Raw genomic sequence first — 55,801 nt, forward strand, 5'->3', positions numbered from 1 at the left:
CGCGAGCCAACTGGCTCAAGTCCAGCAACTGGGCCCCGCCTTCGGCAATCGCCCGGGCACCGTTTTCGATGCGAGCCAGCGACAGTAATTGATTGGCCAGGTGAGTCAGGCGATCAGTACCCTGGGCGGCGGTTTCCAGGGTGGTGCGCCAGGTGGCCGGGTCTTCGGCCCGCAGGCCGAGCTCCAGGCGCGCCTTGAGCGCCGCCAGGGGTGTGCGCAGCTCATGGGCGGCATCGGCAATAAACTGTGCCTGGCGCTCGAACTGCCCGCGCAGGCGTTCAGTAAAATGGTTGAGCGCCCGCACCAGCGGGCCCAGCTCATGCTGCACTTCCACCAGCGGCAATGGCCGAAGGTCATCGGGCTGGCGCTCTTCCACGGCCGTGCGCAAACGTTCCAATGGCCGCAGTGCTGCACTCACGGCAAACCACACCAACAGCAACGCGCCGACGGCCAACATCCCCAGGCGCAGCAAGGTATCGGCCATCAGGCTGCGAGCCATGGCAACACGCGCCTCATCGGTTTCGGCCACGCGGATCTCTGCCATGCCGTTCATGTTCGGCTCGGAGACGGCCTTGAGCAGGCTGACCACTCGCACGTTCTGGCCCTGATACTTGGCGTTATAAAAGCGCGCCAGCGCCGGATAGTCATCGGTGCGCGGCGTGCCCGGCGGTGGGCCCGGCAGGTTCTCGTAGCCGGAAATCAACTTCTGGTGAATATCATTGACCTGGTAGTAAATCCGCCCGGCGCTGTCGTAGGCGAACGTATCCAGGGCCACGTACGGCACGTCGGCGCTCAAGGTCCCGTCGCGATGGGACAGGCCGGCCGCAATGGTCCGCGCCGAGGCCAACAGCGTGCGGTCGTAAGCCGTGTCCGCCGCCTCGCGCCCATTCCAGTAGGCACTCAAGCCGCTGGCAATCATCAACACCACCAGCAACAGCGCCAGGTTCCACAGCAGGCGCCAGCGCAGGCTGCTGGGCTTATGCATCGCGGGCTTCCAGCAGGTACCCCAGGCCACGGAAGGTGACGATTGCCACCGGCTGGCCATCGAGTTTCTTGCGCAGGCGGTGCACGTAGATTTCGATGGCGTCGGGGCTGGCCTCTTCATCCAGGCCGAACACCTGGGAGGCCAGTTGCTCCTTGCTCATCACCCGGCCAGGACGCGCGATGAGCGCCTCAAGCACCGCCTGCTCGCGGGAGGTCAGGGTCAGCAGTTCGCCACCCAGGGTGAAGCGCCGCGTATCCAGGTCATAAATCAGCACGCCACACGCCTGCTGCCGCTCACCACCCAGCACGCTACGGCGCAGCAGGGCTTTGACTCGGGCTTCCAGCTCCGTCAGTTCGAACGGCTTGGCCAGGTAGTCATCCGCACCCAGGTTAAGGCCGTGCACCCGGTCTTTCACATCACTGCGTGCAGTCAACATCAGCACCGGCAGATTTTTCCCGCGGGCCCGCAACCGCGCCAAAACCTCGAAACCGTCCATGCGCGGCAGGCCCACATCAAGGATCGCCACCGCGTATTCCTCGCTGCTCAAGGCCAGGTCCGCCGCCACCCCATCGTGCAACACATCGACGGTCAAACCCGTGCTCTTGAGCGCCTGGGCGACACTTTCGGCTAGCTGCAAATGGTCTTCGACCAGAAGGACACGCATGGGTTTTTACCTCGTTCGGGGGTGGTCGGCGCCACGCTTTGCCGGGGAGTTTACAGGCGCCACCTGTGCTGTGAAGCCCGAAAACATTGAAAGGCGGCTGAAAGGTTAGTGAAAGCTTCGCCCTTTAGCATCCAACCACGGTGGGTTTCGCCTGCCGAGCTATTTCACCCATAGCGCCCGAAAAACGCCTCGAAGCGTTTTCGCCAAAATAAGAACAATAAACGGAGTACACCCACGATGCTGCGCACACAGCCGCCTGCTCGTTCTTCTCGTTTCACCCAAACCGCCCTTGCCAGTGCTGCCGCCTTTGCCGGCTTTTCGCCCGTAGGCCAAGCCGCCTTTTTCGAGGACAGCACCGCCACCCTCGAAACCCGCAACATGTACTTCAATCGCGACTTCCGCGATGGCACCAGCGCACAACAATCCAAACGCGACGAGTGGGCGCAGGGCTTCATGCTCAACCTGCAGTCGGGCTACACCGACGGCACCGTCGGCTTTGGCGTGGATGCCCTGGGCATGCTCGGGGTCAAGCTCGACTCCAGCCCCGACCGCACCGGCACCGGCCTGCTGCCCACCCACGATGACGGTCGCGCCGCCAACGAATATTCCAAACTCGGCCTGACCGGCAAAGTGAAGATCTCCGCCACCGAGCTGAAGATCGGCGCGCTAATCCCCGAGTTGCCGATCCTCAAGCCCAACGACGGGCGCATCCTGCCGCAGACGTTTGAAGGCGGCCTGTTGAGTTCCAAGGAGTTCAAGAACCTGGTGTTTACCGGCGGCCGCCTGAACAAGGCCAAAGACCGCGACGACACTAACTACGAAGACATCGGCCTCAATAACAAGAACAGCCGCTTCCTCAGCGGCGCCACCGGCAAGCATTTCGATTTCGGCGGCGTGGACTACAAGTTCGCCGACAAGATCACCGGCAGCTACCACTTTGCCCAACTCGACGACGTGTACCGCCAGCATTTCCTCGGCCTGGTCGCCTCACGTCCGATGGGCCCCGGCACCTTCGGCGCCGACCTGCGCCTGGCCGTCAGTGATGACACCGGGGCCGCCCACGGCGGCAAGATCGACAACACCTCCCTCAACGGCCTCTTCAGCTATGCCCTCAATGGCCATAAGCTCAGCGCCGGCTATCAGCACATGTCTGGCGACAGCGCCTTTCCCTACGTGGACGGTAGCGATCCTTACCTTGTCAACTTCGTGCAGATCAACGACTTTGCCGGCGCCGAAGAACGCTCCTGGCAGGCACGCTACGACTACGACTTCGCCAAGCTGGGGATTCCCGGCCTGAGTTTCATGAGCCGTTACCTGTCGGGTGACAACATCAAGCTCAAGAACGGCGAGACCGGCAAGGAGTGGGAACGCAACAGCGAAATCAAGTACGTGGTGCAAATCGGCACCTTCAAGGACGTGGCCGTGCGCCTGCGTAATGCCACTTACCGTTCCAACTATTCGGCCCGTGATGCGGATGAAGTGCGCCTGCTGGTGAGCTACAGCGTCGCACTCTGGTAACAGCCACCTCATAACAACAATGATGGAGATGAACATGAACCTTTCACTGCGTAAATTTGCCCTGACGGCCAGCTGCATGCTGTTCGCCAGCCAATTGCTGGCCGCCGAGCCCAAGCGCCCGGAATGCATCGCCCCGGCCTCCCCGGGCGGTGGTTTTGACCTGACCTGCAAACTGGCGCAGAGCGCGCTGGTCAACGAGAAGCTGCTGAGCAAGCCGATGCGCGTGACCTACATGCCCGGCGGCGTGGGTGCGGTGGCCTACAACGCCGTCGTGGCGCAGCGTCCGGCAGACGCTGGCACGCTGGTGGCGTGGTCCAGCGGCTCGCTGCTGAACCTGGCCCAGGGCAAGTTTGGCCGCTTCGATGAAAGCGCCGTGCGCTGGCTCGCGGCCGTTGGCACCAGCTACGGTGCTATCGCGGTGAAAAGCGATTCGCCCTATAAAAACCTCGACGACCTTGTTCAAGCGCTGAAGAAAGACCCGAGCAAAGTGGTGATCGGTTCCGGCGGCACTGTCGGCAGCCAGGACTGGATGCAAACCGCACTGATCGCCAAGGCCGCCGGGATCAACCCACGCGACCTGCGTTACGTGGCACTGGAAGGCGGCGGTGAAATCGTCACAGCGTTGATGGGCGGCCACATTCAGGTGGGCAGTACCGACATCTCCGACTCCATGCCGCACATCCAGAGCGGTGACATGCGCCTGCTGGCCGTGTTCTCCGAAGAGCGCCTGGACGAGCCGGAAATGAAGAATATCCCGACCGCCAAGGAGCAGGGCTACAACATCGTCTGGCCAGTCGTACGCGGCTTCTACCTTGGGCCAAAAGTCAGCGACGAAGACTACGCCTGGTGGAAAGCCGCCTTTGACAAACTGCTGGCTTCCGACGAATTCGCCAAGCTGCGCAACCAGCGTGAGCTGTTCCCGTTCGCCATGACCGGCCCGGAACTGGACACCTACGTGAAGAAGCAGGTGGCTGACTACAAAATACTCGCCAAAGAATTCGGCCTGATCCAGTAATCGCCCCCTGTTCGTGCGGCCACGTCCCTGCACATCAGGGCCGTGGCCCAGGAGTTTTTCATGCTCTTACAACGCATTTTCGCTGCCGCGCTGCTGCTGGCCTGTGCTGGCCTGGCGCTGATGGCCTGGCCGTATCAGGCATCGTTTTCCTACGAGCCTGTCGGACCACGCGCCTACCCATTGCTGATGCTCGGGCTGATGAGCCTGGCGCTGATCTACATGCTGTTTCGTCCACAACCCACCAAGCACACCGAAGACGAACCTGCACTGGACCGTCCGACGCTGATCAAGATCGGGATTTGCGTGGTGCTGCTGCTGATATTCGCCGGCACCTTCGAATCCCTGGGTTTCATTCTCAGCAGCATGCTGATCGGTATTCCGATGGCCCGGCTGTATGGCGGCCGCTGGTTGCCTGGTGCGGTGATCATCACCTTGATGAGCGTCGGCCTTTATCTGTTGTTCGATAAAGCCATGGACGTACCGCTCCCCCTCGGCCTGCTCGACGTTCTGGAGAACTGATATGGATACGCTTGGCTATTTGGGCCAGGGCTTCGGCGTTGCGCTGACCCCTTACAACCTGGTGACCGCGCTGTGCGGGACCCTGATCGGCACCGTGGTCGGCCTGTTGCCGGGCTTGGGCCCGATCAACGGCGTCGCGTTGTTGATCCCGATTGCGTTCGCCTTGGGCCTGCCGCCCGAGTCGGCGCTGATCTTGTTGGCAGCCGTGTACCTGGGCTGCGAATACGGCGGCCGGATCAGTTCGATCCTGCTGAACATTCCGGGTGAAGCCTCCACCGTGATGACCACCCTGGACGGCTACCCGATGGCCCGCAAAGGACTGGCTGGCGTGGCATTGTCGCTGTCGGCATGGAGCTCGTTCATTGGCGCGTTTATCGCCACCTGCGGCATGGTGATGTTCGCCCCGCTGCTGGCCAAATGGGCGATTGCTTTCGGGCCGGCGGAATACTTCGTACTGATGGTGTTTGCGATTGTCTGCCTGGGCGGCATGGCCGGTGACAAGCCGCTGAAGACCTTTGTCGCCGCCTTGATCGGCCTGTTCCTGTCAGCCGTCGGCATCGATGCCAACAGCGGTGTGTACCGTTTCACCGGCGACAACATTCACCTGACCGACGGCATCCAGTTCGTGGTGCTGGTACTGGGCCTGTTCTCCATCAGCGAGATTCTGTTGTTGCTGGAAAAAACCCACCACGGCCAGGAAGCCGTCAAGGCCACCGGCCGCATGATGTTCAACTTCAAGGAAGCCTCCTCGGTGTTCGTGGTGAACATTCGCTGCGGCGTGCTGGGGTTCATCATGGGCGTGTTGCCGGGTGCCGGTGCAACGCTGGCAAGCGCCGTGGCCTACATGACCGAGAAACGTATCGCCGGCGCCAGCGGCGAATTCGGCAAGGGTGACAAGCGCGGCCTGGCCGCCCCGGAAACGGCCATCGGCGCGGCCGCTTGCGGCGCACTGGTGCCAATGCTGACCCTGGGCGTCCCGGGTTCCGGCACCACCGCCGTGATGATCGGCGCCCTGTCGCTGTACAACATCACACCGGGCCCGCTGCTGTTCCAACAGCAACCGGACATTGTCTGGGGCCTGATCGCGTCGCTGTTTATCGCCAACATCATGCTGGTGATCCTCAACATCCCGATGATCCGTATCTTCACGCGCATCCTCGCCGTGCCGAACTGGGCGCTGGTGCCGGTAATTGCCATCATCACCGCGATTGGTGTGTATGCGGTTCACGCCACTACCTTTGACCTGTTCCTGATGATCGGCATCGGTATCTTCGGTTATATCCTGCGCAAGCTGGACTTCCCGCTGTCGCCGGTTCTGCTGGGCTTTATCCTCGGCGGCTTGATGGAGCAGAACCTGCGCCGGGCCCTGTCGATTTCCAACGGTGCAGTAGAGATCCTGTGGTCGAGCCCGATCACCTTTGGTGTCTGGGTACTGACTGCCATTATGTTGCTGATGCCGATCCTGCGTATCTGGCGCAAGCGTTCCCTGCAGCGTCGCGCCCTGGCCGATGTCTGAGGTCAGCTTTAAACAGTGGTGGGCAACACCGCTGGTCGGCCTGCTGGGCGGGTACCTCGCCAGCCAGGTCGGCTGGCCTCTGCCGTATATGGTCGGCTCGTTGCTGGCGATCATCCTCGTGCGCTGCCTCACACCCTGGCAGTTGGCAGAAATCCCCGGCGGCCGCAAATGCGGCCAATGGGTGGTGGGCATCGGCATTGGCCTGCACTTCACCCCGGTGGTGATGGAACAGGTGATGAGCCACTTCGGCCTGATCTTCTTTGGCGCGCTGGTCACCAGCCTCTCCAGCATTGTGGGCGTGTGGTTGATGCGCCGTAGCGGTGAAGACCGTGCCACGGCGTTTTTCTCGAGCATGCCGGGCGGATCGGGGGAGATGGTCAACCTTGGTGCCCGCAATGGCGCGGTGCTCAGCCGCGTCGCGGCGGGCCAGAGTTTGCGGGTATTGGTGGTGGTGCTCTGTGTGCCGGCGGCGTTCAAGTATTTGCTGGGGGAAGGTGCTCCGCAGTTGCATCCGGCGACGGTCGATTGGGCCTGGCTGGCGGTGCTGTTCCCTATCGGCGCGTTAGTAGCCTGGGGTTGGCAGCGCTTGCGTCAGCCAAACCCCTGGCTGTTCGGGCCGTTGCTGGTCAGCGCCATCGTCAGTATTACCTGGGACTTGCACATCGGCCTGCCCGACGGTGGCAGCCAGATCGGCCAGTGGCTGATCGGCAGCGGCCTGGGTTGCCACTTCAACCGGCAGTTTTTCCGGCGTGCGCCATTGTTCATGGGGCGTACCTTGATCGGTACAGTGTTGACCATGTTGATCGCGACGCTGGCGGCGGTAGGTTTGAGCGCGCTGACGCAACTGGATTTGCGCTCGCTGACATTGGGCATGATGCCCGGGGGGATTGCCGAGATGAGCCTGACGGCAGAAACCCTGCAACTGTCGGTGCCGTTGGTAACGGCGATGCAGGTGATGCGCTTGTTGTTTGTGTTGTTTCTGGCGGAGCCGTTGTTTCGGCACTGGAACCGACAGCCCGACAACATCTGACGCCTTGGCGACGTTCAATTGTGGGAGCTGTCGAGCTCCTGCATTGGATCTATGTCAAACCGGCGGCAATCGCCACTCGATCGGCGTCTCGCCATTCTGCTCAAGAAACTTGTTGGCGCGGCTGAAGTGCCCGCAGCCGATAAACCCTCGGTAAGCCGACAGCGGCGACGGATGCACCGACGTCAGCACCAGGTGCTTGGTGGCGTCGATCAACTTCTGCTTGCCCTGCGCATGGGCGCCCCACAGCAAGAACACCAGGTGCGGCTGGTGCTCGCTCACCACTTCAATAATCCGATCGGTAAAGAACTGCCAGCCCTTGCCCGCATGGGCGTTGGCATTCGCACGCTCCACGGTCATGGTGGTGTTGATCATCAACACGCCCTGGTCAGCCCAGCTTTGCAGGTAGCCGTGGTTGGGGATGTCGATGTTCAGGTCGCGCTTGAGTTCTTTATAGATATTGACCAACGACGGCGGTGCCGGCACGCCCGGCTGCACCGAGAAGCACAGACCGTGGGCCTGGCCCGGGCCGTGATACGGGTCCTGGCCGAGGATTACTACCTTGACCTTGTCCAGCGGCGTTGAGTTGAGCGCGTTGAAGATCATCGGGCCCGGCGGGTAGATTTCCTTGCCGGCCGCGTGCTCCTGGCGCAGGAATTCCCGCAGCTGGGCCATGTACGGCTGGTCGAACTCGTCACGCAGGGCGTGTTTCCAGCTGGGTTCGAGTTTGATACGGTCGTCGGAGGTCATGGTTGCATCCAGAAAAAACAATGGTGCGAACCCTAGGAAAGCCCACCCTGCTTGTCAATTGATCTGACGCAGAACCGGCACTTTCCCGTGAAGGGATCATACTGAACCTTCACTTTCTCGATTGAGGTCATGATGAACCTGCACTTCGAAGAACTGATTGGCACCGGCGGCGCCCGTATTGGCATCGCCAGCCTGGACGCGGAAAAATCCCTCAACGCCCTGTCCTTGCCGATGATCCTGGCCCTGAGCGAACGCCTGGACGCCTGGGCCAAAGACCCGCAAATCGTTTGCGTGCTGCTGCGTGGCAAAGGCCCTAAGGCCTTTTGCGCCGGCGGCGAAGTGCGCAGCCTGGCCCAGGCCTGCCGTGAGCATCCCGGCGAAGTCCCGGCGCTGGCCGCGCAATTTTTCGCCGCTGAATACCGTCTCGACTACCGCCTGCACACTTACCCCAAACCGTTGATCTGCTGGGGCCACGGCTATGTGCTGGGCGGCGGCATGGGTTTGCTGCAAAGCGCCGCTGTGCGCATCGTCACCCCGAGCAGCCGCCTGGCCATGCCGGAAATCAGCATCGGCTTGTACCCGGACGTCGGCGCCAGTTGGTTCCTGTCACGCCTGCCCGGCAAGTTGGGGTTGTTCCTGGGCCTGACCGGCGCCCACATGAATGGCCGCGACGCCCTGGACCTGGGCCTGGCCGACCGCTTCCTGCTGGATGAACAACAAGACGAGCTGCTCGAAGGCCTGCTGCAACTGAATTGGCAGGAACAGACCGACATGCAACTCAACAGCCTGCTCAAGGCCCTGGCCCAGGAAGCCACCGGTCAGTTGCCCGAAGCCCAATGGCTGCCGCGCCGTTCGCAGATCGACGAGTGGTTGGATGTAGGCGATGTGCGCTGCGCGTGGCGCGCCTTGAGCCAGTTGCGCGACCACACCGACCCGCTGTTCAGCCGCGCCGGCAAGACCCTGAGCGAAGGCTGCCCGCTGACCGCGCACCTGGTATGGGAGCAGATCCAGAGGGCGCGACACCTGTCCCTGGCCCAAGTGTTCCAGATGGAATACACCTTGAGCCTGAACTGCTGCCGTCACCCGGAATTCAGCGAAGGGGTGCGGGCGCGGTTGATCGACAAGGACCAACGGCCCCACTGGCATTGGCCGGATATCAATTTGATCCCCGAGGCCGTGGTGCAGGCGCACTTCCACAAGGTGTGGGAAGGGCGGCATCCGCTGGCGGACTTGTCGGACTATTGAGCGCCCGTCAGCGCTTTGCCGCCTCGAACGTGAAGGCACAATTATCAGGTTGATGGTCTTCGCACTGGAATGTGGGTTGCCCGAAAACATCGGTACCCGGTTGCCAGTGGGTGGTCTCAGCCAGCGACATCGTGCCCCCGCCGCGGGCCGGGCCGAACCTCAAGGCAACCGTATTACCGCGGACGGTTTTATAGATGCACTTTTCCAGGTAGCCAAGCTTGCGCTCACCCGACTCCCGCGGGATAAAAATCGCCCCCACAAAGGTTTCCACGAGGTCCGGGCCGCTCATTGCCTGGCTTATCCAGGGGGACTCTTTATCAGCTCCCTGAAAGTGGCCATCAACGTAGCGCACGGTACTCGGGTAAGGACAGCCTTGCGCCGCCGCCAATGTGCTGAAGCCTGAAAGAACAAAAAACAACAAGTAAACTGGGCTGACTCGCATGGTATGGGCTCCGTCAGTCGATGCAGGAAACGACACGCCAAATAGCGTCCGCTCCCAATTAACTACAGTCGTAGCCCATAGAATAGCTGTCAAATATGACAGTACCGACCAGCGGTCAGCAAAAACGGCGCCTAAGCGCCGTTTTTCCAATTAGTACGATCAGCGATGCCCGCCACGGCCTCCCCCGTGGCCGCCTTGGCCGCCCTGACCACGCCCGCCGCCATTGCCCCAATGACCGTTGCCCCAACCCTGGTTGGGGTAAGGCCGGTAACCGGCTCGCGGCCCTGTAGGGTAATAGCGAGGCGCCGGCTGGTAATAACGCGGCGACGGGTAGTAACGCTGCGGTGGTGGGTAGTAACCCTGGCGGTAATGATAATAAGGACCGCCGCCGTAGTAGTACGCCGGCGCGGGCGCCGTGTAGACCTCGGAACCGTAATAGGCCCCGCCACCTCCGTAATAGGGCGCACACGCAGACAGGGTCAAACCGAGCAAAGCGATGAGAAGCAGTCGACGATACATGGCGGCCTCCTGGACCGCGGAAGAGCACACCCAGCGACGCTGGGGGGCGGCAAACAGCTTTCACTGCCTGACGAAATATCTGACATCAAAAAGCGAATCTGGTGCGATTTGGTAACAGCTTGATACATGTCAACACCCCCTTACTTCGCCTCAATGACAGCCCTGCCATGAAAACCAGCTCCCAGGATGGATTTTTAATCGGCATTGAAACTTCAACAATTCGAATGATGTCATTATGATGCCACGCAACAGCACGGACGCTCTAGTGCGGTCATCCTATCGTCATCAATCCGGATCTCAGCCATGAAACTCTCAACCAAACTGCTGCTTTCGTTCGTACTGTGCGCCGTCATCACGCTGGCAGTCGGGACATTGGGTATCAACGGTGTCAGCCGGCTGGCAACCGCCCTTGATTCAGCTTTCTCTAACAACCTGGTATCCGTCAGTAATACCAACGCTACCCTCAACGGCCTTGTTGCCCACAACCGGGGACTGTATCGATTGCTGGATGCCAGCCGTGGTGATATTTCCTCACAAGACCGTGATCGTGTTCGCCAAGACATCGCCAATGAGTTGAAACGCAGCCAAACGGCCTACGCGACTTACCGCGCAACGCCCCTGGAGGATGATGAGCGCGCGGCGGGAGATACCCTGGACCAGGTTTGGGCCAAGTACGTCACCAGCTCCGAACAAATTATTTCACTGATTGACGCCGGCCACGCCGATCAAGCGCGCACGCTGCTCAACAGCAGCAACAACGAACTCTTCAGACAATCCCGCGAGCTGCTCAAAATCATCGTCGATTCCAACAATCGCCAAATCAAGGAAGGTTCGGCAGAGGCCGACGCTTTACGTAGCAGTGCCTTGCAATGGATGATCGGCGGTATCGTCCTGGCATTTATTGTCGCGATCACCATTGGTCTATTGATTACCCGCCTCATCACCCAACCCCTCGCACAGGCGGTGCAAAGCGCACAACGTGTAGCACAAGGCAACCTGACGCAGGCCATCATCACTGATCGCAAGGATGAAGCCGGGCAGTTGCTGATGGCGTTATCCGACATGCAGGGGGGCTTGAAAAGTACCTTGCTGGAAATTTCCAACGCCTCTGACCAACTGGCCTCCGCAGCGGAAGAACTGAGCGCGGTGACCGACGAAAGTACTCGCGGCCTGACCCGCCAGAATGACGAAATCCAGCAAGCCGCCACCGCCGTAAACCAGATGACCGCAGCGGTGGACGAGGTAGCGCGTAATGCGGTGTCGACGTCCGAGGCCTCTCGCCAGGCGAATGCTGAAGCGGATGATGGCCGCCTGCAAGTGGACCAGGCCGTGTCCGGGATGAGTTCGATGGTCAGTGAGATCAATGATTCCACCCAGGCCGTGGTTGATCTGGCCGTGCAGGTTCGGGAAATTGCCAAGGTGGTGGATGTGATTCGTGGCATTGCCGATCAAACCAATCTGCTGGCCCTCAATGCGGCTATTGAAGCGGCGCGTGCCGGCGAGCAAGGCCGAGGCTTTGCCGTCGTGGCGGATGAAGTCCGGGCGTTGGCCCATCGCACGCAATCTTCCACCGTCGACATCGAAAACATGATCGGTACCGTGCAGCTAGGGGCCGATGGCGCCGTTGCGGCCATGAACAAGAGCCTTACCTTGGCCAACAACACCCAGACGATGGCGCAGAATGCGGGCGAAGCCTTGCAGCGCATCACCCACAGCGTGGCGAAGATTAACGAACGCAACCTGGTGATTGCCTCGGCGTCCGAAGAGCAAGCCCAGGTTGCGCGGGAAGTGGATCGCAACCTGCTCAATATCCAGGACCTGTCGACGCAGACCGCTGCCGGCGCCCACCAGACCAACGCCTCGAGTCAGGAGCTGTCGCGATTGGCCACATCGTTCAATACCCTGGTGGCCAAGTTCCAGCTGTAGAAAAACCGCATTATCCATCGGGCCCGGGGGTTCGCTTCATTGCAGTGCAACCACGCACCAGCGCAATGCATGAACCCCCGGCGCCACGCCTCCATGCCAGTCGGCAGGCCTGTAAATCCGCGCCATCCTTCACTTGGCACGACTCTCGCTTTACCTCTCCCGTGCAAGAGTCATCACAGGTTCGCGGCACCACAATTTGCAATGGCTGACTAGGGTTCCGGCTCGCTAAGGCGAGTGGCTGGTCCGAGAGTTGGCGACCTCCAGTTGAGGTTACACGGCGGGATAAAAGCCCGGGAGACAAGCCACCGTTTACGGTGCCGCGTTGCTCCTGCTCGCCCTTGATCAACTGGAGAAGCATCCATGCCCTCGATACGTTTACCCGCCCTGCTCGCCGCCGCCTTTGCCGCCGTCGTGAGCTTTTCCGCCCAGGCCGCCCCCAAAGACCACTTCAGCGTGTGCTGGACGATTTATGCCGGCTGGATGCCGTGGGAGTACGCCGGCAGCCAAGGCATCCTGGACAAATGGGCCAAGAAGTACGGCATCAAGATCGACATGGTGCAGCTCAACGACTACGTCGAATCCATCAACCAGTACACCGCCGGCCAGTTCGACGGCTGCACCATGACCAACATGGACGCCCTGACCATCCCCGCCGCCGGTGGCGTGGACAGCACCGCGCTGGTGGTCAGCGACTTCTCCAACGGCAACGATGGCGTGGTCATCAAGGGCATCGGTAAGACCGTCGCCGACCTCAAGGGCATGAACGTCAACCTGGTGGAACTCTCGGTGTCCCACTACCTGCTGGCCCGCGCCCTGGAGTCAGCCGGCCTCAGCGAAAAAGACCTGAAAGTGGTCAACACCTCCGACGCCGACATCGCCGCCGCCTTCAACACCGACCAGGTCAAGGCCGTCACCACCTGGAACCCGATGCTCTCGGAGATCAAGGCCAAGCCCGGCGTCACCGAAGTGTTCGACTCCAGCAAAGTGCCCGGCGAAATCATGGACATGATGGTGGTCAACACCCAGACCCTCAAAGATAACCCCAAGCTGGGCAAGGCACTGACCGGTGCCTGGTTTGAAGTGGTCGCCTTGATGAACGCGAAAAACGCCGCCAGCACCGATGCCCTGGAACACATGGCCAAGGCTTCCGGCACCGACCTCAAGGGCTTCCAGTCGCAACTGGACACCACCAAGCTGTTCGCCACGCCCAAGGAAGCCCTGGCCTTCGCCACCAGCGCGCAGTTGCCCGCCACCATGGGCAAGGTCGCCGAGTTCTCGTTTAAACACGGCCTGCTCGGTGAAGGTGCCAAAGACACCAACGCCGTGGGCATGAGCTTCGCCAACGGCGTGACCCGCGGCGACACCGCCAACCTCAAGCTGCATTTCGACCCCAGCTACGTACAGATGGCCGCCGACGGCACGCTGTAAGAGGACCCGGCCATGCGCCTGATCAACCGTCACCCGGAACGCTCCAGTCGCCTGCTGTTGGTGCTGCTGCCCTTCGCCCTGCTGCTGTTCGCCTACTTCGTGGGCTCGGCCGAGCGCCTGGCAGACAACCCCAACGACAAGCTGCTGCCCAGCGCCGCACAAATGGGCGACGCGGTGAAACGCCTGGCCTTCAGTGCCGACGCTCGCACAGGTGAATACGTGCTGTGGCAAGACAGCGCCTCAAGCCTGCGCCGCCTGGCGATCGGCCTCGGCATCAGCGCCCTCGCCGGCCTGTGCCTGGGCATCGCTGCCGGGACCTTGCCGCTGTTTGGCGCACCGTTGTCGCCGTTACTGACGGTGCTGTCGATGGTGCCGCCGCTGGCGATCCTGCCGATCCTGTTCATCGTGTTCGGGCTGGGAGAATTGTCGAAAGTGATGCTGATCGTGATCGGCATCACCCCGGCCCTGGCGCGGGACCTGGAACAGCGGGCGCGGGAAATTCCCGTCGAGTTGCTGGTGAAGGCGCAGACCCTCGGCGCCTCCACATGGACCCTGATGCTGCGGGTGGTGCTGCCGCAATTGCTGCCACGCTTGCTGATCTCCCTGCGCTTGATGCTGGGCTCGGCGTGGCTGTTCCTGATTGCGGCCGAAGCCATCGCCTCCACCGACGGGTTGGGCTACCGGATCTTCCTGGTACGCCGCTACCTGGCGATGGACGTGATCCTGCCCTACGTGGTCTGGATCACCCTGCTCGCCTGGCTGATGGACTGGGGCCTCAAGGCCCTGACCCGGCGCGCGTTCCCCTGGTACGAAGGAGCGCGGGCATGAGCTTTATCAGCGTCAACAATGTGTGGCAGCGCTATGGCGACCAGGTGGTGTTGGAGCGCCTGAACCTGCAGGTGGCCGAAGGCGAGTTCTGCACCTTGGTCGGGACTTCCGGCTGCGGCAAATCGACCTTTCTGCGCCTGTTGCTGGGACAGGAAATTGCCAGCCATGGCGAGATCCTGCTGGACGGTAAACCCCTGGCCGCCGAACCCGATGCCAGCCGTGGCGTGGTGTTCCAGCGCTACTCGGTATTCCCGCACCTGACGGTGCTGAACAACGTTGCACTCGGTCTCGAATTGCCGCGCTCAACATTGCTCGGGCGCCTGTTCGGCAGCGCGAAAAAACAGGCACGGGAACAAGCGGCCGCTCTGCTGCATAAAGTCGGTTTGGGCCATGCCCTGGACAAGTACCCGGCACAGCTTTCCGGCGGCATGCAACAGCGGCTGGCCATCGCCCAGGCGCTGATCATGAAGCCCCGCGTGTTGCTGCTGGACGAACCCTTCGGCGCCCTCGACCCGGGCATTCGCAAAGACATGCACCTGCTGTTGCTGGAGCTGTGGCGCGAAACCAGGCTGACGGTGTTCATGGTCACCCACGACCTGAGCGAAGGCTTCAGCCTCGGCACCCGCTTGGTGGTGTTCGACAAGGTGCGCCTCGACCCGCACGCCCCCGGCGCTTACGGCGCCCGCATCACCTACGACATCCCTTTGAACAGCGAGCGCCGCAAGGCGATCGCCGCCGAACTTGGAGCCACTTCCAAATGACCGACTCAACCCAATTGTTCCCACCCTTCGCCGAGGAAATGCTCCCCGGCGGCGGCCACCGTTCCTTCGTGCTCAAGCGCGGCCAACTGCTGCGCCTCACCGACATTCGCGGCGGCGCCAACGTCAGCCTGACCCTGCTCAATGCCAACGAAAAAACCGAGCGCCTGAACCTGCCCGACAGCCTCAAATGCCAACACACCGCCAAGCTCACCCGCGGCCACTGCCTGTACTCGGACATGGGCCGCGTGCTGGCCGCCATCACCGCCGACACCTGCGGCTGGAGCGACAGCATCGGCGGCGTGTTATGCGCCGCCGAAGTCGCGGAAAAATACGGCAAGGGCCGCTATCAAGAGCTGCGCAACGGCTTCTACCGCAACGGCACCGACAACCTGCTGGTGGAATTGGGCAAGTGGGGCCTGGGGCTGTCTGACCTGCTGATGACCCTCAACCTGTTCAGCAAAATCACCGTGGATGACACCGGCACGCTGCACTTTGCCGAAGGTAATTCCAAAGCCGGCGACTACATCGAACTCTACGCACCGATGGACACGCTGGTGGTGCTCACCGCCCTGCAACACCCCATGGACCCGAATCCCGAATACGCGCCGCAGCCGCTGAAACTCAGCTGGATGAACGCCGCCCCAAGCGTCGCCGAACACTGCCGCACCTCGCGCCCGGAAAACGAGCGCGGCTTTATCAACACTGACCGTCTGTTCGCCTGAGGACCTGCCATGTCTATCGCACTCGCCAACCAACCGGACGCGGCCGTGTACCGCGCGACCATCCCCGCCGGCGAACCCTGGCTGATGGAAGTCAAGGCCGGCCAGACCCTGCGCATCCTCGACCTTGAGGGCAACCAGGCCGTCGACACGCTGTTCTACAGCCTGAAAAACCCCAAGGAACGCTACGACGTGCAGCGCACCTTGCGCCGGCAAAACAGGGTGTACCTGAGCACCGGCAGCGTGCTGTATTCCAACCTCGGCCAGCCGATGCTGACCATCGTCGACGACACCTGCGGGCGCCACGACACCCTCGGCGGCGCCTGCGCCCAAGAGAGCAACACCGTGCGCTACGCCCTGGAAAAACGCTACATGCACAGCTGCCGCGACAACTACCTGCGGGCCTGCGCCCACGATGGCCGGCTGGGCAAAAGCGACATCGGGCCGAACATCAATTTCTTCATGAATGTGCCGGTCACGGCTGATGGCGGGCTGACGTTCGAGGACGGTATTTCCGCCCCCGGCAAATACGTCGACCTGCGGGCCGAGATGGACGTGATCGTGCTGATCTCCAACTGCCCGCAACTGAACAACCCGTGCAACGGCTACAACCCTACCCCTGCGGAGTTACTGGTATGGAACTGAAAATCAAGCGGTTGCGTCAGTGGTTGTTCGCCCTGTGCCAGGCCCGCGCCGGGCAGTGCCTCCGAAAACGCTGAAGATCAACTGTGGGAGCGTGATTGTGTGGGAGCGGGCTTGCTCGCGAAAGCGGCGTATCACGCGACTGATGTATTGACTGAACCACCGCATTCGCGAGCAAGCCCGCTCCCACACTCCACCTCCCACACTGACTGCATGCGCTCCGGACGACCGCAGCGCTACCCACATTTGCGGGACGGCCCGCATCCCAGGACAAGGCCGGACATGCATCGGCCTGCGGGGTTTTACCATGTTCGAAAAACTGTTGATCGCCAACCGTGGCGCCATCGCCTGCCGCATCCTGCGCACCTTGCGCGAGCTTTCGGTCAAGGGCGTGGCGGTGTATTCCGAAGCCGATGTCGCCAGCCTGCATATCCAGCAAGCCGACGAAGCCTACAGCCTGGGCGAAGGCGCGGCGGCCGGCACCTATTTGTCGGTGGAGAAAATCCTCGCCACGGCCAAGGCCTGTGGCGCCACCGCGATTCATCCCGGCTATGGCTTTCTCTCGGAAAACGCCGCGTTCGCCGAAGCCTGCGAAGCAGCCAGTATCGCCTTCGTCGGCCCGACGCCGGAGCAACTGCGGGTGTTCGGCCTCAAGCACACCGCGCGCGCGTTGGCCAAGCAGCACAACATCCCGCTGCTGGAAGGCACCGAACTGCTCAACAGCCTTGACGCCGCGCTTCTGGCCGGCGAAAGCGTGGGGTATCCGATCATGCTCAAGAGCACGGCGGGCGGCGGCGGTATCGGCATGCGCGTGTGCAACAGCGCCGATGAATTACGCGACTGTTTCGAGGCAGTCAAACGCCTCGGCCAGAACAACTTCAGCGACGCCGGCGTGTTTATCGAGAAGTACATCCAGCACGCTCGACATCTGGAAGTGCAGGTGTTTGGTGACGGGTGTGGCGAGGTGATCGCCCTCGGTGTACGCGACTGTTCAGTGCAGCGGCGCAACCAGAAAGTGCTCGAGGAGACCCCGGCACCGAACCTGCCCGATGGGATGGCGGATGAGCTGTGCCACGCCGCAATCACCCTGGCCAAGGCCGTGAATTACCGCAGCGCCGGCACCGTGGAATTTATCTTTGATAGCGCCGATGGCCGCTTCTATTTTCTGGAAGTGAACACCCGGTTGCAGGTGGAACACGGCGTCACCGAGCAAGTGTGGGGCGTGGACCTGGTGCGCTGGATGGTGCAACTGGCCGCCGGAGAAATGCCGCCGCTGCGGGAACTGGACCTGAAGCCTAACGGCCACGCAATTCAGGCGCGCCTGTACGCCGAAGACCCGGGCCGGGATTTTCAGCCGAGCCCGGGGCTTCTGACCTGTGTGGATTTCCCGATTGCTGAAGGCCTGCGCGTCGACACCTGGGTGGAGGCCGGTTGCGAGATCCCGCCCTACTTCGACCCGATGATCGCCAAGCTCATCACCTGGGCGCCGACTCGCGAACAGGCGCGTCTCGATCTGCATCAAGCCCTGACCAACAGCCAGCTGTACGGCGTGGAAACCAACCGTGATTACCTGCGGCAAATTCTGCTGGCTGCCCCGTTCGCCAGCGGCCAGCCGTGGACGCGCTGCCTTGAAGACTTGGTTTACCACGCCGACACGTTCGAGGTGCTGAGCGCCGGGACCCAAACCAGTGTTCAGGATTATCCCGGACGCCTCGGTTACTGGGCCGTGGGCGTGCCGCCGTCGGGGCCGATGGACAGCCGCGCATTGCGCCTGGGTAACCGCCTGCTGGGCAATGCCGAGGGTACTGCCGCACTGGAAATCACCATGAGCGGGCCAATGCTGCGCTTCAATTGCGCGGCAGTGGTGGCGGTGACCGGGGCGGACATTGCACTACGGTTGAATGATGAAACGGTACCGATGAACACCGCGCTGCGGGTGCCGGCGGGCGCGACCTTGAGCCTGGGCACCATCGCCGGGGCCGGTGCGCGAAGCTACCTTTGCCTGCGCGGCGGGCTGCAGGTTCCGGATTATCTGGGCAGCAAAAGTACCTTCACCCTTGGCCAGTTTGGCGGGCATGGCGGACGGGCTTTACGGGCGGGCGACGTGTTGCACGTGCTGCCGTTGGAGGATGTGCGTTGCGGCAACATGTTAGTGCCTGAACCGCTTGCCGAGGTGCGAACACTGCGGGTGATCTACGGCCCTCACGGCGCGCCGGAATACTTCAAGCCTGAGTACATCGAGACGTTCTTCGCCACTCAGTGGGAAGTGCATTTCAACTCCAGCCGCACCGGTGTGAGGTTGATCGGGCCGAAGCCATTGTGGGCGCGTACCGATGGGGGTGAGGCGGGACTGCATCCGTCCAACATTCACGACAATCCCTATGCGATCGGAGCGGTGGATTTTACCGGGGACATGCCGGTGATCCTCGGCCCCGACGGCCCGAGCCTGGGTGGGTTTGTGTGCCCGGTGACGGTGATCGAGGCGGACTTGTGGCAGTTGGGCCAGCTCAAGGCTGGCGACAAGATTCAGTTCACTCCAGTCGACCTAAAGACCGCCCGCACACTCGCCTTGGAATGGGATCAGGTGTGGGAGCCGGGCTTGCCCGCGATGCAGGCAACTCGGTCCGACAGGCAAACCGAGGCGATGCTTTCGCGAGCAAGCCCGCTCCCACATTCGATTGAGTCGCCTGTGGTGTGTGATCGTTCCCACGCTCTGCGTGGGAATGCCGCTTGGGACGCTCCGCGTCCCGCTGTCGACGCAATGACGCAAAGCGTCACAGGATGCATTCCCACGCAGAGCGTGGGAACGATCATGTCGCCTGTTGTTCTGGACATCGGCCAAGCCGGCACCCGCCTGGTCGCCCGCCTCGCCGGTGACACCCACCTGCTCCTGGAAATCGGCGCCCCGGAACTCGACCTGGTGCTGCGCTTTCGCGCCCACGCCCTGATGCAAGCGCTGGAAGCCCGCGCCCTGCACGGCGTCATCGACCTGACACCCGGCATCCGTTCCCTGCAAATCCACTACCAGCCCGAACAACTGCCCCTCGCCGACCTCCTGGCCTTGATCACCCGTGAATGGCACGCCGTCTGCGCCAGCCAAAACCTGCAAGTGCCGTCGCGCATCGTCCACCTGCCACTCTCCTGGGACGATCCTGCCTGCCAACTGGCCATCGAAAAATACATGACCACCGTGCGCAAGGATGCCCCGTGGTGCCCGAGCAATCTGGAGTTCATCCGCCGCATCAACGACCTGGCCAACCTCGACGAAGTGCGCCACACCGTATTCGACGCGAGCTACCTGGTGATGGGCCTGGGCGACGTCTACCTCGGCGCGCCCGTGGCCACGCCGCTGGACCCGCGCCACCGCCTGGTCACCACCAAGTACAACCCGGCACGCACCTGGACCGCCGAAAACTCCGTGGGCATCGGTGGCGCCTACCTGTGCGTGTACGGCATGGAAGGCCCCGGCGGCTATCAGTTCGTCGGGCGTACCTTGCAGATGTGGAACCGCTACCGGGAAGTCGCGGCGTTCGATGGCAAACCGTGGTTGCTGCGCTTCTTCGACCAGATCCGCTTTTACCCGGTGAGTGCGGATGAACTGGTGCAGATTCGCCGGGATTTCCCCCTTGGGCGGTTTGAACTGAACATCGAACACAGCCAGTTGAACCTGACGGATTACCAGGCCTTTCTCGCGCAGCAAGCCGAAAGCATTGGCGCGTTTCGCGGGCAACAACAGCGTGCGTTCAACGCCGAACGCGAACGCTGGATCGCCAGCGGCCAGGCGCATTTCGACAGTGAGGAACTCGCGGCGCCATTGGGCGACGACACGCCGTTGCAGGCCAACGAATACAGCATCGACAGCCACATCGCGGGCAATCTCTGGCAAGTGCAGGTGAGCGCGGGTGAACGCGTGGCGGCGGGTGATGTGCTGGTGATCCTGGAGTCGATGAAAATGGAAATCCCGGTACTCGCGCCGTTCGCCGGCACCGTGCGGGAAATTCCCGTGCAACCAGGCAGCGGCATTGGCGCCGGGCAACGGGTGGTGGTGCTGGAGCGTGATTTGCAATAACGCCTCGGGGCTGTATCGTGCAAGGCACACCGGGTTTCACCGGGACCTTGTCCGATACAGCCTGAACCGACCGATGACCACGCCAACCCTCTGCCCCGCCTGCGGCGCCCGCAACGATTGCGCCCTGGCCGACCCGCGCACTGCCGACCAGGCCTGCTGGTGCTACAGCGTCAGCATCGACCCTGCGGTGCTTGAAGCCTTGCCGCCGGAACTGCGCAACAAAGCCTGCCTGTGCCCGCGCTGCGCCCAGGTGGACGAGCAACTGCGCGAGAGCGAGCGGTCGTAATGCGCGTAGACCGTTTCCTCAGCAACCTGCCCCGTTTCAACCGCAAACAGGTTCGCCTGTTGCTGGTGGAACGCCGGATTACCGTCGATGGCCAATTCGCCAGCGATCCGCATCACCCGGTGAGCGAGTTCAGCCGTGTGCTGCTGGATGACGAAGTGCTGCAAGCCGGCAAACCCGCGCGCTACTTCATGCTGCACAAACCCCAGGGCTGCGTGAGCGCCACCGCCGATCCGCAACACCCCACTGTGCTTGACCTGCTGGACGAACCGGACAAGCACGAGCTGCACATCGCCGGCCGCCTGGACTTCAACACCACCGGCCTGCTGCTGATCACCAACGACGGCCAATGGTCGCGCCGCCTGACCCAGCCGCAAACCAAACTGCCCAAGGTGTACTACGTCGAGACCGAGCAGGACATTGGCCCGGAATACGCCGCCACCTTCGCCGCCGGCCTGTACTTCGCCTTTGAAGACCTCACCACCCAACCGGCCGAATTGGAGCTGTTGGGCCCCAGAACGGCGCGCCTGAGCATCATTGAAGGGCGTTATCACCAGGTGAAACGCATGTTCGGGCACTTCGACAACAAAGTGACCCGCCTGCACCGCGAGCGCATGGGGCCACTGGAATTGGACTCAGCCCTTGCCCCAGGCCGGTACCGGGCGCTTACGGACGCTGAAATCCAACAGGTCTGATGACCGTTCAGCCGATGATGGCAAAAAACCACGGCGTCGACTGGCGAACTGGCATCCCTGATGCTTGAATCAACCGAGCCAGCCGCAATCTGACTGGTGAGTCACCCCTACCTACAAGAAACACTTTGCCCGTCCGCACGCTTGATCTGCGGGCACCTCAGGCAAATTGCCCGCCATAACAACACCCGTCGGCCAGCCAGTACCGGATCGACATGGGCCCTCACTTCCAGGCGTATGCCTACCTGTCACAAAGCTCGTGCAGAGTGATCTGCGCGCATTACCCGCTTGCCAGGAGTCTTACGACATGAGGCCAGAAATCGCTGTGCTGGATATACAGGGTCAGTATCGGGTTTACACGGAGTTCTATCGCGCGGACGCAGCTGCCAAGACCATCATTCTGGTCAACGGCTCAATGGCCACCACTGCGTCTTTCGCCCAGACCGTGAAAAGCCTGTACCCGACATTCAACGTGGTTTTGTACGACCAGCCCTACGCCGGTCGCTCAAAAATCCACAATCGCCACGAGCATATGCTGACGAAAGAAGTCGAGGGCCAGATCCTTCTGGAACTCATCGACCACTTCGCCGCCGAACACGTGCTGTCCTTTTCCTGGGGCGGCGCCGCGACCCTCGTCGCCCTCGCCCACCGCCCGCGCCGTGTGGAAAAGGCCGTGATCAGCTCGTTCTCCCCGGTGATCAACGCCCCCATGCGCGACTACCTGGAGCGCGGCGTCGACTACCTCGGCAACCTCGACCGCGACCGCGTGGGCCACCTGGTCAACAGCACCATCGGCAAACACCTGCCGTCGCTGTTCAAACGCTTCAACTACAAACACGTGAGCAGCCTGGCCGAGCATGAGTATGGGCAGATGCACTTTCACATCAGCCACGTGCTCAACAGCGACCGGCTGTGCTACCTCAAGGCAGCGAAGCAGATTGATATTCCGGTGTTGTTTTTGAACGGCGAATGGGACGAGTACACCAGTGCCCAGGATGCCAAGCTGTTTGGGCAACATATTGCGAAAAGCAGCTTCGGCACGATTCAGGCGACCGGGCACTTTCTGGATATGGAGCACAAGGCCGCGAGCCGGGATAGCCGGGAGGCGTTGATGGGCTTTTTAAGACCGGAGCAGCAGCCAAGCCGGTTGCGGTACCACGCGTCACAGCCACAGCATGCGTTTGCCGTATGAGCGGTGGGGTTGTGGGTGGGCTGGATTTTCCAGGGGATCCGCCTGCCCACGACCGACCGTTGGCACGTAAAACACAGAATTTTCGAAGAAAAACTTCAAATCCGTGAGCACATCTGGTACAAAGTCAGCCGCTCTGAGCGGGTATAGTTTAGTGGTAGAACGAAAGCTTCCCAAGCTTTAGATGAGGGTTCGATTCCCTCTACCCGCTCCACTCAGATTTTGGTCCAGCGTCAGGATGGTTGTTGACGGGGGATGTGTAAAAAAACCGGTCCTTGGTGGCCGGTTTTTTTATGGCTGGCGTTAAAGCTCCAACTCCAGGGCCAGCAAGTCACACAGCGGTTGCCGGCGTCGAATCAATTTGGCGTGCCCTTGCTCGATCAGTACCTCCGGCAACAGCGGGCGGCTGTTGTAATTGGACGACATGGCGGCGCCATACGCGCCGGTATCGTGAATCACCAACAAATCACCCACCTGCGCTTCCGGCAACCTACGGGGTGTGACGCCCTGCTCGTCCTGCGTGAAGATATCGCCGGCCTCGCACAGCGGGCCGCCCACTACGCACAGGTGCTCCGGGCGGCTGACCGGCACACCTTGGGCATCCAGCAATGTCATGTGGTGATAGGCGCCATAGAGCACTGGCCGCATCAGGTCATTGAACCCGGCATCCACCAGAATGAAATGCCTGCTGCCAACTTTTTTTATCGCGCGAACTTCGGTGACCAGATACCCAGACTCCGCGACCAGGAAGCGGCCCGGCTCGATTTCCATGCGTACCGGATGACCGAGCCAGGCCTCAATCGCCTGTTTGGCCTGGCGCCATGTGCTCGCATAACTCTGGATATCCACCGGTTCATCTTCCGCACGATAAGGCGTGGCAAGCCCTCCGCCGATGGAAAACGCTTCGATATCGTGGTCGAGTGCCTTCACCACCGTGACCATCGCACAACCCACTTGCTCAAGGTGCGCGTAATCCACACCTGAACCGATATGCATGTGCACGCCCACCAGCTTCAGGCCGAATTGCCGAATCACGTTGAGCGCTTCTTGCACCTGCTCGTGCCAGATTCCATGTTTGCTGTTTTCGCCACCCGTATTCGTCTTGCGGCTGTGACCGTGACCAAACCCTGGATTGATCCGCAGCCAGACGCGATGGCCGGGCGACCGCTGCCCCAGTTGGCGCAGCATATCAATCGAGCCGGTGTTCACTTCCAGTTGCAGTTCCACGACACGGCGCAACGTCGCTTCATCGAATAAATCACAGGTAAATACAATGCCCGCCGGGTCGCCGTCAGGGCTGAACCCCGCCAGCAGTGCCCGCTCGATTTCACCCAGCGATACCGCATCAATCCGTACGCCTTGTTCGCGCATCAACCGAAGAATATGCAGGTTGGAACAGGCTTTTTGCGCGTATCGAATCACGTCGAAACCCTGCAGTTGGTTGATGCGGGCCCTGATGGTCTCGGCCTCATAACACCAGAGCGGGGTGCCGTGCTGTTTTGCAGACTCGGTCAACGGCTGAAACACGGAATGGTTGGGCATGACGGTATTTCTTCTGAAATAGGGAGAGCAACCATCATGACCAGCATTCTTGATTCAATAAAATACCTATTCTTTGCCACTCGATTCAGTTTTGATATGGACTTCGTTAAACGGGTGGGGGATCGAGGATGGAGATATCCATACGGCATATCGAGGTGTTCCGGGCCATCATGCAGGCAGGCAGCGTCACGGGAGCGGCCCTGCTGCTTTTTACCTCGCAACCGACTGTCAGCCGCGAGCTTGCGCGACTGGAAAAGCTTTCTGGCCTGCGACTCTTTGATCGCACAGGAGGGAGGCTGATACCGACGGCCCAGGCGATCATGCTGTTCGAAGAGGTTGAACGCTCCTACATCGGCCTGGAACGAATCAACAGCGTTGCGCAGTCAATTCGTCGCTTTGAACATGGCCAGCTAAGCGTTACGTGCCTTCCACTGTTTTCCCAGACGCTTTTGCCCAAGGTCTACAAGCGCTTTCAGCAACAGCATGTCGGCATCGGCTTGAGCATTGCGGCACAGGAAACGCCCCTGCTGGAAGAATCACTCAGCGCCCAGCGTTACGACCTCGGGTTAACCGAAGGCGAACATGCACCTCAAGGTACCCAAGGGGAGCTGCTCTTTTGTTCCGACATGGTTTGCGTACTGCCAGAGGGCGATCCTTTGCTGGCTAAACCGTTGCTGACACTGGAAGACTTTCAGGGTGTGAATTTCATCAACCTGTCGGGCATGGACATCTATCGCCAAACCCTTGATGAGCGCTTCCGTAGGGCCGGAGTGGATAGGCATATCGTGGTCGAAACAACCAACGCTGCGTCGGTGTGTGCCATGGTCAGGCAGCAACTGGGGGTGGCGATTATCAACCCGTTGACCGCAGTGGCGGAGGCCGGTAACGGGCTGGCCATTCGGCCGATCAATGTGTCCATTCCGTATCGGGTCATGTTGATCCGACCTGATTATCGACCTTCCTCAATTTTCGTCGATGCCTTCTGCAACGCGCTGATGGATGAGGCGGCGAGTCTGGCGAACAGTTTGGATTTTAGGCGGGAGCGTTCGAGCTAACGAATGGCAAAGGAGACAGGACTCATGTACTGCGAACTAAAAGGATCACCGAACAACCTTGAAATAGACAAGCTCCGGATCATCCTCATCCAGATTCTCAATAACGCCACTGCGCAAGAATCCAGCCTTGGACATGAGTTGCTGTGAAGCGACGTTTGAGCGGTTCGTTGAGGTAAAGAGCTTGTTCGTCTTACACGCGGATTCAGCAGCAACAAGCAGTAGAAGCGCGATGCCTTTGCGCTGGTGTGCGGGAGAGATAACCACCAGTGAAACAAAGCCATTCCCGAAAAAATCATGGGTAAGTACGAGATAGCCGACAACGCAGCCAGCGTCCACCGCAACCAGGCATTGACCCTTCTCAACAGCCTCGCGAATAAGCTCGCCGCGGCTGACATTCGATTTCGCGAAAGCGTCGAGCTCAACCAAGTCACTCAAGTCTTCAAGCGTTGCCTCTCGGGTGAACGGGGTTGTTTCTGCTTCGCTGTTCCAGGTCATCGGTGCGAACTCCCAACACATCAAAATCGGCTGCCCTTCCCTTGGTATGTGCGGCCTGGAAGGGAAAGCGTTTTATAGAATCAAGAAACCCGATCCACTCGGTCCTGCACGGTTTCTACCAGTAAAAGCCCCAGCTCAATCATTTGCTGAATTGCCAATGCCAGACAGCGATGATCGTCTGGCAGGTTATCGGCAAATTCGTTGGTCATTGCGCCAGCGCCGGCAATGGTTTCGTAGGCGTTGGCGAGTAATGCATCGGTGCCGATTTCGGGACGTACGCTGAAAATTCTTACGGGTGAGTTATACGAGTCAGTACACATCTGTTGATCCTCGGTTAGGACCACCTTCCAGAGCTACTAAACAAAGGGTGGCGGCTATACGCGGGTTAGTAGACCGGTTGATCAACGAAACCGGCGCGCCCAAAGGCGCCCCGCGTACAGCCACCATAAAGACCAGACATTCAAACGTCTAAGAAATGGCACAGCCATACGCCGTTGATCAAATCGGGCTACTAAACCCGACCGCTGATGGGCAGCGGCTGACGAACCTTAAAGAGGTCGCCCAATGCGTACAACCGGGACGATTCTGATGGTTGTGTAGGCAAAGCCGCAAGATTCATCACTGCTTGCTCGCCCAAATAAGCCCGCAATCTCTGGCAACAAGATTGATCATGAACCGCTTATTCCTCTGGATGGGCAGTGATTTTTCGTGGCGCTCAGGCAAGGCCATCGCAGCCTCGCCAAAGCTCGACAACTCCCACATTAGAGCGGTGTCGCTCCCAAATCTGGAATGCACTCCCTGTGGGAGCCGGGCTTGCCCGCGATGCAGGCGGCGCGGTCTGCCAGGTACACCGCAGCGATCCCATCGCAGCCTCGCCAAGGCTCGACAGCTCCCACGAGGAACTGAATTCACCATCAGAAAAGATGGCTATCTCTCGAGCACCACACCCTGCTGCACCACCCACGCCAACGGCAACGTCAGCAACAACATCCCCGCCAGCACCATCACCGCCACCGGCACGCCCATCGAGTCCCCCAAGCTGCCAAACAGCACCGGCGCCAACGCGCCACCGCCGATGGTGCCGGTGTAGAACACCGCAAATGCCTGTTCCCGTTTCCCCGCGCCTGCCAGGTCCGGCACGGCGCCGTACAGCACCGACGACGTGCCGTTCAGCGCCAGCCCCAACACCGGCAACATCACCATCAAACCGGTCAACGGCAGGTACACCGCCGCGACGATCGACAGCGCTGTACTGGTCTCCGTCAGCCACACGGTTTTCATCATGCCGATACGTGCGCCGAGGTAGCCGCAGAGCAATTTGCCGAAGGCGCCGCCGATAAACAGCATGGTCAGCGCCAGCCCGATTCCCGCAGTGCCGGCGCCTTTGGCTTGCAGAAGAAATGGCAAAAACGTGAGAAAGCCCATGCGCACGGCACTGTCGAGTGTGCCCGTGACAATCAGCGCACGCAGGCCGCTGACGGAACCGCTTCCTACCAGTGTCTTGGCGGTTTTCCCGGAAGCAGACGCCGCTGCCTGCACGGGTATCAGCCACCACAGCAACCCCGCCGCCGCCAACCCCAGCAATCCAAGCAGCGTAACGCTCGCGCGCCAACTGATGACGGTCAGCAACAGCCCCACCAACCCGGGAACCAGGGTTTTGCCGATGTCCCCGGAGAAGTTGTATTGAGACAGCGCCTCCTTCACCCCGCCACCGTTCTCGTAGGTATCGGTGATCATCGAAGAAGCCAGCGGATGCTGGGTACTCGCCCCCAGCCCGCCCAACAACAGCGCCAGCAACAACATGCCCAACCCGGTCGCCTGCCCCGCCAACAGATAGGCAACACCGGCAAGCGCCGTGCCGCCCACCAGCATTGGCATACGCCCCCAACGTTTGGCGGCGCGACTGGCCATCAGTTGGAACACCGCCATCATCCCGGAGTAAGCGCCACGCAGCAGGCCGATCTGGGCGTAGGTCATGCCGAACTGCGCTTGCCAGATCGGCAGCAGCACGTAGATCACATCCGTCAGGCCATCGTGAATCGCATGGGCGCTGCAGCCGGCGATCAACGAGCGGCGACGGGCGGAAGTCTCGGGTACGGGCACGGCAACGGCGTCGCTCATGAGGTCTTGCTCAGTTCAGGTTGGAGGGGCTTCCAGCCCGTCAGGGCGATCAGCAGTGACAGCAACTGGAAACCGATGATCAGCGCTACGCATCCCGTCCAGCCCCAGCGTCCCCAGATCAGCGCCGGGACGATGGCGCCGAAGCTGCCTCCGAGGTAATAGCAAGTGAGGTACAGGCCCACGGCGCCGGCCTTGTTGTGGCGGGCGGTGGCGGTGGTGAAGGCGCTGGCGGCGGCCTGGGCGAGGAATACGCCGGTGGAGCTGAGGGCCAGGCCCAGTACGATGCACCACAGGGACGGCAGCAAGGTCAGGCCCGAGCCACAAACGCCAAGCACCGCAGCGGCGGTCAGCAGTTCGGATTGCGGGCGGGATTTGCTCAGGCGTCCGGCGATGGGGATCACCACCAGGGCCAGGAGGAACACCATGTAGATCGTGCCCAGCGCCGCCGGGCCAAGGTCGAACGGGGCTTGGCTGAGGTAAAGGCCGGCGTAGGTAAAGGTCGCCACTTGGGAGAACAGCACGCAAAATCCTACGGCGTACGCCGCCAACAGCGGAGCGCCGAGTACATCGCTCCAGGTGGTTGCAGGTCGTGCAACGCGGGGAGGATTGTCCGGTGGCAGAAACTGGATAAACCCGCCCACCATCAGGCTCAACACCGCCAACAGCTCAAAGGCTTCACGCCAGCCGACATACTCGGTCATCACCCCGGTGACGAAGCGCCCGGCAAACCCGCCGAGCACGGTGCCGGCCACGTAGAGGCTGGTGACTTCGGTCACGGTGCCGCCACGCCAGCGATCACCGATGTAGGCCACACTGGTGGCAAATACCACGGGGATCAGCATACCTTCGATAAACCGCCACACCAGCAGCTCGGCGAAGCTGCTGGCATAGGCAGTCATCAGCGCCGGCACCGCCAGCAACAACGCGGCCACCGAGATCACGGTGCGTTGCTCAAACCGCCCGGTCAGGCGGCTGACAAAGGGCGCAGTCAGCGCCACCGCCAAGGTGGTGACGGTAATGCTCCAACCGGCCGCCTTGGCGCTCACCTCAAAGTTGGCGGCAAGCGTCTGCAAAATGCTCTGGGTGGCGTAGAGGTTGAGAAACGCCGCGCAGCCACACAGGAACAGGGCAAGACGGGCACAATGCAGGCGCGGTTTCATGAAACCTCTCGTTTTATTATCTGAGGCCTTTATAGAATGACCCGCACACCCGAGACCAATACCGATTTCGAACCGATCAATACCCTGGGGCCAGGATGCTCGACCTACGCAAGCTGCGTTACTTTCTGACCGTCGCCGAAGAATTGCACTTCGGCCGCGCCGCCATTCGCCTGCACCTGGCCCAGCCGCCGTTGACCCGGCAGATTTCCGCGCTGGAGGCTGAACTGGGGTTTCGCCTGTTCGACCGCACCAGTCGCACGGTTTCGCTCACGCCTCAGGGCCGCTCGTTCCTGCCCTACGCACGGGCGGTGCTGGAACAGGTCGACCTCGCCGACGTCATCGCCGGCAAACTGGCCGCAGGCGCCGCCGGGCAACTGGCGCTCGGTTACGTGAGTTCCATAGCCCTGTCGGACTTGTTCAGCCAGGCGATTCAGGCCTTCGCCCAACGCTTTCCCGATGTGCAATTGACGCTGGTGGAATGCGCCTCCGGGAGCCTGGGCGCGCAGGTGGCTGATGGGCGCCTGGATATCGGCCTGAGCCGGCTACTGCCCCAGGACGGTCAGACTGAGGTACAAGCCTTGTCGTTGGGTGAGGAGCGGCTGGTGGCGGCGGTGTCCAGCGACAGCCCGTTGGCCAACCAGGCCGAGGTCAGCCTGGCGCAGTTAAGTGGGTATCCGTTGATTCTGTTCCCAGCCGATTATGGCTCGGGGCTTAACCAGTCCATTGAGCAGCTTTACCGGCGCAAGGGTTTGCCACTGCGGGCCGGGCCGTCGGGGCGGCAAATTACCTCGATCATTGCACTGGTGGCGGCGGGCCAAGGTGTGGCGCTGGTGCCGGAATGTACTCAGAGTTTGATGAATAAGGGCGTGACGTATCGGCCGTTGGTGGATCTGGATGCGTATGCTCGGTTACTTGTTCTGACGCGCAACGATGGGAGCAGCTTGATGGTTACGGCATTTTTGAACGTGATTGATGAGTTGCTCCAGGCTCGTCAGCAAACCTGATTGCTCTGCCGAAAAACCTCGCAATACCTCCGCCGGGCGCCGTCCCCACACGCTCATACACTGCATACACCACCTACAACAACATCGGTCGTCGACCGCTGGTAGGTAGAGTGTTGATAATTTATCTTCAGTGGTTATAGTCTCCACCAACACACACCACAAGGAGGTGATGTGGACAGCCGTTATTTGATAGGTCACATCGTTGCGGATGGCTGGTACCTGGTGCGAATCAGAGGCAGCCATCATCATTTCAAGCACCCGACAAAGCCGGGGCTTGTGACGATTCCCCATCCTAAAAAGGACCTGCTGGACAAGACCGCAAAGAGCATTTTGAAACAAGCTCTGCTCAGCTAATACGTTCGTGGAGGACAACAAACATGCTGTACCCAATCGCAATTTCAACCGGTGACGAGGACCATGCCTGGGGTGTGGAAGTCCCGGACATTCCCGGTTGCTTCTCAGCTGGAGATGATCTGGACGACGCCATGGCCATGGCCCGCGAAGCGATCGAAGGCCACTTCGAGATCCTCGCAGAAGACGGTGCGCCCATTCCTACAGCACAGAAAGTCACCCTCCATGCCGCCAACCCGCAATATGCCGGCTGCACGTGGGCGGTGGTGGATATTGATGTCACCAAGTACCTGGGCAAGGCACAGAAACTCAATATCACGTTGCCCGGCTACCTGCTGAACCGCATTGACGAATACGTCCTGCATCATCCGGAAGAAAAAAGCCGCTCGGGCTTTCTTGCGTCTGCTGCCCTCAAGGTATTGCAACAGGACCGGTAACAGCACTTCAAGGAACCGCGCAATGCTCCCTCCCTCACACCGCACGCCCAGCCCCGTACTGCGCAAAGTACTGGGCTGGGTGCTGGTCGCGCCTCTGCTGCTCTCGTTTCTCAGGCTGCCCTTTCCGCTGGGGCTCGTGCTGGTGCTGGCGTCCATCACGGCCTCCGTTTATGGCGCCCGGTTTGCCCAACTGCATGCCAGCCGACGTGTAACCGTATTTGCCGTGATTATCACGCTGCTCAACATCGCTTCATTTTTTGTCATCGGCACGGCATCGGTAATCAAGGCGCTGTACTGGTTCTCGTGGTTTTATTGGTATCCGTATTACGCCGACTGGGTTTACTGGAACTTCTAAGTCGTTCGCGAATTCGACCGCAAGAAACGTAGTTCCACCATGGGCCAGCCTATCTACCGTAGAGCCATACCCACTCAAGGAGCCCGACCATGTCCTATGAATACCAATACATGCCTTCCCCCGTCGGCCAACTGACCCTCGTGGCCCGTGACGGAAAACTCACCGCGATCCTCTGGGAAAAAGAACGCCCCAACCGCGTTCGCCTGGGTGCCCTGCAAGAGGCCAATAACAGCCCGGTGTTGCAGGAAACCGAGCGGCAGTTGAAGGAGTATTTCGCCGGTATCCGCAACCGTTTCGAGCTGGAACTGGACTTTTCCGGCACCGACTTCCAGAAGAAAGTCTGGCAGGCGCTGCTGACCATCCCGTTCGGACAGACCCGCAGCTACAGCCAGATCGCCGCACAGATCGGTAACCCCAAGGCAGTGCGTGCGGTGGGCGCAGCCAACGGACGCAATCCGATTTCGATTGTTGCGCCGTGCCATCGGGTCATTGGTGCTTCAGGCGGCTTGACCGGTTTCGCCGGCGGGCTTGAGGCCAAGCAGTACCTGTTGGCGCTTGAGGATGGCGTTCAGGCACAAACGCCATCCGGTTCCGCTTGAACCACGGCCCCGCGTATGAACGCCTGATATTCGAACAACGGGTTGAAACCCTGCTTGCGATAAAGCGACAACCCCTGTGGCGTTGCCTCAAGAAAGCAGCGCCGGGCGCCCAGGGCCTGAGCGTGAGCCAGTGCCGCGTGAATCAGTTGCGTGGCATAGCCTTTACCGCGCCAGGCGATCTCAGTCGCGATGTCATTAAGCCGGGCCACGCCATCGCACATCGATAACGTCAACGCACACACCACACCGACGCTGACTGACAGTGTGAAGTGGTAAAGGCCTTGATCGCTGTCCAAGGCTCTCTGATGCCGTGCCTGGTAGTGCGCGATGCTACCCTGCTGCAGCGCGTACGCACTGCCAATCGGCCCGGCCCACTCGCTCAAGTGCCGAGTCAGGTGGATGTTCAGGTCGCTATCCCTCGACACCGGGGTAAACGTCGATAGTTCCAGGACCATGGCTGTCGTCCGCTCTACTGCAACAAAGCCCATCCCTATCAGCACCTCGCCCAGGCCCTCCACCGTGTCTTGATGAATCAAGACACGTATCGGCAGTGGGGTACGGCGAATCAGCTCCAGCGGAGCGTCCATTGAGTGGTCCAGTGCCGAACTGCCCACCAGGACAATCAGCAGGTTCCAGGGGACGGGATGCTCGTCGGCAAAATACGCATTTACGCAGGCGCTGTAGCGGTGAATCAGCGGGCAGAGCGCCGTTAAGAAATGCTCTTCGGTATGGTGATAAAGAGCGGCCAGATCGCAGGTTGCGGTGGAATGCATGGGGTAGGTCCCGACAAAAGCCTAGTGTTCCCCTCGACGCTTCCAGGCAACGTAGGACCCGTCCTAAAAGCCCAACGGAAAAACATACAACTCTGTTCAAAACTCATTTGTTAAAAGAAATTTCAGAACACGCCTGCGGTCAGTATTTTCATCCCCCCTTAAAGGAAAACGGTCATGAAATTCTCCGCCATCTCACAATCCCTGTCCCGCTGGGCAGGCAGCGCCCGCACGTTCTACGCGGCGGTAGCGTTGATCCTCCTGTGGAGTCTGAGCGGGCCATATTTCCACTACAACGACACCTGGCAGCTGATCATCAACACCTCCACCACCATCATCACCTTTCTGATGGTGTTCCTGATCCAGAACACGCAAAACCGCGACAACGACATTTTGCATATCAAGATCGACGAGTTGCTACGCGCCACCAAAGACGCGCAAAACGCGGTGCTGAGCCTCGATGGCCTTGATCGCAAGCAACTTGAGAAATTGCGCAAGGAATACAAGACCATGGGCGACAGCGAAACCATCACCGTCACCACGCTGGTGACCGAAGCACCGAATGACGGTGACCGCCCCAAGACGGACTTTAACCAGGCATAAAAAAACGGCGGCTGGAGTGATCCAGCCGCCGTTTTTTATGAAGTACTCAACGCAATCAACCGTCGCCTTGGTGACCTTTACCGTAAGTCGACGCCAACGCCCGGGCTTTCTCCAGGCGCTCTTCCAACTTGGGCAGGGTCTCATCCACCAGGGCCTTTATTTCCGGAATGTCGGACTCGGCACCTTCCTGCTTGAACAGCGCGATCGCGTCTTCATTGGCCTTGACCTGCTCGGCGGTGTAGGCGGCGTCAAACGAATCGCCGTCCTTGAGTTCAGGCATCAGCGATTCGGCCTTGTCGACGATCTTGTCCCGTGGGGCCACCGGCAAGTCGAGCTTCTTGGCAATGGCCGCCAGATGCTGATTGGCCAGGGTGCGTTCATTGATGACTTCGATGGTGTAGTCCTTGATTTCCTGGGACGACGTCTTGGCGTGTGCCATGCGGCTGGTCTCGATATCGGCCATGCCCTTGGCCGAAGCCTGCTCGATGAAATCGGCAGGCGACTGGGCGAAAGCACTGCTGGCGCCGAGGCCCAGCAGCATCGCGAAACTGGCGGTGCGTAACCGGATAGCCATGCAGCTCATGATGAGTTCCTCCAGGTAATAAACAGGTGCAGGGAAATGAGCCCAGCTCTGAATCTGAATTTTCAGGGCGATAAAGGTTTAGAAAAAACTTGCCAGTGCGACGAACGGTCGTCAAATCTTGCTGCCAAACAGGCCCGACACTGTTCCCTGTACCTGCCCATTCAACCACTTCAACGCCGGGTCTCCACCCGGCGTGGCGCACGGCCGGCTGATCAGCGCTTGTCGAGGGTGCGCAGCTTCTGCGGCAAGCCCCACAGCAACAGCGCCGCCGCCAGCAGTGCACACACGCCGATGACATACAGCGCCGGCGTGGTGCTGCCGGTCAGGTCCTTGATCCGGCCGACCATCACCGGGCTGACGATGCCGCCGAACTGGCCCAGGGTGTTGATCACCGCAATCCCGCCCGCCGCGCCCGCGCCGGCACCGGCCAACAGCTTCGGCGGCAAGGTCCAGAAGGTCGGGATCGAGGCGATGATGCCCGCGCCCAGCAAGCTCAGGGCGACGATCAGGAACGTGGTGTGATCGGCAAAGATCCCCGCACAAAAGAACCCCACCGCCCCCAGCGCCACCAGGCCGCTGACAAACTTGCGACGTTCGCCGGTAGCGTCCGACAAACGCCCGATCACCACCATGCTGATGGCGCCGCAGACGTAGGGAATCGCCGTCAGCAGGCCGATCATCACCGGGCTCTGGGTACCGGCGCTGCGGATCAATTGCGGCGCCCAGAAGTTCAGGCCGTAGGACGCCACCTGGATCAGGAAGTAGATAAAGCCCAGCATCAGGAAACCGGGAATACGCAGTGCCGCAAGCAGCGAGCCACCGCTCTTGTGGGGCTCATGCACGGCAATGCGGCTGGCCAGCAACGTCTTCTCCGCCGAGGTCAACCAGTGGGCATCCTCGATGCGGTCCTTGAGCAGCTTGAGCACCAGGAAACCCAAGCCAACGCAGGGCAAACCACCGAGCAAGAACAGCCAGTGCCAGCCGCGCATTTGCAGGACACCGTCGAGGTGTTCCAGCACCAGCCCGGAGAACGGCGCGCCCACCAGACCGGCAAACGCCGAGGCCAGAAACAGCATCGACGTGATGCGCCCACGGTAGTGCTGCGGGAACCACAAGGTCAGGTAATACAACACGCCCGGCGCGAACCCCGCCTCCATCGCACCAATGATGAAACGCAGCCCGTAGAACTGCCATTCGGCCGTGACAAACACCATCGCCGCCGTCGCCAGCCCCCACGACATCATGATGCGCGCGATCCAGCGGCGAGCGCCGACCTTGTACAGCATCATGTTGCTCGGCACTTCGAAGATCACATAGCCGACCACAAACAGCCCGGCGCCGAGGCCGTAAGCGGTGTCGCTCAAACTCAGGTCGGTCTGCAGCTGGAACTTAGCGAAGCTGATGTTGATACGGTCAAAAAACGCGAACAGGTAGCAGACCATGATCAGCGGCATCAGGCGCCAGGCGACCTTGCTGACCAGGGCTTTTTCCGCATCGTGTTCAGCGGCCGGGCGCACGCCGACCTCCAACGTATTAAGGCTCATTGTTTCTCTCCAGCGGACTGCTCGCAGGCGTCCGATTGTTTTTGTTGTCTGGTGGCGGCTTACAAGGTGGCGATGTAGGCCGGCGGCGGATGCAGGTCGCAATTGCGCCCGGCCTTGGCCACCTGGCCCGGGAGTTCATGGCCGAGCAGGGCCGGCAGTTGCCGCGACATTTTCAGCAAGTGAGGCAGGTCGATACCGGTGTGAATCCCGACTTCGTCACACAGGTTGACCAAGTCTTCGGTGCAGATATTGCCCGACGCGCCGGGAGCAAACGGGCAGCCGCCGAGGCCGCCCAGTGCCGCATCAAAACGTCGCGCTCCGGCCTCGTAGGCGGCCAGCACGTTGCACAAACCCAGGCCGCGGGTGTTGTGGAAGTGCAGGGTCAGGTCGCTCGCCGGAACACGTTCCAGAACGCGTTTGACCAGGCGTTCGACCTGACGCGGGTTGGCCATGCCGGTGGTGTCCGCCAGACTGATGCCCTGGGTGCCCAACTCGCGGTAGGCGTCGACCAATTGCAGCACACGGTCTTCATCAATCTTGCCCTCGAACGGGCAGCCGAAAGTGGTGGCGATGCTGCCGTTGAGGCGCACCGGATAGTCGGCAGCAAAACTCACGATGTCGCCGAACGCCGCCAACGAGGCTTCGCAACGCATGCGCATATTCGCCAGGTTATGGGTCTGGCTGGCGGACATCACCAGGTTCAACTCATCAGCCCGGGACTCGACGGCGCGCTGGGCGCCCTTGAGATTGGGGATCAAGGCCACGTAGATAATCCCGGGGCGACGGGTGATGCCCTGGAACACTTGCTCGCCATCGCGCAACGCGGGAATGGCCTTGGGTGAAACAAACGAACCGGCTTCGATCCGGGAAAAACCCGCTTGGGACAGTTGATCGATCAGCGCGATCTTATCGACGGTCTCAACCCAGGTCGGCTCGATTTGCAGCCCATCCCGGGGCGAGACTTCCTGCACGATCAAGGCATCGGAATAGCTTTTCATTGCACCACTCCCGAGGTTTTCAGACGTTGAATATCGGCCCCGCTCAAGCCCAGGTCGCCGAGGATCGAATCAGTGTGCTGGCCCAGGCTCGGGCCCTGCCAATTCACCGCGCCAGGGGTTTCCGACAGCTTGGGCACGATGCCGGGCATCTTCACCGTGAGGCCGCCGGGCAGGTCGGCGCTGAGCAGCATGTCCCGGGCCTGGTAGTGCGGATCGGCGACGATATCGGCCACTGAATAGATGCGCCCCGCCGGCACTTCGGCGGCTTCCAGGGCGCTGAGCACCTGGTCGATGGGCAAGCTGCTGGTCCAGTGGGTGATGGCGGCATCGAGCAGGCCGCTCTTGGCGGCGCGGCCATCGTTGTGGGCAAACTCCGGCGCTTCGGCCAGGTCGGCGCGGCCGATGGCGAGCATCAGGCGCTTGTAGATCGGGTCGCTGTTGCCGGCGATCACCACGTAGGCGCCGTCGGCGGTCAGGTAAGTGTTGGAGGGTGCGATGCCGGGCAAGGCGCCGCCGCTGCGTTCACGCACATGGCCGAGCATGTCGTATTCCGGCACCAGGCTTTCCATCAGATTGAATACGCTTTCAGCCAGGGACACGTCGACGACCTGGCCGTCGCCCTGGCCGGTCTTGACCCGCAGCAACGACATCAGCGCGCCGATCACGCCGTGCAGCGACGCCAGGGAATCACCGAGGCTCACGCCAACCCGCGCCGGTGGCGAATCCGGGTTGCCGGTGGTGTAGCGAATCCCGCCCATGGCCTCGCCGATGGCGCCGAAGCCCGGGCGATCGCGATAAGGGCCGGTCTGGCCGTAGCCCGAGATACGCACCAACGTCAGCTTGGGGTTGAGGGCGTGCAGCACGTCCCAGCCCAGGCCGAGTTTTTCCAGGCCGCCGGGGCGCAGGTTTTCGATCAGCACGTCGGCGTCGCCCAGCAATTGTTTGACCAGGTCCAGGCCTTCTGCGGACTTGAGGTCCAGGGCCAGGGACTTCTTGTTGCGCGATTGCAGGTACCACCACAGCGACGTGCCTTCGTGCAGCTTTCGCCATTTGCGAAGCGGATCGCCCTGCCCCATGGCTTCGATCTTGATTACCTCGGCGCCAAACTCGGCCATCAGCCGGGCGGCGAAAGGCGCGGCAATCAGGGTGCCGATCTCGATCACCTTGATACCGCTCAGGGGAGCCGTCATCGGGTGTACCTCTTGTTCTTGGAATGTGGGCCAAGGCTAGAGGACACGGGCTGTAGAAATCCAACCGTCAGTTGGCAACGAGCGTTCGCGAAATGCGAAGGCTTGAGTAAGCGTTGGGTGTGGCGAGGGAGCTTGCTCCCGCTGGAGTGCGTAGCGCTCCCGGTTTTTTTGGGGGCTGCTACGCAGCCCAGCGGGAGCAAGCTCCCTCGCCACAGCAAGCTCCCTCGCCACAGGGTTTGCTTACGCCTGCTCTCGCCGCAGGTAGTCGAACAACAACCGACTCACCGGTGACAGCTGCGCCTCATCACGCACCACCAGGATCAGGCTGCGGTCCGACCAGGCATCCGTCAGCGGCACCGCGTGCAAGCCCAATGCCCGGCCAAACAACTCGTAGGCCTTTTGCGGCAGGATGCCGATGCCCATGTTGGCCTGGACCATCCGGCACATGGCATCAAAACCCGGCACATGGATCCGCAGGCGCAAGACCTTGCCCGCCTCCCGCGCCGCCGCGTGGGTGCGCATGTTGATCGAGCTGGCGGAATGCAGCCCCACGTAGTCGCTGTCCAGCGTCTCGACAAACGCCAGGGCCTTGCGCGATGCCAACGGGTGATCCGCTGGCATCAGCACCACCAGCTTGTCCCGACGATAGGTCACGCCGGGCAGGCCTTTGGTGTCGGTGTCGCTGGAGCAGATACCCAGGTCCGCCACCCCATCGATCACGCCCTGGACCACGCCATTGCTGGGTCGCTCTTCCAGGTCGGCTTTGACCTGCGGGTGCAGTGCGGAAAAGTCGCGCAAGTCTTCCGGAAGGAACTGAATGATCGCCGAGAGGTTCGCCAGCATCCGCACATAACCGCGCACGCCGTGGCTGTGTTCGCCCAGCTCCAGGCCCATCTTCTCGACGTTGAACAGCATCTGCCGCGCATGGTGCAGCAAGGTCTCGCCGGCGGCCGTGAGCTGCATGCCCTTGGCCTGGCGCACAAACAGGCTCACGCCCAACACCTGTTCCAGCTCCATCAAACGCTTGCTGGCGGCCGAGACTGCAATGGCTTCGCGGGCCGCAGCGCGGGTCAGCGTGCCTTCTTCATGCACCGCCACAAACAACTGCAGCGTGATCAGATCAAGGCGACGAACCAGGCTTTTGTGCAGCATCTAGGCGCGCTCGGTGGCCAGGCGATTGATATCGGCCTGCTCCACCACCGGCAGAGGTGCGCCGTGCCGGACGGCCGCGAGCATCGCGCGGCCAACGGTTTCCGTGCTCACCACCCAGGCCGGCCGCACATGGCGCAGCAGCGACAACAACGGGCCGACCACGGTATAGATGGACTGGTAGAGCGGGGTTTTCGAGCGCACGCCGTGCAACGGCTGAATCACCCCGGGACGGAACAGGTACACCGCCTTGAACGGCAGGCGCAGCAACGCGCTCTCGGTCTTGCCCTTGATCCGTGCCCACATGGTTTTGCCGGTTTCGCTGCTGTCAGTCCCGGCGCCGGACACGTAGATGAAAGTCATCTGTGGGTTGAGCCGCGCCAGGGTGCTGGCGGCCACCAGGGTCAGGTCGTATGTCAGGTGGGTGTACTTGACTTCGTCCATGCCCACCGAAGAAACGCCCAGGCAAAAGAAGCAGGCGTCGAAACCTTGCAGCAGATGCTCCAGGGGCTGGAAATCGAACATATCGGCATGCAGCACCTGGTGCAGCTTGCCGTGTTCCTGGGTCAGTGCGGTACGGCCGACGGCGACGACTTCCTGCACGTCACTGGCCAGCAGGCACTCGCGCAACACGCCCTGGCCGACCATGCCGGTGGCGCCGAATAGCAGAACTCTCATAAGGTTGGTTCCTAAGCGACAAGCGGTTAGCTTCAAGCTGCCAGGTAGAGACAAACACACTAGCAGCTTGTAGCTTTCGGCTTGCAGCTTACTGCTCAACAGGATCTTTTGCCCCTTGAAAAGCACCACGACCCTCGCCATCGCCTGCAGCGCGGCCTTTCTGTCCCAGGTTGGCATCAGCAGCTATTTACCTGCCGTACCCGCGATTGCCCACGCGTTGCCAGCCGCCGAGGATCAGGTGGCCCTGGCCCTGGCGGTGTATTTGATCGGCATGGCGTTGCCGATGCTGCTCTGGGGCAGCCTCGGTGAGCGCCTGGGCAGAAAGCCGGTGTTGCTGGCGGCGTTGGCGTTGTATGCACTGGCCAGTGCGGCGATTCCGTCCGCCTACAGTCTCGAATCGTTCCTCGGCCTGCGGCTGGTCCAAGGCCTCGGCGCGGGCGGTGTGTCGGTGATGGCCCGGGTGCTGGTTCGCGACAGTTTCAGCGGTGCGCTGTTGGCTAAAGGGTTGTCGTGGCTGGGCATGACGTTCGTGATCGCCTTGGGCATCGGGCAGTTTGTGGGGTCGCTGTTGCAAGTGGCGTTTGGCTGGGAAGCGATCTTTTATGGGCTGTCGATGGCGGCTGTCGGCTTGATGATTGCGCTGCAACGGGTGATATTTCCGAGATTGGAAAAAGCCTCTGGACACGTCTCGGCCTGGCGCATCTACGGCACGATCCTGCGCCATCCGGCGTTCCTGCGGCCTGCGTTGGCGGGCGGTTTGGGCTACGGGGTGATCATCGCGTTCAACACCTGCGCACCGTTGATTTTGCAGGGCCATTTCCAGTGGAGCGCCGCGCAATATGGCTGGCTCGGCTGGCCGATCAGCGGGGCGTATCTGGCGGGGGCGTTGATGGTCAATCGCCTCGTAGCCCGCACCGGGCGCCTGTCGATGATGAGTTGGGGCGTGGCGTTGGTGATGTGCGGCAGCGCGACGATGTTGCTGGGCAGCCTGTTTGCCAATGGGCTGGCGATCCTGCTATGGCTGCCGTATTGCCTGGCGGTGTTCGGGCAATCGATGAGTTATCCCATCAGCCTGTCGCTGGCCAATGATGAATCACCGGTGAGCGGCTCCTACGCCATGGCCTTGAGCGGTTTTATGCATCAGTTGATGGCGGCGGCGATCGGCGGCGTGGCCAGCCTGTTGGCGAGTCAGCAGGCCTGGCCGTTGGCGGTGTTGTGCGTGGTGTTGGCGGGCGGCGCACTGCTGTGCGTCGCCATGGCCAGGGCTGATCAAAACGCGCTGCGGAAGATCTCTTCAATCTGACGCTGATCCGCGCGCCGTGGGTTGGTCAGGCCGCAAGCGTCCTTCAGGGCGTTGGACGCCAGCAGCGGGATGTCCTGCAACTTGGCGCCCAGCTCCCGCAGCCCGGCAGGAATTTCCACGTCCTGGGACAGGCTGCGAATCGCCGCGATGGCCGCCTGGGCGCCCTCTTCCACCGACGTCCCTTTGATGTCTGCGCCAAGGGCCCGTGCCACATGGCTCAGGCGTTCGGCGCTGACGCTGGCGTTGAAGCTTTGCACATGGGGCAACAGCACCGCATTGCACACGCCGTGGGGCAAGTCATACAGCCCGCCCAACTGGTGCGCCATGGCGTGTACGAACCCCAGGGACGCATTGTTGAAGGCCATGCCGGCAAGGAACTGCGCATACGCCATGTTCTCCCGGGCGGCCATGTCTTGGCCGTCGCGCACCGCAATCCGCAGGTTGGCGCTGATCAGTTCGATGGCCTTGATCGCGCAGGCGTCGGTGATCGGATTGGCGGCGGTGGACACATAGGCTTCGATCGCGTGGGTCAGCGCGTCCATGCCGGTGGCGGCAGTCAGGCCCTTGGGCATGCCGACCATCAGCGCCGGGTCGTTGACCGACAGCAGCGGCGTGACGTTGCGGTCGACGATGGCCATTTTCACGTGACGGGTTTCGTCGGTGATGATGCAGAAACGGGTCATTTCGCTGGCGGTGCCGGCGGTGGTGTTAATGGCCACCAGCGGCAGTTGCGGTTTGGCCGACTGGTCGACACCTTCGTAATCGCCGATGTGCCCGCCGTTGGTCGCACACAGGGCAATGCCCTTGGCGCAGTCATGGGGTGAGCCACCGCCGAGGGACACCACGAAATCGCAGGCGCTCTGTTTCAGCAACGCCAGGCCTTTTTCGACGTTCTCGACATTCGGGTTGGGCTTGGCGCCGTCGTAGATCACCGAGTCGATGTCCTGCATCGCGAGTTTCTCGGCGATCATGCTGGCGACACCTGCCTTGGCCATCCCGGCGTCAGTGACGATCAGCGCCTTGCGAAAGCCGTAGTTGCGAATCGCGGTCATGGCGTCGTCGAGGCAGTCGATGCCCATGATGTTGACGGATGGAATGAAGAAGGTGCTGCTCATGGTGGCGAATCCTCGAAAGTCGTTATGCCTACAGCATCGACCTCGATTGCCTGCGGCATCTTGACCAGGATCAACGCCCGCTCGTGATAAAGTCACCGCCCAGCCGTTTTTGAGTAGACCCGCCGCAATGAAGGATTCCCAGGATTTTGACGCCCACCTTGAAGACTGGAACGCCTTGCGCAGCAGTACCGCCTTCAGCGGGATCCTGATCGGCAACGGCGCCAGCCGCGCAGTGTGGGAAGACTTTGCCTACGACTCACTGTTCGAAAACGCCCGCACCGTGGAAGAAAAACCCCTGAGCCAGTCCGAGCTCAGCGTGTTTGACGCGATGCAGACCCGCAGTTTCGAACAGGTGCTGGGCGCGCTGAAAACCACCAGCCGGGTCAACAAAGCCTTGGCGGTCAGCTCGGCGGCGCCGCGCAATCGCTACTACGCGATCAAGGAAGCACTGATCAACACGATCCACAGCGTGCACATTCCGTGGCGCCTGGTGAAGCCTTCGACGCTGGCGACGATTCATCAGGAGTTGGCGAGTTATCCGACGGTATTCACCAGCAATTACGACCTGCTCAACTACTGGGCGATCCTGCAGGCGCCGGGAATCGATGATCTGTTTCGCAGTGCGGATGCGAGCTTTGACCTGCGCAATACTGGCTGCGACACCCCGCGCATTTTGTATCTGCATGGTGGTTTGCACCTGGTGCGTAACCTTGACGGTACGGCGCGTAAATTGCCGACCACTGACAGTACGTTGCTCAGCAGTTTTGCGATCAACAACACGATCAAGACGCTGGATGATGTGCCGTTGTTTGTCAGCGAGGGCAAGGTTGAGGAGAAGTTGAAGACCATTCGCAGTTCTGACTATTTGTCGTTCTGTTATGAGCAGTTGTTGAGCCATGAGGGCGCGTTGTGCATCTTCGGGCATCACCTCGGCGCGCAGGATGTGCATCTGGTGCAGGCGATTCGACAGGCGAAGATCACGATGTTGGCGATTTCGGTGTTTGGCCGCAGTGCGGGGTTTATTCAGCAGCAGAAGCGGCGTTTTGCAGCGTTGTTTGAGGGGGTGGATGTGGAGTTGCGGTTTTTTGATGCGCGTAGTCATGCGCTTGGGGGTTCGGGGCTTTCGGTGCCCGTGGAGCGGTGATGGGGGTGGGCTGGGGTGGGGTGTACATATCCGTTGTCTGCGGTAACGGCGGCTTAGGGTTCCGCTCTTACAGCGGGTCACTTTTTTACAAACGCCTAAAAAAGTAACCAAAAAACGCTTTGCCCCACCACTCGGTGCCTCGCCTAGGCTCGGCATGCCCGCACTCCGGCCCGATTCCGCGGGCCGCCGCGACGGGCCATCCATGGCCCGGCGCGGCTAAATCGGCATCCCTGCCGATTTACCCGCTCCACCGTGCCTACTTGCGGCCATCGTGGTTAACGGGGCCCGCAGATCAAAATCAAAAGCAGATCAAAAGCAGAGCACAGCGGCCTACCGGCCGGCTTGAGTGTTAAAAGCAAAGGCAAGACCCAGAGCGAAAGCCAAATCTGAAGCGGATGCAGCTCTGCTTTTCTGTGGGAGCTGGCTTGCCTGCGATGCAGACACCTCGGTGCATCAGGTACACCCAGTTGATGCTATCGAGGCAAGCCAGCTCCCACATTTGACCGTGCCCGCTTTAGCTTTTGATTTTGCTTTTAAACACTCAAGCCGGCCGGTAGGCCGCTGTGCTCTTGCTTTTGATCTTGATCTTAGGCGCCCCGTTAAACCACGCTGGCCGAACGCAGGCTTTGGAGCGTGGGTAACCCGGCAGGACGCCGGGTTAGCCGCGCTGGGCCAAGGATGGCCCAGCGCGGCGGCCCACGGTCCAAAGCCGGAGTGAGGGCACTCCGAGCCTAGGCGAGGAGCCGAGTGGTGGGGCAAGAGCGTTTTGCTTACTTTTGCGCTCTTCAAAAGTGAGCCGCTGTAAGAGCGGAACCGTCAGCGGCCATCACACAAATAACGGATATGCCCCCACCCCCACCATCACTCCTCAGCGCTATGCACCACCACCAAAAGCTGCGCCTGAACCTCCCCCACCGACCGAATCCGGTGGGGCTTCTGCGCATTGAAATGCAACGCATCCCCCCGATTCAACACCACCCGCTCACTCATGAAATCCACCTCAACCTGGCCTTCATGCACAAACAAAAACTCCTCCCCCAAATGCTCCTTGAAGGTCTTGTCGGTGAACTCCGCCGGCGGGTAAATGATAAACGGCAACAAACTGCGCTCACTGACCTGATGCGCCAACACCGCATACCCTGGTGACGCATCGGTGCCCGACAACGCCTGCCGTTCGTGACTACGCACCAGGCTGTAACTGTCGAGGCTGATGTTGTCTTCACTGAACAGCTCTTCAACCTTCACATTCAACGCCTTGGCCAACTTCAGCGCCGCAGCAATCGAAGGCGTATTCAGCCCGCGCTCGACTTTCGACAGGTAACTCTTGGTCATCCCGGATTTCTCCGCGAGCGACTCCAGGGTCACACCAAGTTTTTTTCTCAGTATTTTCAAACGGATAGACATGTGCAGCGGTTAATCCATTAAAGAGGCGATGATGAATGCTTGCCAATGACACTTTGTGTCATATAGTCTCTTTCGTGTCATTTGCGACGAACAAGGACACTGATATGGCCAAGACATTAGCACTCCCGAAAGACCAACTGGTCAAGCAAGCGCTGAGCCAGATGCAAAACACCCTGGCGGATAATACGTGGACCGACCGGCAAAAGCTGGCACTCACCTGCCGGATCCTGTTCGAAAACGGCCACGACTCCGGCCTGGCCGGGCAGATCACCGCACGCGGCCCCAGTCCGGGCACCTATTACACCCAACAACTCGGCCTGGGTTTCGATGAGATCACCGCCAGCAACCTGCTGCTGGTCAATGAAGACCTGGAAGTGTTGGAAGGCCACGGCATGCCCAACCCGGCCAACCGTTTCCACAGCTGGGTGTACCGCGGTCGCCCGGATGTGAATTGCATCATCCACACTCACCCGACTCATATCGCTGCGTTGTCGATGCTGGAAGTGCCGCTGCAGGTGTCCCACATGGACCTCTGCCCGCTGTACGAAGACTGCGCGTTCCTCGAAGCCTGGCCCGGCGTGCCGGTGGGCAACGAAGAAGGCGAAATCATCACCGCCGCCCTGGGGGATAAACGCGCGATTCTGCTTTCTCACCACGGCCAATTGTCCACCGGGGCGAGCATCGAGGAAGCCTGTGTGATCGCACAGTTGATCGAGCGTGCCGCCAAGTTGCAGCTGCTGGCGATGGCCGCCGGCACGATCAAACCGATCCTGCCGGAGCTGGGCCGCGAAGCCCATGACTGGATTTCCAAGCCCAAGCGCCACGGCGCTGCGTTCAACTACTACGCTCGGCAGAACCTGCGCCAACACGCCGATTGCCTGAACTGAAACCCTTTTTCGACCGGAGCCTTTTCCATGTCCAGCCCTTCTATTCACGGCATTATCGGCTACACCATCACCCCGTTCAGCGCGGACGGCCAGCGCATTGACCTGGACGCCCTGGGGCTTTCGATCGACCGCCTGGTCGACAGCGGCGTGCACGCTATCGCCCCGCTGGGCAGCACCGGCGAAGGCGCCTACCTCAGCGATGCGGAGTGGGATGAAGTCGCCGCCTACAGCATCCAGAAAGTGGGCAAACGCGTGCCGACCATCGTCAGCGTCTCCGACCTGACCACCGCCAAGGCCGTGCGTCGCGCGCAGTTTGCCGAAGCCCACGGTGCGGACGTAGTGATGGTATTGCCGGCCTCTTACTGGAAGCTCAGCGAAGCGGAAATCCTCGCTCACTACGCGGCCATTGGCGACAGCATCGGCGTGCCGATCATGCTCTACAACAACCCGGCCACCAGCGGCACCGATATGTCGGTGGACTTGATCCTGCGCATCGTCGACAGCGTCGACAACGTGACCATGGTCAAGGAAAGCACCGGGGATATTCAGCGCATGCACCAACTGCATCGGCGTAGCGAGGGCCAGGTGCCGTTCTACAACGGCTGCAATCCGCTGGCACTGGAGGCGTTTGCGGCAGGGGCGAAGGGATGGTGCACGGCGGCGCCGAACCTGATTGCGCAGCTCAACCTGGATTTGTATGAAGCCGTTTTGGCCAATGACCTGGAGAAAGCCCGGGAACTGTTTTATCGCCAGTTGCCGTTGCTGGACTTCATCCTCAAAGGCGGCTTGCCGGCGACGATCAAGGCCGGTTTGCAGCTGACGGGGCTGGAGTCGGGGGATCCACGGTTGCCGGTGTTCCCGCTGGGTGAGCCTGGCCGTGTTCAGTTGCAAGCACTGCTGACCCTGTTGCGCTGAAACGCCATCCAAAGGTGGGAGCGGGCTTGCTCGCGAAGGCGGTGGGTCAGTCAATTAATATGTCGACTGATTCACCGCCTTCGCGAGCAAGCCGCTCCCACATTCAGTCCGCATTCCTCCGTAGAATTTCACTAGAGACAAATGATAATAGTTCTCGATATCATTCGCGACTTTTCCACGTCGTGCTTCGTCAAGAAGGATATCCATGTCTCGTCCCAAGCCCGACCCGCTGTCGGCCGATGCTTTTCGCAGGTTTTATGCAGATATCCTGCATTTCCTGCGCAAACGCACGGACAACGCCAGCGACGCGGCAGACATGACCCAGGACGTCTTCACCCAGTGGCTGGACTACCGCGACCGCGCCCAGGTCGAGCAGCCACGGGCGTTTCTGTTCCAGATGGCGCGCAATCTGCTGCGCGATCACTGGCGCAAACAAAAGGTGCGGCACACCGTCCACCAGCAACAGGCCGAACTGGATGCCGAACCTGTCAGCGACTCGCGAGACGATCCCATGGCCGCCGCGCAACGCCTGCAACGCCTGGAACAGTTGAAAGAAGTCCTCTCTGAACTCTCGCCGAGAAGACGAGAAGCCCTTATGCTGCACCGCTTCGAAGGCCTGAGCCAGGCGCAGATCGCCGAACGCATGGGCGTTTCCGTCAGCATGGTGGAAAAGCACATCGCTTTTGCCTTGCTGCATTGCAAGCAGCGACTTCAACAAGAACAGGGCAAGGAGCAGCCAGAATGACCCGCCTGAGCGACATCGACAGCTGTGACATCGAGGCCCGCGACTCCATCGATGCCCAAGCCGCCAGCTGGTTTGCGCGCAACCGCAATGACGCCGGTCGCGCCGACCGCAAGGCGTTTGCCGCCTGGCAGTCCGAGCCGGCGCATGCCCGTGCCTACGCCGAATTCGAACAGCTGTGGGCCGACCTCGCCCAGTTGCAGCAACTGAACAAACCCACACCGCTGCCCGTGCGCAAAACGTTAGTCTGGCGCCCGGCCCTGGCGGTGGCGGCCGCCTTGGTGTGTGCCCTGCTGACGAGCAATCTCGACGCCCCGCGCGAGCTGTTCCACGCCCAGGTCGCGGCCCATGCCAAGGGCATGCGCACCTTGCACTTGCCCGACGGCAGCACCTTGTACGTCAATGCCAACACGCGCCTACGGCTGGATTTCAACAGTCATCAGCGCGTCGTGCATCTGGATCAAGGGCAACTGTATATCGAGGTGGCACCCGACAAGGAACGGCCACTGTTCGTGCAAGCCGGTGAAGCCAATGTGCGGGTGGTCGGCACCGGCTTCGATGTACGGCGCAGCAAGCAACAGTTGGTGGTCAGCGTGGCCCACGGCCAAGTCGCGTTCGACGCGAATGCCAAGGTGCCAGCTACGCTGCTCGGCGCCCAGCAGCGCGCCACGTTCAGTTATGCCAAGGGCACCTTGCAACAGCAAACCCTCGAAGCCGGCGAGGTCGCCGATTGGCGCGGCGGGCACGTATCGTTTCGTAATCGCGAGCTGGCCAGCCTGATGGACGAGTTGAGCCTGTACCGGCCACAGGCGCCGTTGTTGGTGGACAGCGCGGTAGCGCAGTTGAAGGTCTCGGGCAATCTGGACGTGAATGATCCGGACGCCCTGCTCAACGCCCTGCCCGCCCTGCTGCCGGTAAAAACCGTGGCCCTGGCCGACGGCAATATCAGGATTGAGCCTCGAAAATAATCCCTCGACACTCTCATTTGAGAATATTTTGCATTCGCATGTGAGGATTATTTTTCCTGCCGCGTCTTCCTCGGGTCTGCGTTTGATACGCACACCTTTCTGGCCATTTGGCTACTTCGGGGGATTTCATGTTTCGCGCGCCTTGCCACGTTCAGCACCTGTTTCTTCGACCCACCGCCATTGCCGCCTGCCTGGCCTTCAGCCTGAGTGCCCAGGCCGAGTCGTTCAAGCTGCAACTGCCGGCCCAGTCCCTGGCCACGTCCCTGAGCCAGGTGGCGCAGCAGGCGAAAATCCAGCTGCTGTTCGATGAAGCGCTGCTGAAAAACGTCCAGGCACCGGCCCTCAATGGCGACTTCACACCGGAAGTGGCGATTCGCACCTTGCTCAACAACGGCGAGTTCGTGTTGCTCAAGGTCGGCAGCACCTACGTGGTACGCCCCGAAGAAGGCAAGACCACCAACAGCAGCGCGATCCAACTGGAGGCCCTGAGCGTGATCGGCACCGGTAACGAGGTGGACTCCACCACCGTCGGCCGCTCGACCCTGAGCCAGGCCGACATCGACCGCTACCAGTCCAATAACATCCCCAGCCTGCTGCAAACCTTGCCCGGTATCAGCCAGGGCGGCTCGCTGAAGCCCGGCGGCCAGACCATCAACATCCGGGGTTTCGGCGACGCCGAAGACGTGCCGCTGACCGTCGATGGCGCCACCAAAAGCGGGTTTGAGCGCTACCAGCAAGGCACCGTGTTTATCGAGCCCGAGCTGATCAAGAGCATCGAAGTGGAGAAAGGCCCCAACTCGCCCTTCAGCGGCAACGGCGGCTTTGGCGGTACGGTCAACATGACCACCAAGGATGCCCCGGACCTGCTCAAGGACGGGCGTAACAGCGGCGCCATGCTCAAATACGGCTACTCCAGCAACGACCATGAGCAGGTCTACAGCAGCGCGGTCTACGGCCGTACCGATGACGGCCGCTTCGACGCCCTGGCCTACCTGACCCAGCGCGACGGCGGCGACATGAAACTGGCCGCCACCCTGCCCAACGACAACAACCAGTACCCGATCAACCCCAAGCGCCTGCCCAACAGCGCCCAGAATGTGGATGGCAAACTGTTCAAGTTCAATGCTCACTTCACCGATGAGCAAAGCCTTGGCCTGTCGTATTCGCGCTCCAACAGCCAGCGCTGGACGCCCTTCTCTGCCGCCAGCTACCCGACGCCGCCGACCCAGGCCAACATCGACCGCTATGGCTACGAAGCCGCGCTGAAACGCTTCCTGGCCAACCGCAACACCGTCGACACCACCTGGTCCGGCAAGTACGAATACAAGCCGATGAATAACCCGCTGGTGGACTTGACCATCAAGTATTCCGAATCCAATACCGACCAGACCGACGAGCGAGACGCCACGGCGTTTTTCCAGCTGGCCACTGGCGGGCGCAAGATGGACACCGCCTACAACGACAAGAACCTCGACGTACGCAACGTCAGCCTGTTTTCCACCGGTGCGTTGCAGCACGCGGTGACCACCGGGGTGCAGATTCGCAAGCACACCCGGGAAACCGAAATGTGGATGCCCGGCGCCACCTACAACACCCCGAAATACAACTACGGGCACTTCCAGCCGGGCTTCATGCCCCATGGCAAGGTCGACACCCACAGTTTCTTTATCCAGGACGCGGTGACGCTGGGCGATGTGACCATTACCCCGTCGATGCGCTATGACCATGTGCGCAACCGCGGCGAAGCCAACGACGCGCCGTACTACAGCAACCCCGATCCGGCCATCGGCCACGACTACAGCGACCGCACCTACACCGGCTGGTCGCCGCGCCTGGCGGCCTACTGGACCATCACCCCGAACGTGGCGATGTTTGCCAACTGGAGCCGCACCTGGCGCGCCCCGGTGATCGACGAGCAGTATGAAGTCCAGGGCCTGGGCAGCCGCACCGCCACCAGCCTCGACCTGGACCCGGAGCGCATCACCTCCATCACCCTGGGCAACGTCACCCGCTTCGCCGATGTGTTCACCCACGGCGACAACCTGCAACTGCGTACCACGCTGTTCCACAACAAGGTCGAGGACGAGATCTTCAAGAACACGGGCGTGGGCTGCCAGAACCAGGCGGTCAACGGCGGGACGATTTCCAGCGCCTGCCCGCCGGGGGCAATGTCCAACTACCGCAACATCGGCGGCATGACCATCAAGGGCTTTGAGGCCGAGAGTTTCTACGACTCCACCTACGTGTTCGGCTCGGTGTCCTTCGCCTACACCACCGGCAAACACGAAGGCGCCTACACCAACCCATGGGGCCCGGACGTCTGGGCGCGGGATATTCCGCCGACCAAATGGGTGATCGTACTCGGCACCAAGATCCCGAGCCTCGATGCTCAGGTGGGCTGGCAAGGGCAGTTCATCGGCGCCACCAGCCGTTTGCCGAGCGACAAGTATTCCGGCGGTCCGGGCACCAGCATCGGCGACCTGTTCTACGACCAATACGGCAACAAGCGCTACAACACCCAGGGCCTGTTCGCCAGCTGGAAGCCGCAGCAGGCTTACCTCAAGGGCACCGAGGTCAACTTCACCGTGGATAACCTGTTCAACAACAACTTCCGCCCGGCGTTGAGCGGCGACCGCGCCTACACCAAGGGCCGGGATGCGAAGATCAGCGTGACGCGGTTCTTCTGACCCCACCTAATCAATGTGGGAGCGGGCTTGCTCGCGAAAGCGCTGGATCAGTCAGTAGATGAGTTACCTGACACACCGCCTTCGCGAGCAAGCCCGCTCCCACATTCAGATCTTCTGCGCGCCATTTCTTGTATTCACAAGGCTGAGCTCTGGGGCCTGAACCCGCTGCTTGCTCAGATACCGCGTGCAACTCACCCGCAAGAACGAAGCGAAATTCACCACTTCGCCGCGGTAGTCCATCACCTCTTCATACAGTTTGGCGATCAGTTGATTGGTGGTCATGCCATCCACCTCGGCGATTTCGCTGAGGATGTCCCAGAACTGGTTTTCCAGGCGCACGGTGGTCACCACGCCGCAGATGCGCAGGGAACGCGAGCGGGACTCGTACAGAATCGGGTCGGCCTTGACGTACAGCTCGCACATGGCGATGACCTCCACTTCACAGGGTGATTTTGGTGCCCAGCAGGCCGAGGAAACCCGCCAGCCAGCTGGGGTGCGCCGGCCACGCCGGTGCCGTCACCAGATTGCCTTGAACGTGGCTGTCGGTCACCGGGATATCGATGAACGTACCGCCCGCCAATCGCACTTCCGGCCCGCACGCCGGGTAAGCGCTGCACTCACGGCCTTCCAGAATGCCGGCGGCGGCCAGCAATTGTGCGCCGTGGCATACCGCAGCGATGGGCTTGCCAGCCTTATCGAAGGCCTTGACCAGTTGCAGGACTTTTTCGTTCAGGCGCAGGTACTCGGGCGCGCGACCACCGGGCACCAGCAACGCGTCGTAGTCGGCGGCGTCGACCTTGGCAAAATCTGCGTTCAGGGCGAACAGGTGCCCGGGCTTTTCGCTGTAGGTCTGGTCGCCTTCGAAGTCGTGGATCGCCGTGCGCACGGTCTGGCCGGCGGTCTTGTCCGGGCACACGGCGTGCACGGTATGCCCCACCATCAGCAGCGCCTGGAACGGCACCATCACTTCATAGTCTTCGACGTAATCGCCGACCAGCATCAGGATTTTCTTCGCGGCCATGGGACATTCCTCCGGTTGAACGGTTGGGCAGACAGGAGTAGCCAAGATAGACCTGTGCCGATGGGCCGGGTAATGGCCCGCTACTACATCAGCACCCCGGCTTGTGTGGGAGCCGGGCTTGCCCGCGATGCAGACACCTCGGCCTGACAGGTAAACTGCGTTGATCCCATCGCAGCCTCGCCAAGGCTCGACAGCTCCCACATGAACCGAGTCGCCCATTCAAAACTGTACGGATCAATCTGCACCCAGCTGTAGGCCCGCGTTCTCCGGGCTTTGTGGCTAGATGAACGTCCACTTCCGGCCCATTCGATTCTGGTTCCTTCCATGAGCTCCCGCGAAAATACCGGCATGGCCCTCGGCCTGCTGGGCGTCGTCATCTTCAGCCTCACCCTGCCCTTCACCCGTATCGTGGTGCAGGAAATCCACCCGCTGCTCAATGGCCTGGGCCGGGCGTTGTTTGCGGCGGTGCCGGCGGCGGCGTTGTTGCTGTGGCGCCGTGAGCGCTGGCCCACCTGGCGCCAGGTGCGCGGGCTGACGCTGGTGATTGCCGGGGTGATCCTGGGCTTCCCGGTGCTGTCGGCCTGGGCCATGCAAACCTTGCCCGCGTCCCATGGCGCGCTGGTCAACGGTTTGCAGCCGCTGTGCGTGGCGCTGTATGCCGCGTGGTTGTCCCATGAGCGGCCATCGAAGGCGTTCTGGGCCTGCGCGGCGCTGGGCAGTGCGCTGGTGCTGAGTTATGCGTTGATCACCGGGGCCGGCAGTATCCAGGCGGGCGACCTGTTGATGCTCGGGGCGATTGCCGTGGGTGGCCTGGGTTACGCAGAAGGCGGCCGTTTGGCCAAGGAGATGGGCGGTTGGCAGGTGATCTGCTGGGCGCTGGTGCTGTCGACGCCGGTATTGATCGGGCCGGTGGCCTACCTGGCGCTGCAACACGAAGGGCCGATTTCCATGCGCACCTGGTGGGCGTTTGGTTATGTGTCGCTGTTTTCGCAGTTCCTGGGTTTCTTTGCGTGGTACGCCGGGCTGGCCATGGGTGGCATCGCCCGAGTCAGCCAGATTCAGCTGTTGCAGATCTTTTTCACCATCGCGTTTTCCGCGCTGTTTTTTGGTGAGCACATCGAACCGATTACCTGGCTGTTTGCCTGCGGGGTAATTGTGACGGTGATGTTGGGGCGCAAGACCAGTGTTAAGCCTGCGCCAGCTCCCAAGCCCAGCGCAGTCTAATGTGGGAGCGGGCTTGCTCGCGAATGCGGTGGATCAGTTGATACATCAGGTGACTGACACACCGCTTTCGCGAGCAAGCCCGCTCCCACATTTTTGATTTGCGTCGTACTCAGGCGAGGTAACCGTCCGACCGCAGCAGGGTTTCGAGGCAATGTTCGGTGATGTTGTAGAACGCCTTGAGCTCCTGGACTTTCCCCAGGAGCTGAGCGTTATCCACCGGCTCCGCACGTTTCACGGCAAGGATCATCTTGTTCTTGTTGGTGTGTTCCAACGAGATGAACTCAAACACCTTGGTTTCATAGCCGCAGGCTTCAAGGAACAACGCACGCAGGCTGTCGGTGACCATTTCCGCCTGTTGGCCCAGGTGCAGGCCGTATTGGAGCATCGGCTTGAGCAGCACCGGGCTCTGGATCTGCAAACGAATCTGCTTATGGCAGCACGGCGAGCACATGATGATCGACGCCCCGGAGCGGATGCCGGTGTGAATCGCGTAGTCGGTGGCGATGTCGCAGGCATGCAGGGCGATCATCACGTCCAGTTCGCTGGGCGCGACGCTGCGCACATCACCACACTTGAACACCAGCCCCGGGTGGTCCAGGCGGGCGGCGGCGTTGTTGCACAGGGTCACCATGTCTTCGCGCAGTTCCACACCGGTGACTTCGCCCTCAGCGTTGAGGGTGTTGCGCAGGTAATCGTGGATCGCAAACGTCAGGTAGCCCTTGCCCGAACCAAAGTCCGCGACCCGCACCGGCTGGTCCAGCTTCAGCGGTGAGGTGGTCAGCGCATGGCTGAACACTTCGATGAACTTGTTGATCTGCTTCCACTTGCGCGACATCGCCGGGATCAGCTCGTGCTTGGTGTTGGTCACGCCAAGGTCAGCGAGAAAGGGCCGGGACAGGTCCAGGAAGCGATTCTTCTCGCGGTTGTGCTCGGCAGACGGCGCCTCCCGCAGTTGTTGCGGCTTGCTTTTGAACAGCGAGCTTTTGTTCTTCTTGCTGTATTCCAGCTGGGCTTCGTCGGTCACCGACAGCAGGTGCGCGTTCTTGAACGACGCCGGCAGCAGCTCGGCAATCGCTGCCACGCCATCGGCCAGGGAGAAGTTCTTGGTGATGTCGCGGGTCTTGTAGCGGTAGACGAAGGACAGGCAAGGCTGATCCTTGACCGTCAGCTGCTTGATGATCAGCTTCTGAAGATCAGGCTCGGTGCCGACGTACTTGGCCAGCACCAGCTTGATAAAGGCGTTTTGCTCAAGGCTCGCGCTCAGCAGTTCGAGGAACTGCGCGTGATGATCCGGCGCGGGGCTGGCAGGTTTAGCGGTGGCAGACATGAACAAAAACGCCTCGGGCAGGGAATGCCGGGAATTTTACACTACTCCAACACCACCAACCGATTCGGCAGCTCATTGCGCGCATGGGTCACCGGCACGTGCTCCTTGAGCAACTCGCCGCAGGCTTCAATGCACGCGACAAACCCGGCCAACGTCTGCCCCTGCTTCACCTGACGGGTGAAGTCCTTGACGATCGCATCCCAAACGCCGTCATCCAGGCGACTGGAAATCCCCTTGTCCACCAGGATTTCCACATACCGCTCGGCCTCACTGACAAAAATCAGCACCCCGGTACTGCCCAGCGTGTGGTGCAGGTGCTGCTCCAGAAACTGCCGCCGTGCCAGGTTGGACGCACGCCAGTGGCGCACCGAGCGCGGAATCAGCCGCGTGGTGACCCTGGGCAACCGGAACACCAGGCACAGCACAACGAACGTGCCCCACTGCGCCAGCAGCAAGGTGTACATGGTCAGCCAGCCCGACAGGTAGTGAATGATCCCCGGCACCACCAGCGCCAACAGGCTGGCCCACAACAGCGGGATGTAGGCGTAGTCGTCGGCACGGGCCGCGAGCACGGTCACCAGTTCGGCGTCGGTCTGCTGCTCGACCCTGGCGATCGCCTCGGCGACCTGGCGTTGCTCGTGTTGACTCAGTAATGCCATGGTTGTTGATGCTCTCTCGTTATTGTCATTACCAGCCACCCGAGGCGCCACCGCCACCGAAACCACCGCCGCCGCCCCTGAAACCACCACCGCCACCGCCACCGCCTCCCCCGCCGCCACGGCCACTGCTGCTGAGAATCGCCAGCAGGATAGCGCCAACGGGCAGGCCCATGCGATTGCACAGCCACAGGACCGCCAGCAACAGGATGAACAGACCAATGGAAATGCCCGGGTTTTGCTTGGCGAAGTTGGCTTCAGACACATGCGCAGGCACGGCCAGCGGATCGCCGCCCACCACCTGCAGCATCGCCGCCACGCCGTCACTGATGCCCTTGCTGTAGTTGCCCGTCTTGAACGCCGGGGCGATCACCTGGTTGATGATCACCCAGGACTGCGCGTCGGTGAGTACGCCTTCCAGGCCGTAACCCACTTCGATACGGATCTTGTGCTCATCCCGGGCGACAATCAGCAATGCGCCGTTGTCCTTGCCCTTCTGGCCGATGCCCCAGGCGCGACCCAGTTGATAACCGAAGTCTTCAATGGGTACGCCTTGCAGGTCAGGCACGGTGACCACCACGATCTGGTCACCGCTGGTCTGCTCCAGCGCCTGCAATTGCTGGGTCAGTTGCGCACGCACGGCCGGATCGATCATCTGGGCGTTGTCGACCACCCGCCCGGTCAGGGCCGGGAAGTTCAGGGCGGCCTGGGCGGTCAGGCTAAAGGCCAGCAGCACCGCCGCCAGCAGCCAAGCGCGCTTGCCCATCAGAATTTCACTTGCGGCGCTTTATCGGCATCGGCACTGGTGGCCTCGAAGTTGGCGCGGACCGGCAAGTCGCTGTACATCAGGCTGTGCCACAGGCGACCCGGGAAGGTGCGGATCTCGGTGTTGTAGGCCTGTACCGCCTGGATAAAGTCGCGACGGGCCACGGCGATGCGATTTTCAGTGCCTTCAAGTTGCGATTGCAGGGCCAGGAAGTTCTGGTTGGCCTTCAGGTCCGGGTAGCGCTCGGACACCACCATCAAGCGGCTGAGTG

56 protein-coding genes, 1 tRNA gene and 1 riboswitch (2 of these 58 only partly in view) are annotated in these 55,801 nt (G+C 61.2%); of the genes, 32 read left to right on the top strand and 25 right to left on the bottom strand.

All coding sequences use genetic code 11. From position 1 onward, the window contains the following. Nucleotides 1-985 carry the 5' portion of a sensor histidine kinase gene (locus D109_RS0124840; protein ID WP_017479260.1) on the bottom strand. It extends 401 nt beyond the left edge of the window, so 985 of the gene's 1,386 nt are visible here — the first part of the coding sequence; its start codon is at nt 983-985; the stop codon falls past the left edge of the window. Beyond that, nucleotides 978-1,649, bottom strand: coding sequence for a response regulator (locus tag D109_RS0124845; RefSeq protein ID WP_003212008.1), 672 nt, complete (start codon nt 1,647-1,649; stop codon nt 978-980). Before D109_RS0124845 ends, D109_RS0124840 begins: the two co-directional genes overlap by 8 nt. A gap of 237 nt (nt 1,650-1,886) precedes the next feature. Here D109_RS0124845 and D109_RS0124850 point away from each other — a divergent pair, with 237 nt between their 5' ends. From D109_RS0124850 to D109_RS0124870, 5 genes are read left to right on the top strand one after another with little or no spacing between them, the layout of a single operon-like run. After that, on the top strand, nt 1,887-3,167 hold the full coding sequence (locus D109_RS0124850) for an OprD family porin (protein ID WP_017479261.1): 1,281 nt from the start codon (nt 1,887-1,889) through the stop codon (nt 3,165-3,167). Nucleotides 3,168-3,195: 28 nt separating this feature from the next. Further along, nucleotides 3,196-4,182, top strand: coding sequence for a tripartite tricarboxylate transporter substrate binding protein (locus D109_RS0124855; protein ID WP_177325538.1), 987 nt, complete (start codon nt 3,196-3,198; stop codon nt 4,180-4,182). Between the two features lie 60 nt (nt 4,183-4,242). Further along, nucleotides 4,243-4,701, top strand: a complete 459-nt coding sequence (locus D109_RS0124860) for a tripartite tricarboxylate transporter TctB family protein (protein ID WP_017479263.1) — start codon at nt 4,243-4,245, stop codon at nt 4,699-4,701. Between the two features lies 1 nt (nt 4,702). Next, nucleotides 4,703-6,217, top strand: coding sequence for a tripartite tricarboxylate transporter permease (locus tag D109_RS0124865; RefSeq protein ID WP_017479264.1), 1,515 nt, complete (start codon nt 4,703-4,705; stop codon nt 6,215-6,217). Continuing rightward, on the top strand, nt 6,210-7,247 hold the full coding sequence (locus D109_RS0124870; RefSeq protein WP_017479265.1) for an AbrB family transcriptional regulator: 1,038 nt from the start codon (nt 6,210-6,212) through the stop codon (nt 7,245-7,247). The genes D109_RS0124865 and D109_RS0124870 overlap by 8 nt, the downstream gene beginning before the upstream one ends. A 54-nt stretch (nt 7,248-7,301) precedes the next feature. On the opposite strand, the gene ung is transcribed toward D109_RS0124870, so the two are convergent. Then, nucleotides 7,302-7,994, bottom strand: a complete 693-nt coding sequence (gene ung, locus D109_RS0124875; protein ID WP_017479266.1) for a uracil-DNA glycosylase — start codon at nt 7,992-7,994, stop codon at nt 7,302-7,304. A gap of 132 nt (nt 7,995-8,126) precedes the next feature. Between ung and D109_RS0124880 the strand changes: the two genes are divergently transcribed. Further along, nucleotides 8,127-9,239: an enoyl-CoA hydratase/isomerase family protein gene (locus tag D109_RS0124880; protein ID WP_017479267.1), complete on the top strand. Its 1,113-nt coding sequence runs from the start codon at nt 8,127-8,129 to the stop codon at nt 9,237-9,239. A gap of 7 nt (nt 9,240-9,246) precedes the next feature. Here the strand turns inward: D109_RS0124880 and D109_RS0124885 are convergent, their stop codons facing one another. Both D109_RS0124885 and D109_RS0124890 read right to left on the bottom strand, forming a co-directional pair. Then, a complete protein-coding gene (locus tag D109_RS0124885) occupies nt 9,247-9,681 on the bottom strand; it encodes a DUF3757 domain-containing protein (RefSeq protein WP_017479268.1) in 435 nt (144 codons plus the stop codon). Nucleotides 9,682-9,840: 159 nt separating this feature from the next. Further along, entirely contained in the window at nt 9,841-10,200 is a 360-nt protein-coding gene (locus D109_RS0124890; protein ID WP_017479269.1) for a hypothetical protein, read from the bottom strand. A gap of 303 nt (nt 10,201-10,503) precedes the next feature. Between D109_RS0124890 and D109_RS0124895 the strand changes: the two genes are divergently transcribed. The 11 genes from D109_RS0124895 to D109_RS0124945 all read left to right on the top strand — a co-directional run bounded on the left by D109_RS0124895 (nt 10,504) and on the right by D109_RS0124945 (nt 22,951). Continuing rightward, nucleotides 10,504-12,126, top strand: coding sequence for a methyl-accepting chemotaxis protein (locus tag D109_RS0124895; RefSeq protein WP_017479270.1), 1,623 nt, complete (start codon nt 10,504-10,506; stop codon nt 12,124-12,126). A 198-nt stretch (nt 12,127-12,324) separates the two neighbouring features. After that, a riboswitch (guanidine-I (ykkC/yxkD leader) is annotated at nt 12,325-12,425 on the top strand. Between the two features lie 61 nt (nt 12,426-12,486). Next, nucleotides 12,487-13,554, top strand: coding sequence for a putative urea ABC transporter substrate-binding protein (locus D109_RS0124900; protein WP_017479271.1), 1,068 nt, complete (start codon nt 12,487-12,489; stop codon nt 13,552-13,554). A gap of 12 nt (nt 13,555-13,566) precedes the next feature. Beyond that, the gene (locus tag D109_RS0124905) at nt 13,567-14,382 is read left to right on the top strand and encodes an ABC transporter permease (protein WP_017479272.1); all 816 of its coding nucleotides are present in this window, start codon (nt 13,567-13,569) and stop codon (nt 14,380-14,382) included. Further along, entirely contained in the window at nt 14,379-15,143 is a 765-nt protein-coding gene (locus D109_RS0124910; protein ID WP_017479273.1) for an ABC transporter ATP-binding protein, read from the top strand. The genes D109_RS0124905 and D109_RS0124910 overlap by 4 nt, the downstream gene beginning before the upstream one ends. After that, on the top strand, nt 15,140-15,865 hold the full coding sequence (locus D109_RS0124915; protein WP_017479274.1) for an urea amidolyase associated protein UAAP1: 726 nt from the start codon (nt 15,140-15,142) through the stop codon (nt 15,863-15,865). Before D109_RS0124910 ends, D109_RS0124915 begins: the two co-directional genes overlap by 4 nt. A gap of 9 nt (nt 15,866-15,874) precedes the next feature. Then, a complete protein-coding gene (locus tag D109_RS0124920) occupies nt 15,875-16,507 on the top strand; it encodes an urea amidolyase associated protein UAAP2 (RefSeq protein WP_017479275.1) in 633 nt (210 codons plus the stop codon). A 304-nt stretch (nt 16,508-16,811) separates the two neighbouring features. Beyond that, nucleotides 16,812-20,573: a 5-oxoprolinase/urea amidolyase family protein gene (locus D109_RS1000000135025; protein ID WP_017479276.1), complete on the top strand. Its 3,762-nt coding sequence runs from the start codon at nt 16,812-16,814 to the stop codon at nt 20,571-20,573. A 73-nt stretch (nt 20,574-20,646) separates the two neighbouring features. Beyond that, nucleotides 20,647-20,859, top strand: a complete 213-nt coding sequence (locus tag D109_RS0124930) for a cysteine-rich CWC family protein (protein WP_017479277.1) — start codon at nt 20,647-20,649, stop codon at nt 20,857-20,859. Beyond that, nucleotides 20,859-21,551, top strand: a complete 693-nt coding sequence (locus tag D109_RS0124935) for a pseudouridine synthase (protein WP_017479278.1) — start codon at nt 20,859-20,861, stop codon at nt 21,549-21,551. The genes D109_RS0124930 and D109_RS0124935 overlap by 1 nt, the downstream gene beginning before the upstream one ends. 304 nt (nt 21,552-21,855) lie before the next feature. After that, entirely contained in the window at nt 21,856-22,740 is an 885-nt protein-coding gene (locus tag D109_RS0124940; protein ID WP_017479279.1) for an alpha/beta fold hydrolase, read from the top strand. A gap of 137 nt (nt 22,741-22,877) precedes the next feature. After that, nucleotides 22,878-22,951 (top strand) — tRNA-Gly (locus tag D109_RS0124945). A gap of 89 nt (nt 22,952-23,040) precedes the next feature. On the opposite strand, the gene lysA is transcribed toward D109_RS0124945, so the two are convergent. After that, nucleotides 23,041-24,279, bottom strand: coding sequence for a diaminopimelate decarboxylase (lysA, locus tag D109_RS0124950; RefSeq protein ID WP_017479280.1), 1,239 nt, complete (start codon nt 24,277-24,279; stop codon nt 23,041-23,043). A 128-nt stretch (nt 24,280-24,407) separates the two neighbouring features. Here lysA and D109_RS0124955 point away from each other — a divergent pair, with 128 nt between their 5' ends. After that, a complete protein-coding gene (locus D109_RS0124955) occupies nt 24,408-25,334 on the top strand; it encodes a LysR family transcriptional regulator (protein ID WP_017479281.1) in 927 nt (308 codons plus the stop codon). Between the two features lie 45 nt (nt 25,335-25,379). On the opposite strand, the gene D109_RS0124960 is transcribed toward D109_RS0124955, so the two are convergent. The 4 genes from D109_RS0124960 to D109_RS0124980 all read right to left on the bottom strand — a co-directional run bounded on the left by D109_RS0124960 (nt 25,380) and on the right by D109_RS0124980 (nt 29,110). Next, nucleotides 25,380-25,829: a GNAT family N-acetyltransferase gene (locus D109_RS0124960; protein ID WP_017479282.1), complete on the bottom strand. Its 450-nt coding sequence runs from the start codon at nt 25,827-25,829 to the stop codon at nt 25,380-25,382. Between the two features lie 80 nt (nt 25,830-25,909). Further along, entirely contained in the window at nt 25,910-26,149 is a 240-nt protein-coding gene (locus D109_RS0124965) for a DUF6124 family protein (RefSeq protein ID WP_017479283.1), read from the bottom strand. 607 nt (nt 26,150-26,756) lie between these two features. Further along, on the bottom strand, nt 26,757-27,950 hold the full coding sequence (locus D109_RS0124975) for an MFS transporter (RefSeq protein ID WP_017479285.1): 1,194 nt from the start codon (nt 27,948-27,950) through the stop codon (nt 26,757-26,759). Next, nucleotides 27,947-29,110, bottom strand: a complete 1,164-nt coding sequence (locus D109_RS0124980; protein WP_017479286.1) for an MFS transporter — start codon at nt 29,108-29,110, stop codon at nt 27,947-27,949. The genes D109_RS0124975 and D109_RS0124980 overlap by 4 nt, the downstream gene beginning before the upstream one ends. A 95-nt stretch (nt 29,111-29,205) precedes the next feature. Here D109_RS0124980 and D109_RS0124985 point away from each other — a divergent pair, with 95 nt between their 5' ends. From D109_RS0124985 to D109_RS0125005, 5 genes are all read left to right on the top strand, one after another. Beyond that, a complete protein-coding gene (locus D109_RS0124985; RefSeq protein ID WP_017479287.1) occupies nt 29,206-30,114 on the top strand; it encodes a LysR family transcriptional regulator in 909 nt (302 codons plus the stop codon). Between the two features lie 171 nt (nt 30,115-30,285). Beyond that, complete coding sequence (locus D109_RS0124990; RefSeq protein WP_003189411.1) at nt 30,286-30,468, top strand: type II toxin-antitoxin system HicA family toxin; 183 nt, start codon at nt 30,286-30,288, stop codon at nt 30,466-30,468. 23 nt (nt 30,469-30,491) lie between these two features. Beyond that, nucleotides 30,492-30,902: a type II toxin-antitoxin system HicB family antitoxin gene (locus D109_RS0124995; protein WP_003212074.1), complete on the top strand. Its 411-nt coding sequence runs from the start codon at nt 30,492-30,494 to the stop codon at nt 30,900-30,902. Nucleotides 30,903-30,924: 22 nt separating this feature from the next. After that, nucleotides 30,925-31,257, top strand: coding sequence for a hypothetical protein (locus D109_RS0125000; RefSeq protein WP_017479288.1), 333 nt, complete (start codon nt 30,925-30,927; stop codon nt 31,255-31,257). A gap of 89 nt (nt 31,258-31,346) precedes the next feature. Further along, nucleotides 31,347-31,856, top strand: a complete 510-nt coding sequence (locus D109_RS0125005) for a methylated-DNA--[protein]-cysteine S-methyltransferase (protein WP_017479289.1) — start codon at nt 31,347-31,349, stop codon at nt 31,854-31,856. Here the strand turns inward: D109_RS0125005 and D109_RS0125010 are convergent. Beyond that, on the bottom strand, nt 31,826-32,629 hold the full coding sequence (locus tag D109_RS0125010; RefSeq protein ID WP_017479290.1) for a GNAT family N-acetyltransferase: 804 nt from the start codon (nt 32,627-32,629) through the stop codon (nt 31,826-31,828). The genes D109_RS0125005 and D109_RS0125010 overlap by 31 nt on opposite strands. Nucleotides 32,630-32,803: 174 nt before the next feature. Here D109_RS0125010 and D109_RS0125015 point away from each other — a divergent pair, with 174 nt between their 5' ends. After that, a complete protein-coding gene (locus D109_RS0125015; protein WP_017479291.1) occupies nt 32,804-33,229 on the top strand; it encodes a low affinity iron permease family protein in 426 nt (141 codons plus the stop codon). A gap of 55 nt (nt 33,230-33,284) precedes the next feature. Here the strand turns inward: D109_RS0125015 and D109_RS0125020 are convergent, their stop codons facing one another. The 6 genes from D109_RS0125020 to D109_RS0125045 all read right to left on the bottom strand — a co-directional run bounded on the left by D109_RS0125020 (nt 33,285) and on the right by D109_RS0125045 (nt 39,371). Then, the gene (locus tag D109_RS0125020) at nt 33,285-33,812 is read right to left on the bottom strand and encodes a DUF4142 domain-containing protein (RefSeq protein ID WP_017479292.1); all 528 of its coding nucleotides are present in this window, start codon (nt 33,810-33,812) and stop codon (nt 33,285-33,287) included. 212 nt (nt 33,813-34,024) lie between these two features. Continuing rightward, nucleotides 34,025-35,356 carry an MFS transporter gene (locus D109_RS0125025; RefSeq protein ID WP_017479293.1) on the bottom strand — a complete coding sequence of 444 codons (1,332 nt, stop codon included), beginning with the start codon at nt 35,354-35,356 and terminating at the stop codon, nt 34,025-34,027. Nucleotides 35,357-35,415: 59 nt separating this feature from the next. Then, nucleotides 35,416-36,354, bottom strand: coding sequence for a hydroxymethylglutaryl-CoA lyase (locus D109_RS0125030; protein WP_017479294.1), 939 nt, complete (start codon nt 36,352-36,354; stop codon nt 35,416-35,418). Next, complete coding sequence (locus D109_RS0125035) at nt 36,351-37,544, bottom strand: CaiB/BaiF CoA-transferase family protein (protein WP_017479295.1); 1,194 nt, start codon at nt 37,542-37,544, stop codon at nt 36,351-36,353. The genes D109_RS0125030 and D109_RS0125035 overlap by 4 nt, the downstream gene beginning before the upstream one ends. A 240-nt stretch (nt 37,545-37,784) precedes the next feature. Beyond that, nucleotides 37,785-38,696 (bottom strand): LysR substrate-binding domain-containing protein, encoded by a 912-nt coding sequence (locus D109_RS0125040; RefSeq protein ID WP_017479296.1) that lies wholly within the window; start codon nt 38,694-38,696, stop codon nt 37,785-37,787. Next, complete coding sequence (locus tag D109_RS0125045) at nt 38,697-39,371, bottom strand: NAD(P)H-binding protein (protein WP_017479297.1); 675 nt, start codon at nt 39,369-39,371, stop codon at nt 38,697-38,699. Nucleotides 39,372-39,486: 115 nt separating this feature from the next. Between D109_RS0125045 and D109_RS0125050 the strand changes: the two genes are divergently transcribed. Then, on the top strand, nt 39,487-40,674 hold the full coding sequence (locus tag D109_RS0125050) for an MFS transporter (protein WP_017479298.1): 1,188 nt from the start codon (nt 39,487-39,489) through the stop codon (nt 40,672-40,674). Here D109_RS0125050 and yiaY read toward each other — a convergent pair. Beyond that, nucleotides 40,641-41,789 (bottom strand): L-threonine dehydrogenase, encoded by a 1,149-nt coding sequence (yiaY, locus tag D109_RS0125055; RefSeq protein ID WP_017479299.1) that lies wholly within the window; start codon nt 41,787-41,789, stop codon nt 40,641-40,643. The genes D109_RS0125050 and yiaY overlap by 34 nt on opposite strands. Before the next feature lie 127 nt (nt 41,790-41,916). Here yiaY and D109_RS0125060 point away from each other — a divergent pair, with 127 nt between their 5' ends. After that, a complete protein-coding gene (locus D109_RS0125060) occupies nt 41,917-42,933 on the top strand; it encodes a DUF4917 family protein (RefSeq protein WP_017479300.1) in 1,017 nt (338 codons plus the stop codon). 861 nt (nt 42,934-43,794) lie between these two features. On the opposite strand, the gene D109_RS0125065 is transcribed toward D109_RS0125060, so the two are convergent. Next, the gene (locus D109_RS0125065) at nt 43,795-44,337 is read right to left on the bottom strand and encodes a helix-turn-helix domain-containing protein (RefSeq protein WP_017479301.1); all 543 of its coding nucleotides are present in this window, start codon (nt 44,335-44,337) and stop codon (nt 43,795-43,797) included. Nucleotides 44,338-44,441: 104 nt separating this feature from the next. Between D109_RS0125065 and D109_RS0125070 the strand changes: the two genes are divergently transcribed. From D109_RS0125070 to D109_RS0125090, 5 genes are all read left to right on the top strand, one after another. Continuing rightward, nucleotides 44,442-45,224, top strand: a complete 783-nt coding sequence (locus D109_RS0125070) for an aldolase (protein ID WP_017479302.1) — start codon at nt 44,442-44,444, stop codon at nt 45,222-45,224. Between the two features lie 27 nt (nt 45,225-45,251). Next, on the top strand, nt 45,252-46,139 hold the full coding sequence (locus D109_RS0125075) for a dihydrodipicolinate synthase family protein (RefSeq protein WP_017479303.1): 888 nt from the start codon (nt 45,252-45,254) through the stop codon (nt 46,137-46,139). A gap of 205 nt (nt 46,140-46,344) precedes the next feature. Further along, nucleotides 46,345-46,884, top strand: coding sequence for an RNA polymerase sigma factor (locus tag D109_RS0125080; RefSeq protein ID WP_017479304.1), 540 nt, complete (start codon nt 46,345-46,347; stop codon nt 46,882-46,884). Next, nucleotides 46,881-47,849, top strand: coding sequence for a FecR domain-containing protein (locus tag D109_RS0125085; RefSeq protein ID WP_017479305.1), 969 nt, complete (start codon nt 46,881-46,883; stop codon nt 47,847-47,849). Before D109_RS0125080 ends, D109_RS0125085 begins: the two co-directional genes overlap by 4 nt. A gap of 128 nt (nt 47,850-47,977) precedes the next feature. Then, nucleotides 47,978-50,536, top strand: coding sequence for a TonB-dependent receptor (locus D109_RS0125090; RefSeq protein WP_017479306.1), 2,559 nt, complete (start codon nt 47,978-47,980; stop codon nt 50,534-50,536). A 105-nt stretch (nt 50,537-50,641) separates the two neighbouring features. Here the strand turns inward: D109_RS0125090 and D109_RS0125095 are convergent, their stop codons facing one another. Further along, nucleotides 50,642-50,959, bottom strand: coding sequence for a ribbon-helix-helix domain-containing protein (locus tag D109_RS0125095; protein WP_017479307.1), 318 nt, complete (start codon nt 50,957-50,959; stop codon nt 50,642-50,644). Nucleotides 50,960-50,975: 16 nt separating this feature from the next. Next, nucleotides 50,976-51,557, bottom strand: coding sequence for a DJ-1/PfpI family protein (locus D109_RS0125100; protein ID WP_017479308.1), 582 nt, complete (start codon nt 51,555-51,557; stop codon nt 50,976-50,978). Nucleotides 51,558-51,881: 324 nt separating this feature from the next. On the opposite strand from D109_RS0125100, the gene D109_RS0125105 reads away from it, so the two are divergent. Next, a complete protein-coding gene (locus D109_RS0125105; RefSeq protein ID WP_017479309.1) occupies nt 51,882-52,781 on the top strand; it encodes a DMT family transporter in 900 nt (299 codons plus the stop codon). 109 nt (nt 52,782-52,890) lie between these two features. Here the strand turns inward: D109_RS0125105 and D109_RS0125110 are convergent, their stop codons facing one another. The 4 genes in view from D109_RS0125110 to D109_RS0125125 are tightly spaced (at most 41 nt apart) and all read right to left on the bottom strand, a layout consistent with a single transcriptional unit that may run on beyond the window. Continuing rightward, the gene (locus D109_RS0125110; RefSeq protein WP_017479310.1) at nt 52,891-54,108 is read right to left on the bottom strand and encodes an SAM-dependent methyltransferase; all 1,218 of its coding nucleotides are present in this window, start codon (nt 54,106-54,108) and stop codon (nt 52,891-52,893) included. Between the two features lie 41 nt (nt 54,109-54,149). Further along, nucleotides 54,150-54,767, bottom strand: coding sequence for a TPM domain-containing protein (locus tag D109_RS0125115; RefSeq protein ID WP_017479311.1), 618 nt, complete (start codon nt 54,765-54,767; stop codon nt 54,150-54,152). A 28-nt stretch (nt 54,768-54,795) separates the two neighbouring features. Further along, on the bottom strand, nt 54,796-55,530 hold the full coding sequence (locus D109_RS0125120; RefSeq protein WP_017479312.1) for a YgcG family protein: 735 nt from the start codon (nt 55,528-55,530) through the stop codon (nt 54,796-54,798). Then, a protein-coding gene (locus tag D109_RS0125125) for a LemA family protein (protein ID WP_017479313.1) crosses the window boundary here: on the bottom strand, nt 55,530-55,801 show its 3' end. It continues 337 nt past the right edge of the window; 272 of the gene's 609 nt are visible here — the last part of the coding sequence; its start codon lies beyond the right edge, outside the window; the stop codon is at nt 55,530-55,532. Before D109_RS0125125 ends, D109_RS0125120 begins: the two co-directional genes overlap by 1 nt.

This window comes from Pseudomonas sp. PAMC 26793 (assembly GCF_000313235.1).
Classification (GTDB): domain Bacteria; phylum Pseudomonadota; class Gammaproteobacteria; order Pseudomonadales; family Pseudomonadaceae; genus Aquipseudomonas; species Aquipseudomonas yamanorum.

Coding starts and splice junctions, on each gene's coding strand:
- D109_RS0124915 (WP_017479274.1), top strand. CDS start 15,140: ATGACCGACTCAACCCAATTGTTCCCACCCTTCGCCGAGGAAATGCTC.
- D109_RS0124995 (WP_003212074.1), top strand. CDS start 30,492: ATGCTGTACCCAATCGCAATTTCAACCGGTGACGAGGACCATGCCTGG.
- D109_RS0124860 (WP_017479263.1), top strand. CDS start 4,243: ATGCTCTTACAACGCATTTTCGCTGCCGCGCTGCTGCTGGCCTGTGCT.
- D109_RS0124900 (WP_017479271.1), top strand. CDS start 12,487: ATGCCCTCGATACGTTTACCCGCCCTGCTCGCCGCCGCCTTTGCCGCC.
- D109_RS0125080 (WP_017479304.1), top strand. CDS start 46,345: ATGTCTCGTCCCAAGCCCGACCCGCTGTCGGCCGATGCTTTTCGCAGG.
- D109_RS0124965 (WP_017479283.1), bottom strand. CDS start 26,149: ATGTGTACTGACTCGTATAACTCACCCGTAAGAATTTTCAGCGTACGT.
- D109_RS0124980 (WP_017479286.1), bottom strand. CDS start 29,110: ATGAAACCGCGCCTGCATTGTGCCCGTCTTGCCCTGTTCCTGTGTGGC.
- D109_RS0124895 (WP_017479270.1), top strand. CDS start 10,504: ATGAAACTCTCAACCAAACTGCTGCTTTCGTTCGTACTGTGCGCCGTC.
- D109_RS0124905 (WP_017479272.1), top strand. CDS start 13,567: ATGCGCCTGATCAACCGTCACCCGGAACGCTCCAGTCGCCTGCTGTTG.
- D109_RS0125115 (WP_017479311.1), bottom strand. CDS start 54,767: ATGGCATTACTGAGTCAACACGAGCAACGCCAGGTCGCCGAGGCGATC.
- D109_RS0124855 (WP_177325538.1), top strand. CDS start 3,196: ATGAACATGAACCTTTCACTGCGTAAATTTGCCCTGACGGCCAGCTGC.
- D109_RS0124885 (WP_017479268.1), bottom strand. CDS start 9,681: ATGCGAGTCAGCCCAGTTTACTTGTTGTTTTTTGTTCTTTCAGGCTTC.
- D109_RS0125045 (WP_017479297.1), bottom strand. CDS start 39,371: ATGAGAGTTCTGCTATTCGGCGCCACCGGCATGGTCGGCCAGGGCGTG.
- D109_RS0124985 (WP_017479287.1), top strand. CDS start 29,206: ATGCTCGACCTACGCAAGCTGCGTTACTTTCTGACCGTCGCCGAAGAA.
- D109_RS0124870 (WP_017479265.1), top strand. CDS start 6,210: ATGTCTGAGGTCAGCTTTAAACAGTGGTGGGCAACACCGCTGGTCGGC.
- D109_RS0125075 (WP_017479303.1), top strand. CDS start 45,252: ATGTCCAGCCCTTCTATTCACGGCATTATCGGCTACACCATCACCCCG.
- D109_RS0125100 (WP_017479308.1), bottom strand. CDS start 51,557: ATGGCCGCGAAGAAAATCCTGATGCTGGTCGGCGATTACGTCGAAGAC.
- D109_RS0125105 (WP_017479309.1), top strand. CDS start 51,882: ATGAGCTCCCGCGAAAATACCGGCATGGCCCTCGGCCTGCTGGGCGTC.
- ung (WP_017479266.1), bottom strand. CDS start 7,994: ATGACCTCCGACGACCGTATCAAACTCGAACCCAGCTGGAAACACGCC.
- D109_RS0125005 (WP_017479289.1), top strand. CDS start 31,347: ATGTCCTATGAATACCAATACATGCCTTCCCCCGTCGGCCAACTGACC.
- D109_RS0124910 (WP_017479273.1), top strand. CDS start 14,379: ATGAGCTTTATCAGCGTCAACAATGTGTGGCAGCGCTATGGCGACCAG.
- D109_RS0125065 (WP_017479301.1), bottom strand. CDS start 44,337: ATGTCTATCCGTTTGAAAATACTGAGAAAAAAACTTGGTGTGACCCTG.
- lysA (WP_017479280.1), bottom strand. CDS start 24,279: ATGCCCAACCATTCCGTGTTTCAGCCGTTGACCGAGTCTGCAAAACAG.
- D109_RS0125020 (WP_017479292.1), bottom strand. CDS start 33,812: ATGAGCTGCATGGCTATCCGGTTACGCACCGCCAGTTTCGCGATGCTG.
- D109_RS0125035 (WP_017479295.1), bottom strand. CDS start 37,544: ATGACGGCTCCCCTGAGCGGTATCAAGGTGATCGAGATCGGCACCCTG.
- D109_RS0124960 (WP_017479282.1), bottom strand. CDS start 25,829: ATGACCTGGAACAGCGAAGCAGAAACAACCCCGTTCACCCGAGAGGCA.
- D109_RS0125025 (WP_017479293.1), bottom strand. CDS start 35,356: ATGAGCCTTAATACGTTGGAGGTCGGCGTGCGCCCGGCCGCTGAACAC.
- D109_RS0125120 (WP_017479312.1), bottom strand. CDS start 55,530: ATGGGCAAGCGCGCTTGGCTGCTGGCGGCGGTGCTGCTGGCCTTTAGC.
- yiaY (WP_017479299.1), bottom strand. CDS start 41,789: ATGAGCAGCACCTTCTTCATTCCATCCGTCAACATCATGGGCATCGAC.
- D109_RS0124940 (WP_017479279.1), top strand. CDS start 21,856: ATGAGGCCAGAAATCGCTGTGCTGGATATACAGGGTCAGTATCGGGTT.
- D109_RS0124975 (WP_017479285.1), bottom strand. CDS start 27,950: ATGAGCGACGCCGTTGCCGTGCCCGTACCCGAGACTTCCGCCCGTCGC.
- D109_RS0125110 (WP_017479310.1), bottom strand. CDS start 54,108: ATGTCTGCCACCGCTAAACCTGCCAGCCCCGCGCCGGATCATCACGCG.
- D109_RS0125040 (WP_017479296.1), bottom strand. CDS start 38,696: ATGCTGCACAAAAGCCTGGTTCGTCGCCTTGATCTGATCACGCTGCAG.
- D109_RS0125010 (WP_017479290.1), bottom strand. CDS start 32,629: ATGCATTCCACCGCAACCTGCGATCTGGCCGCTCTTTATCACCATACC.
- D109_RS0125070 (WP_017479302.1), top strand. CDS start 44,442: ATGGCCAAGACATTAGCACTCCCGAAAGACCAACTGGTCAAGCAAGCG.
- D109_RS0124935 (WP_017479278.1), top strand. CDS start 20,859: ATGCGCGTAGACCGTTTCCTCAGCAACCTGCCCCGTTTCAACCGCAAA.
- D109_RS0124890 (WP_017479269.1), bottom strand. CDS start 10,200: ATGTATCGTCGACTGCTTCTCATCGCTTTGCTCGGTTTGACCCTGTCT.
- D109_RS0125060 (WP_017479300.1), top strand. CDS start 41,917: ATGAAGGATTCCCAGGATTTTGACGCCCACCTTGAAGACTGGAACGCC.
- D109_RS0125015 (WP_017479291.1), top strand. CDS start 32,804: ATGAAATTCTCCGCCATCTCACAATCCCTGTCCCGCTGGGCAGGCAGC.
- D109_RS0125095 (WP_017479307.1), bottom strand. CDS start 50,959: ATGTGCGAGCTGTACGTCAAGGCCGACCCGATTCTGTACGAGTCCCGC.
- D109_RS0124865 (WP_017479264.1), top strand. CDS start 4,703: ATGGATACGCTTGGCTATTTGGGCCAGGGCTTCGGCGTTGCGCTGACC.
- D109_RS0125030 (WP_017479294.1), bottom strand. CDS start 36,354: ATGAAAAGCTATTCCGATGCCTTGATCGTGCAGGAAGTCTCGCCCCGG.
- D109_RS0125085 (WP_017479305.1), top strand. CDS start 46,881: ATGACCCGCCTGAGCGACATCGACAGCTGTGACATCGAGGCCCGCGAC.
- D109_RS0124880 (WP_017479267.1), top strand. CDS start 8,127: ATGAACCTGCACTTCGAAGAACTGATTGGCACCGGCGGCGCCCGTATT.
- D109_RS0124930 (WP_017479277.1), top strand. CDS start 20,647: ATGACCACGCCAACCCTCTGCCCCGCCTGCGGCGCCCGCAACGATTGC.
- D109_RS1000000135025 (WP_017479276.1), top strand. CDS start 16,812: ATGTTCGAAAAACTGTTGATCGCCAACCGTGGCGCCATCGCCTGCCGC.
- D109_RS0124920 (WP_017479275.1), top strand. CDS start 15,875: ATGTCTATCGCACTCGCCAACCAACCGGACGCGGCCGTGTACCGCGCG.
- D109_RS0124850 (WP_017479261.1), top strand. CDS start 1,887: ATGCTGCGCACACAGCCGCCTGCTCGTTCTTCTCGTTTCACCCAAACC.
- D109_RS0124955 (WP_017479281.1), top strand. CDS start 24,408: ATGGAGATATCCATACGGCATATCGAGGTGTTCCGGGCCATCATGCAG.
- D109_RS0125090 (WP_017479306.1), top strand. CDS start 47,978: ATGTTTCGCGCGCCTTGCCACGTTCAGCACCTGTTTCTTCGACCCACC.
- D109_RS0125000 (WP_017479288.1), top strand. CDS start 30,925: ATGCTCCCTCCCTCACACCGCACGCCCAGCCCCGTACTGCGCAAAGTA.
- D109_RS0124845 (WP_003212008.1), bottom strand. CDS start 1,649: ATGCGTGTCCTTCTGGTCGAAGACCATTTGCAGCTAGCCGAAAGTGTC.